Source organism: Sphingomonas sp., from assembly GCF_039594485.1.
GTDB lineage: Bacteria > Pseudomonadota > Alphaproteobacteria > Sphingomonadales > Sphingomonadaceae > Sphingomonas.
Genome location: NZ_JBCNNI010000004.1, coordinates 1 through 54,462, shown reverse-complemented (window position 1 = coordinate 54,462; position 54,462 = coordinate 1). Strand labels below are relative to the sequence as shown.

52 protein-coding genes (1 of these 52 only partly in view) are annotated in these 54,462 nt (G+C 65.5%); 30 read left to right on the top strand and 22 right to left on the bottom strand.

Annotated elements, in window-relative coordinates; translation table 11 throughout:
- The 5 genes in view from ABDV78_RS02600 to ABDV78_RS02580 are tightly spaced (at most 42 nt apart) and all read right to left on the bottom strand, a layout consistent with a single transcriptional unit that may run on beyond the window.
- On the bottom strand, positions 1 to 65 hold the beginning of the coding sequence (locus tag ABDV78_RS02600; RefSeq protein ID WP_343525631.1) for a hypothetical protein. 232 nt of this gene lie to the left of the window's left edge; only the first 65 of its 297 coding nucleotides appear in the window; the start codon lies at positions 63 to 65; its stop codon lies beyond the left edge, outside the window.
- Between the two features lie 42 nt (positions 66 to 107).
- A complete protein-coding gene (pspC, locus tag ABDV78_RS02595) occupies positions 108 to 491 on the bottom strand; it encodes an envelope stress response membrane protein PspC (protein WP_343525630.1) in 384 nt (127 codons plus the stop codon).
- Position 492: 1 nt separating this feature from the next.
- Positions 493 to 783 (bottom strand): envelope stress response membrane protein PspB, encoded by a 291-nt coding sequence (gene pspB / locus ABDV78_RS02590; protein WP_343525629.1) that lies wholly within the window; start codon positions 781 to 783, stop codon positions 493 to 495.
- Between the two features lies 1 nt (position 784).
- Complete coding sequence (gene pspA / locus ABDV78_RS02585) at positions 785 to 1,453, bottom strand: phage shock protein PspA (RefSeq protein ID WP_343525628.1); 669 nt, start codon at positions 1,451 to 1,453, stop codon at positions 785 to 787.
- A 31-nt stretch (positions 1,454 to 1,484) separates the two neighbouring features.
- The gene (locus tag ABDV78_RS02580; RefSeq protein WP_343525627.1) at positions 1,485 to 1,631 is read right to left on the bottom strand and encodes a hypothetical protein; all 147 of its coding nucleotides are present in this window, start codon (positions 1,629 to 1,631) and stop codon (positions 1,485 to 1,487) included.
- A gap of 176 nt (positions 1,632 to 1,807) precedes the next feature.
- On the opposite strand from ABDV78_RS02580, the gene pspF reads away from it, so the two are divergent.
- Together pspF and ABDV78_RS02570 are read left to right on the top strand one after the other, a co-directional pair.
- Positions 1,808 to 2,851 (top strand): phage shock protein operon transcriptional activator, encoded by a 1,044-nt coding sequence (gene pspF, locus ABDV78_RS02575; RefSeq protein WP_343525626.1) that lies wholly within the window; start codon positions 1,808 to 1,810, stop codon positions 2,849 to 2,851.
- Positions 2,852 to 2,916: 65 nt separating this feature from the next.
- Positions 2,917 to 3,528 carry a superoxide dismutase gene (locus ABDV78_RS02570; RefSeq protein WP_343525625.1) on the top strand — a complete coding sequence of 204 codons (612 nt, stop codon included), beginning with the start codon at positions 2,917 to 2,919 and terminating at the stop codon, positions 3,526 to 3,528.
- A 184-nt stretch (positions 3,529 to 3,712) separates the two neighbouring features.
- Here ABDV78_RS02570 and ABDV78_RS02565 read toward each other — a convergent pair whose 3' ends face one another.
- A complete protein-coding gene (locus tag ABDV78_RS02565) occupies positions 3,713 to 4,132 on the bottom strand; it encodes a hypothetical protein (RefSeq protein WP_343525624.1) in 420 nt (139 codons plus the stop codon).
- Positions 4,133 to 4,409: 277 nt separating this feature from the next.
- On the opposite strand from ABDV78_RS02565, the gene ABDV78_RS02560 reads away from it, so the two are divergent.
- Positions 4,410 to 5,528, top strand: a complete 1,119-nt coding sequence (locus ABDV78_RS02560; protein ID WP_343525622.1) for an SEL1-like repeat protein — start codon at positions 4,410 to 4,412, stop codon at positions 5,526 to 5,528.
- A 32-nt stretch (positions 5,529 to 5,560) separates the two neighbouring features.
- Here ABDV78_RS02560 and ABDV78_RS02555 read toward each other — a convergent pair whose 3' ends face one another.
- Genes ABDV78_RS02555 through mtaB form a run of 3 tightly spaced genes read right to left on the bottom strand, consistent with a single transcriptional unit; the run spans position 5,561 to position 8,363 of the window.
- The gene (locus ABDV78_RS02555) at positions 5,561 to 6,190 is read right to left on the bottom strand and encodes a septation protein A (protein WP_343525621.1); all 630 of its coding nucleotides are present in this window, start codon (positions 6,188 to 6,190) and stop codon (positions 5,561 to 5,563) included.
- Positions 6,187 to 7,122 carry a signal recognition particle-docking protein FtsY gene (gene ftsY / locus ABDV78_RS02550; protein WP_343525620.1) on the bottom strand — a complete coding sequence of 312 codons (936 nt, stop codon included), beginning with the start codon at positions 7,120 to 7,122 and terminating at the stop codon, positions 6,187 to 6,189. Before ftsY ends, ABDV78_RS02555 begins: the two co-directional genes overlap by 4 nt.
- Positions 7,119 to 8,363, bottom strand: coding sequence for a tRNA (N(6)-L-threonylcarbamoyladenosine(37)-C(2))-methylthiotransferase MtaB (mtaB, locus tag ABDV78_RS02545; protein ID WP_343525619.1), 1,245 nt, complete (start codon positions 8,361 to 8,363; stop codon positions 7,119 to 7,121). The genes ftsY and mtaB overlap by 4 nt, the downstream gene beginning before the upstream one ends.
- Between mtaB and ABDV78_RS02540 the strand changes: the two genes are divergently transcribed.
- Positions 8,362 to 8,937: a DUF924 family protein gene (locus ABDV78_RS02540; RefSeq protein WP_343525617.1), complete on the top strand. Its 576-nt coding sequence runs from the start codon at positions 8,362 to 8,364 to the stop codon at positions 8,935 to 8,937. The genes mtaB and ABDV78_RS02540 overlap by 2 nt on opposite strands.
- Here ABDV78_RS02540 and ABDV78_RS02535 read toward each other — a convergent pair.
- Positions 8,912 to 10,393 (bottom strand): EAL domain-containing protein, encoded by a 1,482-nt coding sequence (locus tag ABDV78_RS02535; RefSeq protein WP_343525616.1) that lies wholly within the window; start codon positions 10,391 to 10,393, stop codon positions 8,912 to 8,914. The two genes, ABDV78_RS02540 and ABDV78_RS02535, sit on opposite strands and share 26 nt — an antisense overlap.
- 325 nt (positions 10,394 to 10,718) lie before the next feature.
- Between ABDV78_RS02535 and ffh the strand changes: the two genes are divergently transcribed.
- From ffh to rimM, 3 genes are all read left to right on the top strand, one after another.
- The gene (gene ffh / locus ABDV78_RS02530) at positions 10,719 to 12,239 is read left to right on the top strand and encodes a signal recognition particle protein (protein ID WP_343525615.1); all 1,521 of its coding nucleotides are present in this window, start codon (positions 10,719 to 10,721) and stop codon (positions 12,237 to 12,239) included.
- A gap of 58 nt (positions 12,240 to 12,297) precedes the next feature.
- Positions 12,298 to 12,681: a 30S ribosomal protein S16 gene (gene rpsP, locus ABDV78_RS02525; RefSeq protein WP_343525613.1), complete on the top strand. Its 384-nt coding sequence runs from the start codon at positions 12,298 to 12,300 to the stop codon at positions 12,679 to 12,681.
- A gap of 158 nt (positions 12,682 to 12,839) precedes the next feature.
- Positions 12,840 to 13,400, top strand: coding sequence for a ribosome maturation factor RimM (gene rimM / locus ABDV78_RS02520; RefSeq protein ID WP_343525612.1), 561 nt, complete (start codon positions 12,840 to 12,842; stop codon positions 13,398 to 13,400).
- Here rimM and ABDV78_RS02515 read toward each other — a convergent pair.
- Positions 13,390 to 14,298, bottom strand: coding sequence for an NAD(P)/FAD-dependent oxidoreductase (locus ABDV78_RS02515; protein WP_343525611.1), 909 nt, complete (start codon positions 14,296 to 14,298; stop codon positions 13,390 to 13,392). The genes rimM and ABDV78_RS02515 overlap by 11 nt on opposite strands.
- A 72-nt stretch (positions 14,299 to 14,370) precedes the next feature.
- Between ABDV78_RS02515 and ABDV78_RS02510 the strand changes: the two genes are divergently transcribed.
- Genes ABDV78_RS02510 through rplS form a run of 3 tightly spaced genes read left to right on the top strand, consistent with a single transcriptional unit; the run spans position 14,371 to position 15,762 of the window.
- Complete coding sequence (locus ABDV78_RS02510) at positions 14,371 to 14,643, top strand: hypothetical protein (RefSeq protein ID WP_343525610.1); 273 nt, start codon at positions 14,371 to 14,373, stop codon at positions 14,641 to 14,643.
- Positions 14,640 to 15,359, top strand: coding sequence for a tRNA (guanosine(37)-N1)-methyltransferase TrmD (gene trmD, locus ABDV78_RS02505; protein WP_343525609.1), 720 nt, complete (start codon positions 14,640 to 14,642; stop codon positions 15,357 to 15,359). Before ABDV78_RS02510 ends, trmD begins: the two co-directional genes overlap by 4 nt.
- A gap of 10 nt (positions 15,360 to 15,369) precedes the next feature.
- The gene (gene rplS, locus ABDV78_RS02500; RefSeq protein ID WP_230481476.1) at positions 15,370 to 15,762 is read left to right on the top strand and encodes a 50S ribosomal protein L19; all 393 of its coding nucleotides are present in this window, start codon (positions 15,370 to 15,372) and stop codon (positions 15,760 to 15,762) included.
- A gap of 127 nt (positions 15,763 to 15,889) precedes the next feature.
- Here the strand turns inward: rplS and ABDV78_RS02495 are convergent, their stop codons facing one another.
- The 5 genes from ABDV78_RS02495 to ABDV78_RS02475 all read right to left on the bottom strand — a co-directional run bounded on the left by ABDV78_RS02495 (position 15,890) and on the right by ABDV78_RS02475 (position 21,781).
- A complete protein-coding gene (locus ABDV78_RS02495) occupies positions 15,890 to 16,531 on the bottom strand; it encodes a peptidylprolyl isomerase (protein ID WP_343525608.1) in 642 nt (213 codons plus the stop codon).
- Positions 16,532 to 16,604: 73 nt separating this feature from the next.
- A complete protein-coding gene (locus ABDV78_RS02490; protein WP_343525607.1) occupies positions 16,605 to 17,063 on the bottom strand; it encodes a GNAT family N-acetyltransferase in 459 nt (152 codons plus the stop codon).
- A gap of 140 nt (positions 17,064 to 17,203) precedes the next feature.
- Positions 17,204 to 19,234: an RNA polymerase sigma factor RpoD gene (rpoD, locus tag ABDV78_RS02485; protein ID WP_343525606.1), complete on the bottom strand. Its 2,031-nt coding sequence runs from the start codon at positions 19,232 to 19,234 to the stop codon at positions 17,204 to 17,206.
- Between the two features lie 142 nt (positions 19,235 to 19,376).
- The gene (gene dnaG / locus ABDV78_RS02480) at positions 19,377 to 21,224 is read right to left on the bottom strand and encodes a DNA primase (RefSeq protein ID WP_343525605.1); all 1,848 of its coding nucleotides are present in this window, start codon (positions 21,222 to 21,224) and stop codon (positions 19,377 to 19,379) included.
- 104 nt (positions 21,225 to 21,328) lie between these two features.
- Positions 21,329 to 21,781: a GatB/YqeY domain-containing protein gene (locus ABDV78_RS02475; protein WP_343525604.1), complete on the bottom strand. Its 453-nt coding sequence runs from the start codon at positions 21,779 to 21,781 to the stop codon at positions 21,329 to 21,331.
- 141 nt (positions 21,782 to 21,922) lie between these two features.
- Here ABDV78_RS02475 and carA point away from each other — a divergent pair, with 141 nt between their 5' ends.
- The 5 genes from carA (at position 21,923) to ABDV78_RS02450 (ending at position 27,920) form a co-directional block, all read left to right on the top strand.
- Positions 21,923 to 23,107: a glutamine-hydrolyzing carbamoyl-phosphate synthase small subunit gene (gene carA / locus ABDV78_RS02470; protein WP_343525603.1), complete on the top strand. Its 1,185-nt coding sequence runs from the start codon at positions 21,923 to 21,925 to the stop codon at positions 23,105 to 23,107.
- Positions 23,104 to 23,373 (top strand): hypothetical protein, encoded by a 270-nt coding sequence (locus ABDV78_RS02465; protein WP_343525602.1) that lies wholly within the window; start codon positions 23,104 to 23,106, stop codon positions 23,371 to 23,373. The genes carA and ABDV78_RS02465 overlap by 4 nt, the downstream gene beginning before the upstream one ends.
- Complete coding sequence (carB, locus tag ABDV78_RS02460; protein ID WP_343525601.1) at positions 23,373 to 26,705, top strand: carbamoyl-phosphate synthase large subunit; 3,333 nt, start codon at positions 23,373 to 23,375, stop codon at positions 26,703 to 26,705. The genes ABDV78_RS02465 and carB overlap by 1 nt, the downstream gene beginning before the upstream one ends.
- A gap of 95 nt (positions 26,706 to 26,800) precedes the next feature.
- Complete coding sequence (greA, locus tag ABDV78_RS02455; protein WP_343525600.1) at positions 26,801 to 27,277, top strand: transcription elongation factor GreA; 477 nt, start codon at positions 26,801 to 26,803, stop codon at positions 27,275 to 27,277.
- Between the two features lie 4 nt (positions 27,278 to 27,281).
- Positions 27,282 to 27,920, top strand: coding sequence for a rhomboid family intramembrane serine protease (locus tag ABDV78_RS02450; RefSeq protein WP_343525599.1), 639 nt, complete (start codon positions 27,282 to 27,284; stop codon positions 27,918 to 27,920).
- 124 nt (positions 27,921 to 28,044) lie between these two features.
- Here the strand turns inward: ABDV78_RS02450 and ABDV78_RS02445 are convergent, their stop codons facing one another.
- A complete protein-coding gene (locus tag ABDV78_RS02445; RefSeq protein WP_343525598.1) occupies positions 28,045 to 28,260 on the bottom strand; it encodes a DUF4170 domain-containing protein in 216 nt (71 codons plus the stop codon).
- 205 nt (positions 28,261 to 28,465) lie between these two features.
- Here ABDV78_RS02445 and ABDV78_RS02440 point away from each other — a divergent pair, with 205 nt between their 5' ends.
- The gene (locus ABDV78_RS02440) at positions 28,466 to 30,595 is read left to right on the top strand and encodes a TonB-dependent siderophore receptor (RefSeq protein ID WP_343525597.1); all 2,130 of its coding nucleotides are present in this window, start codon (positions 28,466 to 28,468) and stop codon (positions 30,593 to 30,595) included.
- Between the two features lie 66 nt (positions 30,596 to 30,661).
- Positions 30,662 to 32,902 (top strand): alpha-galactosidase, encoded by a 2,241-nt coding sequence (locus ABDV78_RS02435; RefSeq protein ID WP_343525596.1) that lies wholly within the window; start codon positions 30,662 to 30,664, stop codon positions 32,900 to 32,902.
- 64 nt (positions 32,903 to 32,966) lie between these two features.
- On the opposite strand, the gene ABDV78_RS02430 is transcribed toward ABDV78_RS02435, so the two are convergent.
- Positions 32,967 to 33,638: a PEP-CTERM sorting domain-containing protein gene (locus ABDV78_RS02430; protein ID WP_343525595.1), complete on the bottom strand. Its 672-nt coding sequence runs from the start codon at positions 33,636 to 33,638 to the stop codon at positions 32,967 to 32,969.
- Between the two features lie 126 nt (positions 33,639 to 33,764).
- The gene (locus ABDV78_RS02425; RefSeq protein ID WP_343525594.1) at positions 33,765 to 34,472 is read right to left on the bottom strand and encodes an FCD domain-containing protein; all 708 of its coding nucleotides are present in this window, start codon (positions 34,470 to 34,472) and stop codon (positions 33,765 to 33,767) included.
- Between the two features lie 223 nt (positions 34,473 to 34,695).
- Between ABDV78_RS02425 and ABDV78_RS02420 the strand changes: the two genes are divergently transcribed.
- The 3 genes from ABDV78_RS02420 (at position 34,696) to ABDV78_RS02410 (ending at position 38,360) form a co-directional block, all read left to right on the top strand.
- A complete protein-coding gene (locus ABDV78_RS02420) occupies positions 34,696 to 36,660 on the top strand; it encodes a CocE/NonD family hydrolase (RefSeq protein WP_343525593.1) in 1,965 nt (654 codons plus the stop codon).
- A 124-nt stretch (positions 36,661 to 36,784) separates the two neighbouring features.
- On the top strand, positions 36,785 to 37,930 hold the full coding sequence (locus ABDV78_RS02415; protein ID WP_343525592.1) for a GAF domain-containing protein: 1,146 nt from the start codon (positions 36,785 to 36,787) through the stop codon (positions 37,928 to 37,930).
- Positions 37,908 to 38,360, top strand: a complete 453-nt coding sequence (locus ABDV78_RS02410) for a response regulator (RefSeq protein ID WP_343525591.1) — start codon at positions 37,908 to 37,910, stop codon at positions 38,358 to 38,360. Before ABDV78_RS02415 ends, ABDV78_RS02410 begins: the two co-directional genes overlap by 23 nt.
- Before the next feature lie 36 nt (positions 38,361 to 38,396).
- On the opposite strand, the gene ABDV78_RS02405 is transcribed toward ABDV78_RS02410, so the two are convergent.
- On the bottom strand, positions 38,397 to 38,876 hold the full coding sequence (locus tag ABDV78_RS02405; RefSeq protein WP_343525590.1) for a MarR family winged helix-turn-helix transcriptional regulator: 480 nt from the start codon (positions 38,874 to 38,876) through the stop codon (positions 38,397 to 38,399).
- Positions 38,877 to 38,972: 96 nt separating this feature from the next.
- Between ABDV78_RS02405 and ABDV78_RS02400 the strand changes: the two genes are divergently transcribed.
- Genes ABDV78_RS02400 through ABDV78_RS02390 form a run of 3 tightly spaced genes read left to right on the top strand, consistent with a single transcriptional unit; the run spans position 38,973 to position 43,251 of the window.
- Positions 38,973 to 40,169 carry an HlyD family secretion protein gene (locus tag ABDV78_RS02400; RefSeq protein ID WP_343525589.1) on the top strand — a complete coding sequence of 399 codons (1,197 nt, stop codon included), beginning with the start codon at positions 38,973 to 38,975 and terminating at the stop codon, positions 40,167 to 40,169.
- Between the two features lie 41 nt (positions 40,170 to 40,210).
- Entirely contained in the window at positions 40,211 to 41,767 is a 1,557-nt protein-coding gene (locus ABDV78_RS02395) for an MDR family MFS transporter (protein ID WP_343525587.1), read from the top strand.
- Between the two features lie 8 nt (positions 41,768 to 41,775).
- A complete protein-coding gene (locus ABDV78_RS02390; protein WP_343525720.1) occupies positions 41,776 to 43,251 on the top strand; it encodes an efflux transporter outer membrane subunit in 1,476 nt (491 codons plus the stop codon).
- 81 nt (positions 43,252 to 43,332) lie between these two features.
- Here ABDV78_RS02390 and ABDV78_RS02385 read toward each other — a convergent pair whose 3' ends face one another.
- Together ABDV78_RS02385 and ABDV78_RS02380 are read right to left on the bottom strand one after the other, a co-directional pair.
- On the bottom strand, positions 43,333 to 43,722 hold the full coding sequence (locus ABDV78_RS02385) for a MerR family DNA-binding transcriptional regulator (RefSeq protein WP_343525586.1): 390 nt from the start codon (positions 43,720 to 43,722) through the stop codon (positions 43,333 to 43,335).
- On the bottom strand, positions 43,719 to 45,344 hold the full coding sequence (locus ABDV78_RS02380; protein ID WP_343525719.1) for a long-chain fatty acid--CoA ligase: 1,626 nt from the start codon (positions 45,342 to 45,344) through the stop codon (positions 43,719 to 43,721). The genes ABDV78_RS02385 and ABDV78_RS02380 overlap by 4 nt, the downstream gene beginning before the upstream one ends.
- Before the next feature lie 227 nt (positions 45,345 to 45,571).
- On the opposite strand from ABDV78_RS02380, the gene ABDV78_RS02375 reads away from it, so the two are divergent.
- From ABDV78_RS02375 to ABDV78_RS02345, 7 genes are all read left to right on the top strand, one after another.
- Entirely contained in the window at positions 45,572 to 46,708 is a 1,137-nt protein-coding gene (locus ABDV78_RS02375; RefSeq protein WP_343525585.1) for a thiolase family protein, read from the top strand.
- Positions 46,708 to 49,035 (top strand): 3-hydroxyacyl-CoA dehydrogenase NAD-binding domain-containing protein, encoded by a 2,328-nt coding sequence (locus tag ABDV78_RS02370; RefSeq protein ID WP_343525718.1) that lies wholly within the window; start codon positions 46,708 to 46,710, stop codon positions 49,033 to 49,035. The genes ABDV78_RS02375 and ABDV78_RS02370 overlap by 1 nt, the downstream gene beginning before the upstream one ends.
- An 18-nt stretch (positions 49,036 to 49,053) precedes the next feature.
- Positions 49,054 to 50,850 (top strand): acyl-CoA dehydrogenase C-terminal domain-containing protein, encoded by a 1,797-nt coding sequence (locus tag ABDV78_RS02365; protein WP_343525584.1) that lies wholly within the window; start codon positions 49,054 to 49,056, stop codon positions 50,848 to 50,850.
- A 159-nt stretch (positions 50,851 to 51,009) separates the two neighbouring features.
- Positions 51,010 to 51,417: a DUF2147 domain-containing protein gene (locus tag ABDV78_RS02360; RefSeq protein ID WP_343525583.1), complete on the top strand. Its 408-nt coding sequence runs from the start codon at positions 51,010 to 51,012 to the stop codon at positions 51,415 to 51,417.
- A 43-nt stretch (positions 51,418 to 51,460) separates the two neighbouring features.
- Positions 51,461 to 52,768, top strand: coding sequence for an outer membrane protein transport protein (locus ABDV78_RS02355; RefSeq protein WP_343525582.1), 1,308 nt, complete (start codon positions 51,461 to 51,463; stop codon positions 52,766 to 52,768).
- Between the two features lie 14 nt (positions 52,769 to 52,782).
- Positions 52,783 to 53,532 (top strand): electron transfer flavoprotein subunit beta/FixA family protein, encoded by a 750-nt coding sequence (locus ABDV78_RS02350; RefSeq protein ID WP_343525581.1) that lies wholly within the window; start codon positions 52,783 to 52,785, stop codon positions 53,530 to 53,532.
- A complete protein-coding gene (locus ABDV78_RS02345; protein ID WP_343525580.1) occupies positions 53,529 to 54,458 on the top strand; it encodes an electron transfer flavoprotein subunit alpha/FixB family protein in 930 nt (309 codons plus the stop codon). The genes ABDV78_RS02350 and ABDV78_RS02345 overlap by 4 nt, the downstream gene beginning before the upstream one ends.
- The last annotated feature ends 4 nt before the right edge of the window (positions 54,459 to 54,462 follow it).

Here is a 54,462-nt window from a genome sequence, read left to right as displayed (position 1 = left end):
ACCACCCACGCGATCATCGAGATCGAGATGATCGCCAGGACGAAACCGGGTCCTCCCGAAGACATAATCCATACTCCCATAGGATAGTTGATATGTGGCCCCGGCGATCAGCGCAGGCTGTCGATCTCGTCGGCCAGCTGGCGGTTGCGGCTGGTGTAATGCAGCTCGATATCGGCGAGGCGACGGTCGAGGTCGCGGAACTTCGAGCGGACCTCGGCGGTCGAACGGCGCGGATTGCTGCGCACGCCCTGCCAGAACTTGGCATCCTCGTCCGACTGGTAGAGCCCGATCGGCTTGGCGTTCGCCATCCATGCGATCAGCATATAGGCGACCGGCACCCAGGGCATGCCGACCCCGGTGATGGTCAGCAGGACCGCGGCGACGCGGATCCACATCACATCGACGCCGGTATAGTCGGCGATGCCGGCGCACACGCCCTTGAACTTGGCGTTCTGCTTGTCGAGGTAGAAATTGGTGCGGCTGGCGGTCATCTCAATTCCTCCGATCGAGGCTATAGTCGGTCTGGCCGAGGCGGCCTTCGGGGCGCCACTCGGACTGAAGACCGGGTTTGAAATTGGGATTGTCGGCAGCGATGATCCGCTCGACGGTGTTCACCCGGTCTTCCAGGCGGCGCGCGAGCAGATGAAGCTCGTCGAGCAACTGCTCGTCCTCATGGGTGATCTTCGGCGCCTGCTTCCACTTGGTCACATAATGCAGGACCAGCCAGGGCAGCGCGATGAACAGCGAGACGAAGAGGACGAAGGGGACAGCGACACCTTCCATCTCACTCTCCCTTGTTCAGGCGCGCCTTGAGCGCGGCGAGTTCGGCATCCACCCGGTCGGAGGCGCGCAGTTCGGCGATCTCTTCCTCCAGCGTCTTGGGGCTGGCGCCCAGGCCCAGCGCCTCGGCGCGGCCCTCGGCCTCGTCCACCTTGCGCTCCAGCATGTCGAAGCGGCTGAACGCGTCGTGGGTCTTGGGACCATTCCACATTTCGCGCAGGCGATAGCGGTTGTTGGCGCTTTCCAGACGGGTCTGGACCGCATTCTGCTTGGTCCGGGCCTCGCGCAGCTTGTTCTGCAGCTTGGCGATGTCCTCTTCCGACGCGCGCAGCGCATCGTCGAGCACCTGGACTTCGGCCTTCAACTGGTCGGCCATGTCGGCGGCCTTCTGGCGTTCGATCAGCGCGGCCTTGGCCAGATCCTCGCGGTCCTTCGACAGCGCCAGCTCGGCCTTCTCCGTCCAACTGTCCTGAAGCTGGTCCAGCTTCATGATGTGGCGGCGGATTTCCTTCTGGTCGGCGATCGTGCGGGCGGCAGAGGCGCGCACCTCGACAAGCGTCTCCTCCATTTCGAGGATGATCATGCGGATCATCTTCGCGGGGTCTTCCGCCTTGTCCAGAAGGTCGGCGAAATTGGCGGCGACGATGTCGCGGGTGCGGGAGAAAATGCCCATCGGATACTCCTTGATGGCGGCTATTCGGGGATTATGCGGTCGGTGCCTCGATCGCCGCAACCGGAGCCGTGGTGGTGGCGACATGCGCGGGGGCGAGGGCGCCCATCAGGCAGGTGGCGCTCATCACGACGGTGCAGGCGATGGCGGCGATCTGGCGGGTGAAGTCGGTGGTGAACATGGTGGAAACTCCCTGATTTCTGTGTCTCGGTCCGCTCGATGGCGGGATGACAGAAGCATTGCAGGAGGCGTGCCAATTTCAAAAATGGCGGGAATACGCGGGTTTTCCCCAATAGTTGCGCAGGCCGAACGATTACACCCTTGCCAAGCCTTGGGAAAATCCGCCACCTGTTGGGAATGGATCGGACAAGTCAGGTCATCGGCCAGTCGGGGGCCTTTCTGGATGCACTGGAACGCGCCAGTCGTGCGGCGGCGCTCGACCGCCCCGTGCTGGTCATCGGCGAGCGCGGGACCGGCAAGGAACTGGTCGCAGAGCGCCTCCACCGGCTGAGCGGACGATGGGACCAGCCGCTGGTCGTGATGAATTGCGCCGCGCTTCCCGAATCGCTGATCGAGGCGGAGTTGTTCGGGCATGAGGCGGGTGCCTTCACCGGCGCGACCAAGGCGCGCGCGGGGCGGTTCGAGGAGGCCAATGGCGGCACGCTGTTCCTCGACGAACTGGGCACGCTGTCGATGGCGGCGCAGGACCGGCTGTTGCGGGCGGTCGAATATGGCGAGGTGACACGGATCGGCTCGTCGCGGCCCATGCGTGTCGATGTGCGGATCGTGGCCGCGACCAACGAGCATCTGCCCGACAAGGTCGCGGCGCATCAATTCCGCGCCGACCTGCTCGACCGGCTGTGCTTCGAGGTGGTGACCTTGCCCCCCTTACGCGCGCGCAAGAGCGACATCATGGTCCTGGCGAATCATTTCGGGCGGCGCATGGCGGCGGAAATCGGCTGGGACGACTGGCCCGGTTTCGGTGCGGCGGCGACCGATGCGCTGATGGAGCATCGCTGGCCGGGCAATGTCCGCGAATTGCGCAACGTGGTCGAGCGGGCGGTCTATCGCTGGGACCGGGAGGGGCCGGTGGACGCGATCGAGATCGATCCTTTCCGCTCGCCCTATCGCCCGCAAGGCCAGTCGCCCGCCGCCGCCAAGAGCGAACAGGCCAGTCCGTCCGCGTCTGCGCCGATGAGCGACGGTGACGAGGTGGCGGCCTGTGATGTCGGGCCATCCGACTTCAAGTCCCGCGTCGCGCGGTTCGAGCGCGAGCTGCTGACCAAGGCGCTGGCCGAGAATCGCTTCAACCAGCGGACCACGGCGGAGGCGCTGGGGCTCAGCTATGACCAGCTTCGCCATGCGCTTCGTCGTCATGATCTGATCGGAACGGTTGCGTAACGCGGTTCGGGGAGCCATTTGGGGTGTCCGGCGTTGCCACAGGCAAACCCAAAGGAGCATTTACGATGGCTTTCGAACTGCCGCCCCTTCCGTACGACTATGATGCGCTGGAGCCGGTCATCTCCAAGGAGACGATGACCTTCCACCATGACAAGCATCATGCCGCCTATACCAACAAGCTGAACGAGGCGGTCGAGGCCGATGCCTCGCTCCAGGGCAAGTCGATCGAGGACATCCTGGCGAACATCTCGGCGGCCCCAGCCGTCGTCCGCAACAATGGCGGTGGTTTCTGGAACCATGACTTCTTCTGGAAGATCATGACCAAGCCCGGCACGACCCAGCCCTCGGGCAAGCTGGCCGAGGCGATCGAGGCGTTCGGCGGTCTCGACAAGCTGAAGGACGAATTCAACACCAAGGGCGCGGGCCAGTTCGGTTCGGGCTGGGCCTGGGTGATCGCGGACGCCGAGGGCAAGCTCAAGGTCACCTCGACTCCGAACCAGGACAACCCGCTGATGGACGTCGTCGCCGACAAGGGCACGCCGATCCTGGGGAATGACGTGTGGGAGCACGCCTATTACCTGACCTATATGAACGACCGTCCGGGCTATCTGAAGGCCTGGTGGGACGTGGTGAACTGGGACGAGGCCGGTCGCCGGTACGAGGCGGCGGTCGCGTAAATTCGCGGTTGTCCGTTTCGGACAAGGGAAAGGGCGGCTCCGATGGAGTCGCCCTTTTTGTTTTTGAATCGGATTTATACTCCGTATCTTCTCGGAGTATTTATAGTGGTGCGGAGATCATTACGCCTTGGTGCCGCCTGCATTAAAGAGAAGTGGCTTATTTATTCCCAGTCATCCGTGCATTTCACAATGCTCGAAGAGGATGTATAGTCTCTCCAAAGGAATCTTCGGATAAATCCGTAGTGCCGGGTGAGAGGGAGGTGGTGATGCGATCCAAGTATTTGGTACTTGGCAGGATCTTCGGAAATGTCGCCATCCTGGGAGCATCTTTGATCGCGGCAGGTCCGGTCTTTGCGCAAACCGGCGCATCGTCACCCGCCAAGGCGACATCGTCCGCTTCCCAAAGCGTCGTGGCGAAAAAGCCCGCGACAGACGAGCAGGGGCCGGTCGAGATCGGCGCGGACAACACGATCGTCGTCCTCGGCCGACGTCTACGTCTGCCCGCGGCCGAGGCACCGAAATGGGCGATCTGTGCCGTTATCAGCCGTTTACCAGGGTATTCCTTGATCCTGCGGCAAAATGCTGACGCGCTGCCGCCGATCATCCAGCCAACGCGTATGCCGCGCAATCCAGATTACAAAGCACAGCCCAAAGTCCCGATCGGCTCCCCGCTTCCCACCTTGGGCAAGTCTCGTTTCGGTATGGCGGCGGGCGGTGACATCGCACTGCCAGGCGCCGATCCGTCCGTCGCTGCCGAGGCGGGAGCGCTCCCCGGTGGTTTCGAGGCCGATGGATCGGAGGCAGGCGCGACGTCACTCCAACGCGCGCAGGCCTATGGTATGGGGGCCTTATCGGCGGATAGCGCGGCAGCGAGGAACTGCGTGAGTCTTCTTGGTGGCCCGAGCGAACTGGCCCAGGTGCCGCACAGTTCGGCTACGAGCCGTAGTTCCTATGTCGCAGCCGCCGAATATGCGATGCGGGATACCGATCTGCCGATGGGCTTCGCGCTGTTCGACCAGGGGCGCTATGCCGAAGCGCTTCCCTATTTCGAGAATGCGGCGAAGAACCTGACCAACCTGAATGGTGGTGACGAAGCCGCGCTGTTCGTCGCCAAGCTGTTGCTGGCCGGTTTCGGCAAGGGCGACGAGAATAAGCGCGCGATCGAAGCACTGAAGCGCGCGGCGCTGACCAACTATGTCGAACGCTTTCATCTGCCGGTCTTTGACCCGGCCAATCCAGAGATGAATACGGCATCGGGTGAGGCCGCCATGATGCTGGGCGCCATCTATCAGCAGGGATCTTACGGGACCCGGGTCGATATGGAGGAGGCATGCCGCTGGTACCGGCGTGCGGCCTTTGTCGGCCATGTGGCTGCATATAAGACACTGGGCGACATCGAATATTTCGGCCTGGGCATTCCCCGCGATCCCAAGGCCGCCTTCGCCGATTATAAGCGCGGCGCCACGCGCCATCTTGCCTCCGCGCAGGTGGCGGTGGGCGACATGCTGCATGACGGCGACGACGGGATCGCCGTCGATCTGCCGCGTGCGATCGCCTGGTATCGTGAGGCGTTGAAGCATGACGATCCAGATGCTGCCTATGCGCTGGCGATGGCCTATGAAAGCGGCAAGGGGGTCCCCGTCGACCGCGAGGTGGCGTTCGGCCTGTACCGACGGGCGGCGCTGAAGGGGTCGATCGAGGCGCGCGTCGCGATCGGCGATTATTATCGTACCGGCACCTTCGTCCCGCGCGACGATGCCACCGCACGCCGCTGGTTCGAATTGGCGTCGCAGCAGGGCAGTCCCGACGGCATGTTCAACTATGCCGCGCTTCTGGCCAATGGCCGGGGCGGCGAGCGCGACCTGCCCCGTGCCTGGGCTTGGCTGAAGGTCGCGGCGGCGAAGGGCAAGCAGGAGGCCGCTACGGCGATGGCGGTGCTCGAGGCGCGGATGACCGCCGATGACAAGAAAAAGGCCCTGGCCTTGAGCGGCGCGCTATAGGTTATGCGATCGGACCGATCCGGTGGAGTTCGTCACTCCACCGGCGGCTCGTCGACCTTCGCCGCTTCCGCATTCAGCCCATGCTTCAGCAGCATCGGGATATTCGCGATGGCAAAGCCCAGGGTCAGCGGCATCGCGCCCCACAGCTTGAACCCGACCCAGAAATCCCAGGTCGAATTGCGCCATACGGCCTCGTTCAGCACGGCCATGAAGGCGAAGAAAAACGCCCAGTTCCTCGTCAGCTTGCGCCAGCCCTCGGGCGTCAAGCCGGAATAGACGCTGCCCAGCACCATCTGGATCAGCGGTCGCCCGGTCACGAGGCCGAAGAACAGGATGGCCGAGAACATCGCATAGACGATGGTGGGCTTCATCTTGATGAAGCGTTCGTCGTGGAAATACAGGGTCAGGCCGCCGAACACGACGACCAGCACGCCCGACATCCACAGCATCGGCGAGATGCGGCCCAGCTTCACCTTGCTGACGATCATCGACGCCACGGTCGCTGCCATGAACACGCCCGTTGCGACCAGCACGCGGGTCAGCGGGCCCATCGGCGCAAGGAAATTGACCGCGAAGAACAGGATCAGCGGACCATATTCGATCCCGGCCTTCAGGCCGGCACTCGCCTCCTTCTGGGGCGCTTCGTTTCGGGGGATGCTCATTTGCGGCCTCCCTCGATCCCGGCAATGATCCGGCTGACCTCATTGGCGTCGAAGGGGCGCAGGTCGGTCATGCCCTCGCCGACGCCGATCGCATGGATGGGCAGGCCGTATTTCTCCGCCGCCGCGACCAGCACGCCGCCGCGCGCGGTGCCGTCCAGCTTGGTCATGACCAGGCCGGTGACGCCGGCCACGTCCTTGAACACCTCGATCTGGTTGAGCGCGTTCTGGCCGGTGGTGGCGTCGAGCACCAGCAGGATGTCATGCGGCGCTTCGGGGTTCAGGCGGCCCAGCACGCGGCGGATCTTGGACAGCTCGTCCATCAGCTCGCGCTTGTTCTGGAGGCGGCCGGCGGTGTCGACGATCAGCACGTCGATGCCGGTCGCGGTCGCCTGTTTCACCGCCTCATAGACGATGCCCGCTGCGTCGCCGCCTTCCTTGCCCGACACGATCGGTACGCCGACCCGCTCGGCCCAGGTGGCGAGCTGGCCGATGGCGGCGGCGCGGAAGGTGTCGCCCGCCGCCAGCATGACGCCATAATCCTGCTCCATGAACAGATGGGCGAGCTTGGCGATGGTCGTCGTCTTGCCGGAACCATTGACGCCGATGACCAGGATCACCTGCGGCCGGGGGAAGGCGTCGATCTCCAGCGGGGTGGCGACCTTGGCGAGCGCCTTCTCCACCTCCTCGGCGACAACCAGGCGAATGCCCAGTTCCTCCATGTTCCGCTCGAAACTGCCCTCGGCCAGACGGGTGCGGATATGGCCCGCCGTTTCGGGGCCGAGATCGGAGGCGATCAGCGCTTCCTCGATCTCGTCCAGCGTATCGTCGTCGAGCCGCGCGGTGCCGAGCCCGGCGAGATTGCCGACCAGCCGGTCCGAGGTGCGACGAAAACCGCCGAGCAGCTTTTCGTGCCAGGAGGAGGATGAACTCATGCCAATTGTCCGATCAGATGGGTTTCGGTCGCCGCCATGACCCGAACGCGGGCGATGCTGCCGGGTTCGGTGGCGGGGGAAAAATGAATGTCGGCGAAGTCGGGCGCATGGCCGCGCGTCCCCGGCCGTTCGACCAGAACATCGTGGACCACGCCGACCTGAGCGGCCAGCCAGTCGCGACGGCGGCGTGCGGCGGCTTCGCGCAAGCGTGCGGCACGTTCGCGACGCAGGGGATGCGGCACCTGCGGCATCCGGGCGGCAGGGGTGCCATCGCGCGCCGAATAGGGAAAGATATGCGCATGGACGATGTGGCAATCGTCGATCAGCGCCAGCGTGTCCGCCGCCATCGCCTCATCCTCGGTCGGGAAGCCAGCGATCAGGTCCGCGCCGATCGCGATGTCGGGCCGGGCGGCCAGCAGGCGTTCGACGATGGCGACCGATTGCGCGCGGCTGTGCCGACGCTTCATCCGCTTGAGGATCAGGTCATTGCCCGCCTGGAGGGACAGATGAAGATGCGGCATCACCCGCACCTCGCCCGTCACCAGCTCGAACAGCCGGTCGTCGATCTCGATCGAGTCGAGCGAGGACAGGCGGAGCCGGGGCAGGGCGGGCACATGGGTCAGGATACGCTCGACCAGCAGGCCGAGGCTGGGCTGCCCGGGCAGGTCGTGGCCATAGCTGGTCAGGTCCACCCCCGTCAGCACCACCTCCCGATGGCCCAGCTCGACTGCGCGCGCGATGCGGTCGATGACGATCCCGGCGGGCACCGAACGGCTGGGTCCGCGCCCGGTGGGGATGATGCAGAAGGTGCAGCTATGGTCGCAGCCATTCTGCACCTCGACGAAGGCGCGGGCATGGCCCGCAAAGGCCGACACCAGATGCGGCGCGGTCTCCACGACGCGCGACAGGTCGGCGACCAGCATCGGCTCGGCCGAGGCCCAGGCCTCGGGGCGCAGCTTGTCGGCATTGCCCAGCACGCGCGCGACCTCGGGCATCGCGGCGAAGCTGGCGGGGTCGATCTGGGCCGCGCATCCGGTCACGACGATCTGCGCATCGGGTCGTGCCTTGGCCGCGCGGCGGATCGCGGCGCGGGTCTGCTTCACCGCCTCGTTGGTGACGGCGCAGCTATTGACGACGACCATGTCCTCGCGGCCCGCGGCGAGCGCGCGGATCGTTTCGCTTTCGGCGATGTTGAGGCGACAGCCCAGACTGATGATCTCGGGCCCGGAAGGGGACGACATGAGTGTTGATCTAGGGATGGATGAACGGCGTGTCCACGCGGAGGCGCGGGACATAGTCGACTTCTGGTTCGCCCTGCCACCCGAAAAGCATTTCGCCAAGGATGACGCGCTCGACCGGGTGATCGCCGAGCGGTTCGGCGGCCTGCGCGACCAGGTGCTGGCGACCGAGGCGATCGGCTGGCGCGACGATCCCGATACGCTGCTGGCGGCGATCCTGCTGCTCGACCAGTTTTCGCGCAATCTGCATCGCGGCTCGGCACAGGCCTATGCCGCCGATCCGCTTGCGCTGGAGCTGTGCCTGTCGGCGATCGATGCGGGGTGGGAATATCACTATCCGCCCGACCGGCTGGCCTTTGTCTACATGCCGCTGATGCACGCCGAATCGCGTGCCATGCAGGATCTGAGCGTCGCGAAGTTCGCCGAGCTGGGGCGGGAGGACAATCTGGCCTTTGCCCGCGATCACCGGGACGTCATCCGGCGATATGGTCGCTATCCCAGCCGCAACGAAGCGCTCGGTCGCGCCTCCACCGAGGATGAGCGGGAGTATCTCAGCCGGCCAGACGCGGGCTGGTGATGGGCGCGGCGGCAACGCCTGCGAGCAGACGCTTTTCGGCGAGCATCTGACGGACCTGCGCCACGTCCAGCGGCGGGCCGTAAAGCGGGCCCTGCCCATGCGAGCAGCCGATCTTGCGCAGGCGCGCTTCGGTTTCGGAATGGCGCAGGCCCTTGGCGGCGATGGGCAGGTTCAGATTGTCGCCGAGCTGGACGATCGCGGTCACGATCGCGCCGCTCCCCGGATCGGCGGCCATGTCGCAAATGAAGTCGGGATCGATCCGCACCCGGTCGAAGGGAAGGGCGCGCAGATGGGCAAGGCTGGAATAGCCGCTGCCGAATTCGTCGAGGGCCAGCGCGATTCCCTGATTTTTCAGGCTCACGACGATCGACTGGGCCAGGGCGAGATTGGCGAAGAGCGCGTTCTCGGTGATCTCGATTTCCAGCCGATGGGCGGGAAAGCCGCATTCGGTCAGCGTCTTGATGATCTTCTGCGCCAGCCAGGCGTCCTGGAATTGCGACGCGGTCAGCGGGAAGGACAGGGTGATCGATGGATCCCAGTCGCGCGCGCAGGCCATCGCCTGCCGCATCAGCGACAGCGACACCTCGCCGGATAGTCCACAGGCCTCGGCCACCGGCATGAAGCGGTCCGCCGTGATCGGACCGAGCGTGGGATGGTTCCAATGGCCAGACACCTCGAATCCGGTCAGCCGCGCGGTGCCCAGATCGACCTGGCAGTCAAAGCGGGGCTGGATGTCGCCCCGGGTCACCGCGCCCCGCAGGTCGGTGATGATCGCGTTGCGCTCGGCCATCGCGCTTTCCATCTCGGCGGCGAACCACAGGGGCTTGCCGTCGCCGCGCGCCTTGGCGGCGATGAGCGCCAGGTCGGCCTTGCGCACGAGCTTGTCGATCGTCTCCGACGCCCCCTCCGCCCGCGCCATCGCGATTGCGGCGCGGGGCGCGAACTCCTGGTCGTTCAGGCGGATCGGCTGGCTCAGGCGGATCGCCAGCCGCTCGGCCAGTCGTTCGATCCGGTCCGGTGCGCGCGGGTCGATCGTGGCGAGGCAACCAAAGCAATCCCCCTCGAACCGCGCGACGATCGCGTCGGACGTCGCCTCGCCACGCAAGGTCTTCGCGACGTGGAGGAGGAGGGTGTCGCCCGCCTCATGCCCGAACGATCCCGCGATCGTGCGGAAGCGATCGATGTCGATCAGCAGCAGCGCGACGGCGCGCCGTCGATGATGGGCGGTTTCCAGCAGCTTCTGCCCCGCATCCTGAAAGAAGTGCCGATTGGCGAGGCCGGTGAGGGGATCGCGTTGCTCCACCTGCTCGGCCTGGGTTGCAGGCGTGGCGGGAAGGCGGCGATAGGCGATGGTCAATGCCGTTGCGGCAGCGAACAGGAGGATCTTGGCCGGGAAGTCCATTCCCAGTTCGATCAACGCGATCGCGGCGGTCGTGAGGAAGGTGACGCCAGCCACCACCCCTGCGAAGATACGCGTCGAAGCAGGGCGTCTGGTCGCAGCCTCGGATGACCGGTACATGAGGAAGCGGTCGCACGGCAGGAGTGTATAATGTGTTAACGAACGGGGCCGTATTCGTTAACGAACGGGTCCGCCGGGCCCGACTTGCGCCGAGCGGTGTTTTGGCTTAGGAGCGCGGCCACGTTCCGTATCGGAATGCGAGAGAAGCGCCCAAGGGTGCACGCTGGCCGGCGAGGTTTCGCCCGCCGGCGCTTTTGCGTTTGGACGGATTGCATTGGGTTTGGTCCGGGCTTTTTCGGTCCGGTCGTGATGAGGTGAGGCGATGTTCGACAGCTTGAGCGATCGGCTTGGCGGCGTTTTCGACCGCCTTCGCGGCCGTGGCGCGCTGACCGAGGCGGATGTCCGCACCGCGATGCGCGAAGTCCGCGTCGCGCTGCTGGAGGCGGACGTCGCGCTGCCCGTCGCGCGCGACTTTGTCGACAAGGTGACCGAGCAGGCGATCGGCCAGAACGTCCTGCGTTCGATCACGCCGGGCCAGCAGGTCGTCAAGATCGTCCATGACGCGCTGATCGCGATGCTGGGCGCGGATGCCAGCGAGCTTCTGCTCGACGTGACGCCGCCCGCCGTCGTCATGATGGTCGGCCTTCAGGGCTCGGGCAAGACCACCACCACCGCCAAGATCGCCAAGCGGCTGTCGAGCGGCGCGTTGGGGCGCGATCGCAAGAAGGTGCTGATGGCGTCGCTCGACGTCAATCGCCCGGCCGCGCAGGAGCAGTTGGCGACGCTGGGTACGCAGGTCGAGGTATCGACCCTGCCGATCATCGCCGGGCAGCAGCCGGTCGAGATCGCCCGCCGCGCGATGCAGGCCGCCAAGCTTCAGGGCTATGACGTCCTGATGCTCGACACCGCCGGTCGTCTGCACGTCGACCAGGCGCTGATGGACGAGATGAAGGCGGTGGCGGAGATCGCCCAGCCCCAGGAAATCCTGCTCGTCGTCGACTCGCTGACCGGCCAGGACGCGGTGAACGTCGCGACCAGCTTCTCGGAGCAGGTACCGCTGACCGGCGTGGTGCTGACCCGCATGGACGGCGATGCCCGCGGTGGTGCGGCGCTGTCGATGCGCGCCGTCACCGGCAAGCCCATCAAGTTCGCCGGTGTCGGCGAAAAGATGGACGCGCTGGAAGCCTTCCACCCTGAACGGGTCGCGGGTCGCATCCTCGGCATGGGCGACGTCGTGTCGCTGGTCGAGCGCGCGGCCGAGACGATCCAGCAGGAAGATGCCGAGCGCATGGCCAAGAAGATGGCCAAGGGTCAGTTCGATATGGACGACCTGCGCGGCCAGCTTCAGCAGATGCGTCGCATGGGTGGTCTGGGTGCGCTGGCGGGCATGATGCCGGGCATGAAGAAGGCGCAGAACGCGCTGAACGATGCCGGTGGCGACAAGATCCTGCTCCGCATGGATGCGATCATCACCTCGATGACGCCCAAGGAGCGCGGCAAGCCCGAACTGATCAACGCCAAGCGCAAGATCCGCATCGCCAAGGGTTCGGGCACCACGGTGCAGGACGTGAACAAGCTCCTGAAGATGCATCAGGAAATGTCCACGGCGATGAAGAAGATCAAGAAGATGGGCGGCATCAAGGGCATGATGGCGATGCTCGGCAAGGGCGGCCTGGGTGGTCTGGGCAACGCGCTGGGCGGTCCGCAGATGGGCGAGATGCTCAACAAGGCGGGTAGCAACGGCCTGCCCGGCGGCGGTCTGGGCGGTCTGGGTGGCGGCAAGCTGCCCGACGGCATGCCAAAGCTGCCCCCTGGCTTCGAAAATCTCCTGAAGAAGAAATAACCCCCGCGCCGGACGGAATTGCCGGTAATTTCGAACTTTTTACTCCAAGGACTATATCATGGCTCTCAGCATTCGTCTGTCGCGTGGTGGCTCGAAGAAGCGCCCTTACTATCGTATCGTGGTGGCCGACGCCCGTGCGCCGCGCGACGGCAAGTTCATCGAGAAGATCGGCAACTACAACCCGCTTCTCGCCAAGGACAATGACCAGCGCGTGCAGCTCGACGCCGAGCGCGCGAAGCACTGGCTGGCCAATGGCGCGCAGCCGACCGATCGTGTCGCCCGCTTCCTGGACGCCGCCGGTGTCCGTGAGCGCGCCGCGCGCAACAACCCGAACAAGGGCAAGCCCGGCGAAAAGGCCACCGAGCGCGCCGAAGAGCGTGCCGAGAAGCTGAAGGCCGCTCAGGAAGCCGCCAACGCTCCGGCGGAAACCGCCGAGGCGTAAGTCTCGGTCCGTCGTTCCGGCCCTGGCCGGAATGGCGGAATGAATGCCCCTCACGGCATCGGAATGCGGGGTCATGCGTTTCCCAGGGCCAATGGCTTTGAAGGACATGCGCATGACCCCGCCGACCGAACCCGATCCCCGGACCGCACCCGACGATCATGACGACGCGACCAACCAAGGCGTCTCCGCCCCCGACCCCGTCGAAGGCGGCAACGACACCCCTGGCGGAGACGGCGACTCGCCAAGCGGCTGAGCCAAACGTCACCCTGGCGGTCATCATCGGCGCGCACGGCATTACGGGCGAGGTTCGGCTGAAGGTCTTTGCCGATGACGTCTCGGCCTATCGATCGTTCAACGACGGGGCCTTGACCCTGAAGTCGGCGCGCGACGGCTCGAATGGCGTCATCGCCCGCTTTGCGGAGGTGACGGACCGCAATGCCGCCGAAGCCTTGCGAGGCACGGAATTGACCGTGCCGCGCTCGGCGCTCCCTCCGCTGGAAGAGGGCGAATATTATCATGCCGACATCATCGGCCTGTCCGCCATCGCCAGCGATGGCGAGGAATTGGGCCGTGTCGCGCTGATCGAGAATTTCGGCGCGGGCGACGTGCTGGAAATTGAGCGCCCTGATGGCCGCCGCTTCATGGTGCCGATGGGCGCGCAGGCGGTGCCCGAATGGGATCAAACCCGTCTGATCGTGGAGCGCGCCTTCATCGCCTGATCGGTTGTTGCCGGTCGAGCATGTTGCGGATCGTCGTCGCCGCGACCCCGGCCTCGCCCATGGCGTGGCTGATCTGATCCAGTCCCTTCACCACATCGCCAGCGGCGAACAGGCCGGGGACCGAGGTGCGTTGGTGGTCATCCACTTCCAGGCACCCGCTCGGGTCCGCCCTAGCCCCCGCCGACACCGCCAGCTCCGACCGGATGCGCGAACCCATCGCCGGATAGACGCTGTCGAAGCGCATCCGTCCGCTTGCCGTGTCCAGCGCGAGCCGGTCGCCTTCGATCGCCCACCCGCCGCAGGGGCCATCGATCCGCGCGACTCCCGCCTCATCGAGCGCCTTCGCACAGCCGGAGTCGAGGTCGTGCGCGGCATCCGGCGCGATCAGCGTCACGTCGCGGGTAAAGCCGCGCAGGAACAGCGCCTCGCGCATACCATGGTCGCTGGTGCCGATCACGCCCACCCGCTTGTCCGTCACCTCATAGCCGTCACAGACCGGACAATAGCGCAGCAATCCCCGCTCCAACGCGGGATCGTGAACGTCGGGCAGCAGGCCCTTGGGTCGGTGGTTGACGACCCCGGTGGCGAGCAGGACGCTGCGCGTTCGATACTCCGCGTCTTCGGTGGCGACGCGAAATCCTGCGTCTTCGGGGTGGATGGCCGTCACGCGACGCGGGATGCAATGCGCCCCATAGCGCCGGGCCTGTTCGTGCATGCGGGCGAGAAGGGCCTTGCCGCTGATGCCCTCAGGATAACCCGCATGATTGTGCGTACATGGTATCATCGCCGCCCGGCTGGACCCGCTGTCGAACATGCGGATGCGCAGATGGTAGCGGGCAAGGTAGATTGCCGCCGTCAATCCGGCCGGCCCCGCGCCGATGATGATGCAATCGTCCATGGCGGGGCAAAGCATGAGCCTGCGCAACGTTCCTTCGCGGCAAGGCGAGGATGATGCACATACGGATTCGTTATGGGCGAGGACTATCGAGCCAAGGTGTTCCGCTCGGGCAATTCGCTGGCGCTGAGTCTCCCCGCCGCATTGGATCGCTTTTTCGAACATGTGCCGATATTGTCGTTCGACCAGCGCGCCGCCTCGGCCTATGCGATGATCCCGTTCCGGCGCGGTCGGTTCGATCGGCTGATCGGCGCGCATGTCCTGGCGACGGGGCTGACGCTGGTGACCAACAACGAAGCCAACTTCGCCGACATCCCCGGCCTGACGATCGAGAATTGGACGCTGTGACCTTTCGCGCAACGATATTGACGCTGTACCCGGAGATGTTTCCCGGACCCTTGGGCCATTCGCTGGCGGGACGGGCGCTGCGCGAGGATCTCTGGGCCTTGGAGACGGTGCAGATCCGCGACTTCGCCACCGACAAGCATCGATCGGTCGACGACACGCCTGCGGGCGGCGGTGCGGGCATGGTGCTGCGCGCGGATGTGCTGGCGGCGGCGGTGGATTCGGTGGCCGACGATCGGCCCGTGCTGGCGATGACCCCGCGCGGACGCCCGTTGACCCAGCCGCGCGTGCGCGAACTTGCGGCGGGGCCGGGCATCACCGTGCTCTGCGGTCGGTTCGAGGGGTTTGACGAGCGCCTGTTCGAGGGGCGGGCGATCGAAGAGGTCTCGATCGGCGACTATATCCTGTCGGGCGGCGAGATGGGGGCGCTGGTGCTGCTCGACGCTTGCGTTCGGCTGCTTCCCGGCGTAATGGGCGCGGCTTCCAGTGGAGTCGAGGAAAGCTTCGAAAGCGGCCTCCTCGAATATCCGCAATATACCCGTCCTGCGGAGTGGGAAGGGCGCACGATCCCTGAAGTGCTGCGATCGGGGGATCATGCGAAAATCGCGGCCTGGCGTCATGCCCGGGCTTGCGAGGATACACGGTCAAGGCGGCCGGACCTTTGGGAACGTCATGAGGGCGTTCGGGTCGGTCGCCCTCTGGCGCGCGGCGACGATTGAGGAATTGGTTATGAACGTGATCCAGCAGATCGAAGCTGAGCAGATCGCCAAGTTCAACGAAACGAAGAAGATCCCCGAATTCCGCCCCGGCGACACGCTGAAGGTCGGTGTGAAGGTCGTCGAAGGCGAGCGCACCCGCGTCCAGTTCTATGAGGGCGTCTGCATCGCCCGCGCGAACAAGGGCATGGGCTCGTCGTTCACCGTCCGCAAGATCTCCTTCGGTGAGGGCGTGGAGCGCGTTTTCCCGCTCTACTCGCCGAACGTCGACTCGATCGAGGTCGTCCGCAAGGGCGCCGTGCGTCGCGCGAAGCTGTACTATCTGCGTGGCCGCACCGGCAAGTCGGCGCGTATCGCCGAGCGCCGCGACACGCGTCCCGCCAAGGGCACCGCGGCCGCCGAGTAATCGGGGGCGCGGACCGTCCAGCGGTTCGACAGGAAAGGGCGGTGGCACCCAGCGGTGCCGCCGCCCTTTTTCTTTGCCCGGCCACATCCTCGACCTCCACTCTGGCTGAAGGGAGGGCGAGGGGGTGCTATCCCCCGAAATTATACAGCCACATCTTGGGCTCGCCTGTCGGCTTCGGCGTGCCGTCCAGCCGCTTGGCGGTGACGATCTGCACGGGCTTCAGGATCATCTGCCCCTTCATCGCGTCGAGGCCGCCACCCGAGGGCTTGGCCAGGATCTTCTTCACCGTGTCCATGCCCGCGACGACCCGTCCGAACGCGGCATAGCCGTCATAGCCAGGCCGCGCGTCCATGCCGGGGGTGGGGCCGACGGTGATGAAGAAATTGCCGCCCGCCGAGTTCGGCGATTGTCCCCGCGCCATCGAGATGGTGCCGTCGAGATGCTTGATCCCGGTCCTGGCTGTCGTCTCCAGCGGGAAGGGGGGCAGGATGCGGCGCGCATCGGTGCGGATGCCGCCCTGCACGAAGCCCAGTTTCGGGTCACGCTTGTCCCGCGCCGCGCGGTAGAAGACCGTGCCGTCGAACCGCCCGTCATCGACATAGGCCAGGAAGTTCTTGCTGGTCGCGGGGGCATGGCGGGTGTCGAGCGCAACGACGATCGGACCTTCCGAGGTGTTGAGCTGTACCCGGACATAGCCGGGGCGGGGGACATTCTGGTTCGCGGGCGCGGCGGCGGTCAGCAGGGCGATCAGCGGGAGCAGGCGTTTCATCCGGCTGGGATTATAGCCCCCGGCCGCGATTGTGGAGCCAAAACCCATGGGATGCGCCGAGAGGCAGCCCCGATCAGCCGGTCAGATCGCGCGTGAAGAACTGATTGTGCGGGCTTGGCTGGTAATCGGCGAAGGCATCGCAGGACTGGAAACCCGCGCTGCGATACAGAGCGACAGCAGGCTGATGCAGCGGTGCGGTGCCGGTCTCCAGGCTGATCCGGTCATAATGTCGGTGCCGCGCCTCGGCGATGATGTGGTTCAGTAGCTTGCGACCGACGCCCTTGCCCAAAAAAGCCGGGGCGACCCGCATGGATTTCACTTCGCCATGCGTGGGGTCGAGTTGCTTCAGCGCGGCGAAACCGGCCAGCGTCGGGCCGTCCCAGATCGTCCAGAACGCGATGCCGGGAGCGGCCAGCGCGGAGGCGTCGAGCGCAAAGGCGAATTCGCTCATGACGCTGCGTAGATCGCGCAGGTGATAGGCCAGCAGATCGGCGACATGTGGTGCGGTCGGATCGTCCAGGCGAATGTCCATGTCACTCCTTGCCCGGCGCGCCACGGCCCGGGTCGACTCTGTCTATCGCGGTTCGGGCGGGTGCGACATCACGAGGCAAACAAAAAAGCCGCCGACCCGGAGGTCGACGGCTTTGATCGTCGGCGCTGTGGCATCCGACCTTATTGGTCGAGGAAGCTGCGCATCTTGCGGCTGCGGCTGGGGTGCTTCAGCTTGCGCAGCGCCTTGGCCTCGATCTGGCGGATGCGTTCGCGGGTCACCGAGAACTGCTGCCCGACCTCTTCCAGCGTGTGATCGGTGTTCATGCCGATGCCGAAGCGCATGCGCAGCACGCGTTCCTCGCGCGGGGTGAGCGAGGCGAGGACGCGGGTGACCGTTTCCTTCAGGTTCGCCTGGATCGCCGCGTCCACCGGGATGATCGCGTTCTTGTCCTCGATGAAGTCGCCCAGGTGCGAATCCTCTTCGTCGCCGATCGGCGTTTCGAGGCTGATCGGCTCCTTGGCGATCTTCATCACCTTGCGTACCTTTTCCAGCGGCATGGAGAGGCGTTCGGCCATCTCCTCCGGGGTCGGCTCGCGGCCCTGCTCGTGCAGGAACTGGCGGCTGGTGCGGACCAGCTTGTTGATCGTCTCGATCATGTGGACCGGGATACGGATGGTCCGCGCCTGGTCGGCGATCGAGCGGGTGATCGCCTGCCGAATCCACCAAGTGGCATAGGTGCTGAACTTGTAGCCGCGGCGATATTCGAACTTATCGACCGCTTTCATCAGGCCGATATTGCCCTCCTGGATCAGATCCAGGAACTGCAGGCCGCGATTGGTGTATTTCTTGGCGATCGAGATGACGAGGCGCAGGTTCGCCTCGACCATTTCCTTCTTGGCGATCCGCGCCTCGCGCTCGCCCTTCTGCACCATGTTCACGATGCGACGGAATTCGGTCAGCGCCATGCCGGTCTGCTGCGAGATTTCGGCGATCTCGCTGCGGATGCGGTCGACGGTCGCGGCTTCGTTCGAGGCGAAGTTGCCCCACTTCTTGTCAAGGCCGCGCACCGTGTCGAGCCAGTTCTCGTCCAGCTCGTGACCCAGATAGCGGTCGAGGAAGTCCTTGCGGTTGACCTTGTGCCGCTCGGCCAGACGCAGCATCTGCCCGCCCAGTGCGGTCAGACGGCGGTTGAAGGCATAGAGCTGGTCGACCAGATATTCGATCTTGGCGTTATGGAACTGGACGCTCTCGACCTCGGCGGTCAGCTCCTCGCGCAGCTTATGATATTTGCGCTCGTCCGCCGACGACAGCTCGCCGCCCAGCGCCATGGCTTCCAGGCGCTGCTGCTGAACCTTCGAGAACTTCTTGTAGATGTTCGTGATATTGGCGAACTTCTCCAGCGCCTGCGGCTTGAGCGTTTCCTCCATCTGGGCGAGGCTGAGGGTGTTGTCCTCCTCCTCGTCCTCGGCGCGCGGGCCACGGCGTTCGCCACCCTCGCCATCCTCGTCGTCGATCGAGGGTTCCTCGGGCTCTTCCTCTTCCTTGAACTGGGGACCGGCGTTCTTGGCGCTGATCTCGCCATTGTCGTCGTCATCCTCCTCGCCCAGATTCTCCGGGCCGGCGTCCTTCGACAACATCGCGTCGAGATCGAGGATCTCGCGGAGCTGCATCGTGCCTTCGTTCAGCGCGGTCGACCAGTCGATGATCGCGTTGAAGGTGATCGGGCTTTCACACAGCCCCAGGATCATCGTGTCACGACCCGCTTCGATCCGCTTGGCAATGGCGATTTCGCCTTCGCGCGACAGCAGTTCGACCGCGCCCATTTCGCGCAGGTACATGCGGACCGGATCGTCGGTGCGATCGACGGTTTCCTTCTTCTTCGCCTCGGGCTGCGGGCCGGAATCGGCGTCGCCATCGACACTGTCGGCGGTGTCTTCCGCCTCTTCCTCGGACTCGCCGTCCTCGCCCTGCTCCTCATTCTCGACGATATTGACGCCCATCTCGTTGAGGGCGGCCATGATATCCTCGAGCTGGTCCGAGGACATCTGGTCCTGCGGCAGCGCTTCGTTCAACTGGTCATAGGTGATGTAGCCGCGCTTCTTGGCGCGTGCGATCAGTTTCTTGATCGACGCCTCGTTCAGGTCGATCAGCGGCGCATCGCCCGTCTCCGTCGTGTCGGTCGTATCCGCCGCCATATTCGCCTTCGCCATCAAATGCCCTCGGGTCTCAATGCCCGGCCTCTTTCACGCACGCCGCCGGTTTGGCAAGCGGGTGAGGGGGCCATGCGTAATTTTCCAGTGTGGGCGTAACTAGCCCAATATGCCCCGGATATGGGGCGTGGGGATGCCTGGATCAAGCGGCCTCCCCGGCTTGTCGGTCCGCCAGATCGCGGGCGTTCTCCAACCAGCGATAGAGCTGATCGAGCGATTGCGCGTGCGCGGCATGGCACCGCGTCTGTTCTGCAAAGCGATCCTCGGTCATGTCGGCCTGGAACGCCTGCACCGCGCGTTCGCGGTTCGCGCGCGTCTCGCTCTCCTCCAGCATCACCTCGATGACCTTTTCCAGATCGCGGACCGCGACGGCGGGATCGGTCATCTTGCTGAAGAAGCTGAAGGCGAGGTCGCGGGTATAGTCGCGCGCGTCGATCGGGTGGACGTCGGTGGTGGCCATGATCTGTTCGATCAGGCTTTCCGCCTCGGCCGCGTCCTTGCGCGACAGATGGGGATCGTTGACCGCCGCGTCGAGCAGGTGATGCCGCCAGTCGTTGAGATAGCGGTCGCCCATGTCCAGCCGGCTGATCTCGTCCATGTACCGGCACAGCACATGCGGATAGCGCATCAGCCCGAGCAGGACGGCGCGGCGCAGGCTGTATTCGACGCCGCGCCCGACATGGCGATTGGCCTCTGCCACCGCCTGATGCACCGCCGCCGCATTGACCCGCCGAATACCAAAGATGTCGAAATAGCGCGACATCATCGCGCGTTTGTATTCGTAGGCCAGATCCTTATGCGGAATCTGCTGCGCCAGTTCCTCCAGCCGCTGTTTCAGCGCGGCGCGGCCCTCTGGCGTGTCGGTCTGTCCTTTCGCAATCTCCGACTGCCAGAGCAGGTCGCTGAGCGGCATCGCGCGGGTGAGCACCGCCTCGAACCCCGCGGCGCCCTTTTCCTGCACGAGGTCGTCGGGGTCCTGCCCCTGGGGCAGGGTGACGAAGGACAGGCTCTTGCCCGGCTGGAGCAGGGGCAGCGCGCGGTGGGCGGCACGGATCGCGGCCTTCTGCCCCGCCGCATCGCCGTCGAAGCAGAGCGTCGGCACATCGACCATGCGCCACAGCCGCTCGAGCTGATGCTCGGTCAACGCGGTGCCCAGCGGCGCGACCGCTTCCTCGATCCCGGCCTGGGCGAGGGCGATCACGTCCATATAGCCCTCGACCACCAGCACGCGGCCGGACTTGCGCACCGCCGGCGCGGCGCGGTCGAGATTGTAGAGCGTGCGCCCCTTGTCGAAGAGCGGGGTGTCGGGCGAGTTGAGATATTTGGGCTCGCCGTCGCCGATGATCCGGCCGCCGAACGCGATCACCCGCCCGCGCGCGTCGCGGATCGGGATCATCAACCGACCCCGGAAGCGGTCGTAGGGCTCCTTGCCGTCGACCTTGATGAGCAGCCCGCACTCGATCAGCGCCGGGTCACCATAGTCGGCCAGCGCGGTCTTCAGCTTGCCCCGGCTGTCGGGCGCGAAGCCCAGGCCGAAGGCGCGGGCGGTGTCCGGCGTGACCCGGCGGCGTTCGAGAAGGGCGCGCGCGTCGCCGCCCGACAGGCCGCCCAGTTGCTCGGAAAACCACGACGCCGCATCCGCCATGGCGTCGTGCAGGCCCTTGGCCCGCTCCGCCTTTTGCGCGGCGCGGCGGTCCTGTGCGGGCATCTCCAGCCCCGCCGCCTGCGCCAGCTCCTTGACCGCGTCGATGAAGGGAAGGCCGCGCTGGTCGGTCATCCAGCGAATGGCATCGCCATGCGCCGAACAGCCGAAACAATGGTAAAAGCCCTTGTCGTCGTTGACGTAGAAGCTGGGCGTCTTTTCGTTATGGAAGGGGCAGCAGCCCTTATATTCCCGGCCTGCCTTTTGCAGCTTCACCGTCTTGCCGATCAGCGCCGACAGACTGGTCCGAGCGCGAAGCTCGTCAAGGAATTGCGGGGTCAGGCTCATGGCGTCCTCGCGATTATAAACCCTATCGCAAGGGAGCCGTTTTGGCAAGAAAAATGGGGTGGGGAGGGGCGTGGTTCGCCTGCTCCCCGACCGTCATGCCATCGTCACGCCAGCGCCGCCTTCACCAGTCCGCTCGCCTTGCTCATGTCCAGTACCGCCGCATGGCGGCCCTTCAGTTCGGCCATCACCCGGCCCATGTCCTTCATACCGCTCGCCCCGATCTCGACCTTGATCGCCTCGATCGCGGCCTTCGTCTCATCCTCGGTCAGCGTCTGGGGCAGGAAACGCTCGATCACTGCGACCTCGGCCTTTTCCTGGTCGGCCAGTTCCTGGCGACCGCCCTGTTCGTACATGGCGATCGATTCGCGGCGCTGCTTGACCATCTTTTGCAGCACTTCGATCACGACCATGTCGTCATCGGCGGGCGCTTCGCCGGTGCGGAGTTCGATGTCGCGGTTCTTGATGGCGGCCTGGATCAGGCTGATGGCGGCGCGGCTTTCCTTGTCGCCAGCCTTCATGGCGGCCACCTGCGCGGCCTTGATGTCGTCGCGAATCATGTTTCGTCCGTCTTGTCTGAAAGGCGGGGACAATAGCCGATGGAACCAATTCCGTGAACCGGTTGACGGGACGGCCCGATGGGCCTAGCGGACGCCACTTAGCGACATTGCAGACATTTTAAGCAGGAGTGCCCGCCGATCATGGCCGACGCCAAGCCATTCGCCATGCCCGAAAAGCCTGAAGGCGCCACGGGCGTTCTCGTTCTGGCGAACGGAGACGTGTTATGGGGGCGCGGTTTCGGCGTCGAGGGTGATGCCGTTGGAGAGGTGTGTTTCCACACCGCGATGACCGGCTATCAGGAGATCATGACCGATCCGTCCTTCGCCGGGCAGATCATCACCTTCACCTTCCCGCATATCGGCAATGTCGGCGCGAACCCCGACGATATCGAGGCGGACGCGCCGCACGCGCTGGGCATGATCGTCCGCGAGGACCCGACGGCCCCGTCCAACTTCCGCGCGATGGAAAACCTCGCCGGATGGATGGCGCGGCACAACCGAATCGGCCTGGCGGGCATCGACACGCGCGCGCTGACCCGCCGCATCCGGGCCGCTGGCGCGCCCAACGGCGTGATCGCGCATTCGGCCGCCGGTGAATTCGACATTGCCGCACTGCTCGATAAGGCACGCGGCTGGCCGGGGCTGGAGGGCATGGACCTCGCCAAGGACGTGTCGACCGAGTTGCATTATGGCTGGGGCGAGACGCGCGAAGGCGGGTTGTGGCGGCTGGGCTTCGGCTATGCCGGTGCCGAGGGCGAGGATCGCCCGCACGTCGTCGCGATCGATTATGGCAGCAAGCACAACATCTTCCGCAACCTGGTCCAGGCCGGGGCGAAGGTGTCGGTGGTCCCCGCCACCGCCTCGTTCGAGGATGTGATGGCGCTGAACCCGGACGGCATCTTCCTGTCCAACGGCCCCGGCGATCCGGCGGCGACGGGCGAATACGCCGTGCCGGTGATCCGCCAGCTGCTCGATACCGGCAAGCCGCTGTTCGGCATCTGCCTGGGCCACCAGCTTCTGGGTCTGGCGGTCGGCGCCAAGACCACCAAGATGCACCAGGGCCATCGCGGCGCAAACCACCCGGTCAAGCGCCTGTCCGACGGTCTGGTCGAGATCACCAGCATGAACCACGGCTTCGCGGTCGAGCGTGAGACGCTGCCCGCGAACGCGCGCGAGACGCATGTATCGCTGTTCGACGGGTCGAACGCGGGTCTGGAACTGACCGACCGCCCGGCCTTCTCGGTCCAGTACCACCCCGAAGCCTCGCCGGGGCCGCAGGACAGCTTCTATCTGTTCGAGCGGTTTGTGGGGTCGCTTCGGAAATGAGCGTGCTGCTCGCACTTGCCTTGCAGGTCGCGGCGCAACCGACCCGGCCCCAGCGTCAGGTGAGTAAGGCTGACCTGAACGCCATGGCTGACGCGTGCCACGCGCCGCGCAGCTGGTTGGTGTTGAGAGGCCGTGAGGTCGTGTTTCGGGGAAGCCCGAATGCCGATTTCGCCAAGATTGAGTGCGTGCTCAAGAAAGTCAGCGCCGTCGTGCCGATGAACAAGAACGGCTTCATCGGCAACGCACAAGCTTCGGAAGAAAAGTAATGCCAAAACGCACCGACATCTCCTCCATCCTCGTCATCGGCGCTGGTCCGATCGTCATCGGTCAGGCGTGCGAGTTCGACTATTCGGGCACGCAGGCGATCAAGGCCCTGAAGGAAGAGGGCTATCGCATCGTCCTGGTCAATTCGAACCCGGCGACAATCATGACGGACCCTGAGCTGGCCGACGCGACCTATGTCGAGCCGATCACCCCCGCCGTCGTCGCCAAGATCATCGAGAAGGAGCGTCCCGACGCCGTCCTGCCGACCATGGGCGGCCAGACCGCGCTGAACACCGCGCTGGCGCTGTTCCATGACGGCACGCTGGAGAAGTTCGGCGTCCAGATGATCGGCGCCGATGCCGAGGCGATCGACAAGGCCGAGGACCGGCAGAAATTCCGTCTGGCGATGGACAAGATCGGGCTGGAATCGGCCCGCTCGGCGATCGCGCATACCGAGGCGGAGGCGCTGGCGGGGCTGGAGAAGGTCGGCCTGCCCGCCATCATCCGTCCCAGCTTCACGCTGGGCGGCACCGGCGGCGGCGTCGCGTATAACCGCGAGGAGTTCATCGCGATCGTCCGCGCCGGGCTCGACGCCTCGCCGACGACCGAGGTGCTGATCGAGGAATCGCTCCTCGGTTGGAAGGAATATGAGATGGAGGTCGTGCGCGATCGCAACGACAATTCCATCATCATCTGCTCGATCGAGAATATCGATCCGATGGGCGTCCACACCGGCGACTCGATCACCGTCGCGCCCGCGCTGACCCTGACCGACAAGGAATATCAGATCATGCGCAACGCCAGCCTGGCGGTGCTGCGTGAGATCGGCGTGGAGACGGGCGGCTCGAACGTGCAGTTCGCGGTCAATCCCAAGGACGGCCGCCTGATCGTCATCGAGATGAACCCCCGCGTGTCGCGCTCCTCGGCGCTGGCGTCGAAGGCGACCGGCTTCCCGATCGCCAAGGTCGCGGCGAAGCTGGCGGTCGGCTATACGCTGGACGAGATCGAGAACGACATCACCGGCGCGACCCCGGCCTCGTTCGAGCCGACGATCGACTATGTCGTCACCAAGATCCCGCGCTTCGCCTTCGAGAAGTTCAAGGGCTCCGAGCCCTATCTCTCGACCGCGATGAAGTCGGTCGGCGAGGTGATGGCGATCGGCCGCAACATCCATGAATCGATGCAGAAGGCGCTGCGCGGGCTGGAGACGGGCCTGAGCGGGTTCAACGATGTCGAGCATCTGGTGGGGGCACCCCGTGCCGAGATCGAGGCGGCGCTGGCCAAGGCGACCCCGGACCGGCTGCTGGTCGCCGCGCAGGCGCTGCGCGAAGGCTTCACCGTCGCCGAGGTCCATGCGATCGCGAAGTACGATCCCTGGTTCCTGGAGCGGATCGCCGAGATCGTCGCCGCCGAGGCCGAGGTGATGCAGAACGGCCTGCCGCAGGACGCGGCGGGGATGCGTCGTCTGAAGGCGATGGGTTTCTCCGACAAGCGGCTGGCCTATCTGGCGCTGCAATCGGCCAATCTGCGCGGCATGGATCGCGGCATCGCGCGCGGCTCGGGGCTCATCCATGAAGTCGTCAAGATGATGACCGGCGGCGTCACCGAGCAGGAAGTGCGCGAGCATCGCCACAAGCTGGGCGTGCGTCCGGTGTTCAAGCGGATCGACACCTGCGCGGCCGAGTTCGACGCCAAGACGCCGTATATGTACTCGACCTATGAAGCCCCGACCTTCGGCGAGCCCGAGGATGAGGCGGTGCCCAGCGACCGCAAGAAGATCGTCATCCTGGGTGGTGGTCCGAACCGGATCGGGCAGGGCATCGAGTTCGACTATTGCTGCTGCCACGCCTGCTTCGCGCTGGCGGATGCGGGCTATGAGACGATCATGGTCAACTGCAACCCGGAAACGGTCAGCACCGACTATGACACCTCGGACCGGCTCTATTTCGAGCCGCTGACCGCCGAGGACGTGCTGGCCATCCTGGATGTCGAGAAGTCGAAGGGCGAGCTGGTCGGCGTGATCGTGCAGTTCGGCGGCCAGACCCCGCTGAACCTCGCCCGCGCGCTCGAAGCCGCCGGTATCCCGATCCTGGGCACCAGCCCCGACGCGATCGACCTGGCCGAAGACCGCGAGCAGTTCGCCGCTTTGGTCGACAAGCTCAAGCTGCTCCAGCCCAGGAACGGGATTGCGCGCAGCCGTGAGGAAGCGCTGATCGTCGCCGAGCGGGTCGGCTATCCGGTGCTGATGCGCCCCAGCTTCGTTCTGGGCGGTCGCGCCATGGAGATCGTCGATGGCCCGCAGCAGCTCGAGGATTATATCCAGACGGCGGTGCAGGTGTCGGGCGACGCGCCGGTGCTGATCGACCAGTATCTGCGTGACGCGATCGAGGTGGACGTGGACGCGATCTGCGACGGCGATCAGGTCGTCGTGGCGGGCGTGCTCCAGCATATCGAGGAAGCGGGCGTCCATTCGGGCGACTCGGCCTGCTCGCTGCCGCCCTACAGCCTGTCGGCCGAGATCATCGCCGAGATCGAGCGTCAGGCCGAGGCGCTGGCGCGTGGCCTGAACGTGCGCGGCCTGATGAACATCCAGTTCGCGGTCAAGGACGGTCAGGTCTACCTCATCGAGGTCAACCCGCGCGCCAGCCGCACCGTGCCCTTCGTCGCCAAGGCGATCGGCACGCCCATCGCCAAGATCGCCGCGCGCGTCATGGCGGGCGAGAAGCTGGCCGACCTGCCGCAGATCGATCGTCACATCGATTATTATGCGGTCAAGGAAGCGGTCTTCCCCTTCGCGCGCTTCCCCGGCGTCGATCCGGTGCTGTCGCCGGAAATGAAGTCCACCGGCGAGGTCATGGGCATCGACCCCGACTTCACCACCGCCTTCGCCAAGTCGCAGCTGGGCGCGGGCACCGTCCTGCCGACCGAAGGCGCGGTGTTCATCAGCGTGAAGGACAGCGACAAGCCGCATATCCTCCCCGCCGCCAAGCTGCTGGCCGAGGCCGGGTTCGCCATCGTGGCGACGGGCGGCACCGCCGATTATCTCGATCGCGCCGGTGTGCCGGTCGAGAAGATCAACAAGGTGGCGCAGGGACGGCCCCATATCGTCGACCGGATCAAGGACGGCGGCATCACCCTGATCTTCAACACGACGGAAGGGTGGCAGAGCCTGAAGGACTCCAAGCCGATCCGTCAGGCGGCGCTGGGGCAGAAGATTCCCTACTTCACCACGGCGCCCGCCAGCGTCGAAGCAGCGAAGGCGATTGCGACCGCGGGCAGCCGTGGTCTTGAAGTACGCCCCCTGCAATCCTACTATTCGCGTTCGCACAACTGATCCCGACATGAGAACATGATGTGCTGGCGGACCGCTCTCCCGGTTGGGGAGGGCGGTTCGTACCGGGAATGCGTATGGAATTGGGGACTAGGATTATGGCGACCGTCGAAAAGATGCCGATGCTCCAGGAGGGCTATGACAAGCTCACCCAGGACCTGCGGCGTCTGAAAGAAGAACGGCCGCAGATCGTCGACGCGATCGAGGAAGCGCGTGCACATGGCGACCTGTCCGAAAACGCCGAATATCATGCGGCCAAGGAACGTCAGGGCCAGATCGAGGCGTCGATCGCCGACATCGAGGACAAGCTGAGCCGTGCGCAGATCATCGATCCGAAGGACCTGTCGGGCGACAAGGTCGTGTTCGGCGCGACCGTGACGCTGCTCGACGAGGATGACAAGCCCGTCACCTATCAGATCGTCGGCCAGACCGAGGCGGATGCCAAGACCGGCCGGATCAGCTACAACTCGCCGCTGGGCCGTGCGCTGATCGGGCGCAAGGTCGAGGAAGAGGTCGAGGTGACGGTGCCGTCGGGCGACCGCTACTACCTCGTCAGCAAGATCGAATTCATCTGATCCGATGAACTGGGCAGCGGCGCGGGCGACGACGACGATCGCGGTCGTCACGGCGGTCGTGTCGCTGATCCTGATCGCGGGCGGCCTGGTGCCCGATGCGGCGGTGGCCGCCGGGTTCATTCCGCTGCGGTTCGAGGGGGCGGCGCTGCCCCCCGATTTCGGCTTTGCGGTGCCGACGCTGCTGACGCCGCTGACCGCCACGCTGATCCATGGCGGTCTGGCGCATATCGCGTTCAATCTGGTGATGCTGGTCTATTGCGGCGCGCAGACCGAGCGGGCCCTTGGGCCGCGTGGGATCGCCGTGCTTTATGTGGTCGGCGCCTATGCCGCCGCGCTGGCGCAATATTTTCCCGATCCCCATTCGCCGATGCCGATGATCGGCGCGAGTGGTGCCATCTCCGCCATCGTCGGAGCCTATGCGTTGCTGTTCGGAAGGCGGCGAGCGACCAAAGGCGTGGCCGGTCTGTCGGCCGAGTTTACCCATGTCCTGTGGCTGGCGGCGGGGTGGATCGGCATCCAGTTGCTGATCGGCTATGCGGGCATGGGGATGGGTGCGATCGCGGTCGCCGCGCATATCGGCGGGTTCATCGCCGGGCTGGTCTTTGCCAAGCCATTGCTCTTGTGGCGCTATCGTCACGCCTGACGCGGGCCTTATCCCATGCACTCCGACGTCGCTCGGTGCGGAGGGAGGGGATAGGCTCGCGCCTCAGCCCCGTTGAGCCCGGGCGAAGTCAAGGTCACGGCCCCGACCTCGCCCGGCGACCGGATCAACCCAGCGACGGCTCCAGCAGCCGGTGCAGGTGCACGACCACGAACCGCATCTCGGCATCGTCGACGGTCCGCTGCGCCGCGGCGCGCCAGGCCTTTTCGGCGCTGGCATAGTCGGGGAAAATACCGACGACTTCGAGGGCCGAGGGATCGACGAAATCGAGAGTCTGCGGATCGCTGACGCGACCGCCGAACACGAGGTGCAGCTTGCTCATGGTGTCTCCTGAGGGATTTGCCCTTTTCCTAGCGGCAAGCCGGGCCGGTTTGAAGATGGTCTTTCGCGGGCGCAGCACTTTGTCACATGCGGTCGTCCTCCACCGCAGCCATCCGCCACGCAGCATGGGCACATGACAAAATTCTGAAAGTGATATGTTGTAACACGTCATGTCTCCCGATATGCGCGCTCCACGGGAGAATATCATGTCAATCCACCAATTGTCGGGGCGCCGTCGTCTGGCGTCCCTGTCCTTCGTCGCGCTCGTTTTCGCATCGGTGCCGGTGTCGGCGCAAACCGGAACACCAGGCGCGCCAGCCGATGCGGCGATGGACGACGATCACGGCGACATCGTGGTGCTGGGTACGCGAACGGAGCGTGATACCACGCTGGGCTCCGACCTGTTGACCCGCCGCATGTCGCAGTCGAGCCGCTCGTTGGAACGCGACCTGCTGGTTGCCAGCGGCACCTATCGCCTGTCGGATGCGCTGGAGCTGTTCAGTGGGATCAGCCAGCAGAATAATCGTGGCGGCTTCCTGGACAATTTCGCCATTCGTGGTTTCCTCGGCACGCCCGATGGTGGCGCGGAATATTATATCGACGGCTTCCTCGCCAATCGCGGGCTCGCGCCTCCACGTGATCCCGCCACGACCGAGCGGATCGAGGTGCTGAAGGGCCCGGCCGGCGCGGTGTTCGGCGACATCGACCCGGCGGGGCGCGTCAATATCGTGTCGAAGACGCCGCGCTTCACCAATGCGGTCAACGCCACGGTCCTGTACGGGTCGTTCAACACGCGGCGCGGCGAGCTGGACGTGACGGGGCCGTTTTCGGACACGCTGGCCGGGCGGATCGTCATCGCGGCCGAGGATTCGGACGGCTATCGCGACTTCACCAACCCGTCGCGGCGCGTCGTCTCGCCTTCACTGACCTGGCAGCCGGCGACCGGCACGAAGCTGACCGCGCTGGCCGAATACACCACCTTCGACTCGGCGTTCGACCGCGGGGTTCCCGCGATCGGCGGCGATGCGCTGGCGATCCCAAGCAACCGCTATTACGGCGAACCGCGCGACGGCACGACCCGCGCGCGCAACACCCGGCTGCAGCTCACCGGCGAACAGGCGCTGGGTGGCGAATGGTCACTCAACGGCGGCGTCGTCTGGCGCTATGCCACGTTGCGCGGTTTCTCCAGCGACCAGTCGCGCCTGGTCAACAACCGGACGCTGTGGCGGCAACGGCGCGAGCGGGGTTACGAGTCTGAGGATCTGGCCGCCCGCATCGAATTGGCCGGGCGCTTCGACGCCTGGGGCGTCCATCATCCCAGCATCGGGGTGAAGGGCTATACGCTGCGCTATCTGGAGCTGCTGCGCCGTCGCAATCCCAATGCCGCCAACCCCTATGCGATCGACGTGTTCGATCCGGTCTATGGTGGCACCGCGCAGCCCCTGCTGTCATTCTATGACCAGACCGAGACGCGCGCCTCCGCTGCGATCTATGCACAGGACATGTGGGATGTGACCGATCGGCTGACCCTGACCGGCGGGGTTCGCTACGACGCCTATCGCCAGCAACTGCGCCGCAACCTCACGGGGCTGGTCACGCGGACCACGGGCGAGCCGGTGAAGTTCCGTGTCGGCGGGCGCTATCGGTTGACCGACACGGTGGCGGTTCATGCCAATTGGGGAGAGTCCTATCTGCTCAACTCGGGCAGCGGACGCCCCGATGCCGCCAATCCGCAAGGCGCCGCCTTCGCGCCTGAAGAGGCCAAGGGCTATGAACTTGGTATTGCGGGGCGTTGGCCGGGGATCAATGTGGCCGCGACCTTCTTCGATATCGAGAAGCGCAACATCCTGACGAACGATCCGGTCGACCCCAATTTCCTGGCACCGGTCGGGTCGCTGAAGAGCCGGGGTGTCGAACTGGACGCGTCGCTCAACCTCGCCAAGCGGTGGCAGGTCGTGGCCAACTATGCCTATATCGATGCGCGGGCGGATGACCGGACCTTCGCCACGCCCGACGTACTGAACGTCGCCAAGCATTCTGGGACGCTGCTGGTCGTGGGGCGCTATCCGACCGGATGGGGAACGGACTGGTCGGTGACGGCGGGGGCGACCTATGTCGGCAACCGGGCCGGAGCGGTCGACACGAGCGGCCTGCGACTGCCCGCCTATACCAAGGCGAAGCTGGCCGGAGAGATCGGCGTCACCCCGGCCCTGACCCTGCGGGCCGAGGCGGACAACCTGTTCGACGTCGATTATGCGATGAGTTCGTACAGCCCTGTCTGGGTCTATCCGGGCGCGCCGCGCACCGTCCGTTTCTCGGCCCGGGTCGCCTTCTAGAACAAGCGCTTGCACGCCACCCATTCACTATGTCAGACTTAATGCAAAGGTTTGTAGGAGAGTCTGATGCGCTGGCGGAATGCGATTCTGGCGGGAGTGGCGTTGTCTGCGCTGGCGGGCCCGGTGGCGGCGAAGGTGACGGCACCCGTCGGGGCGAAGGTCTTTCGCCTCGATGGGGGCGGCGTCACCTATGCGATGGGGGTGGACGAGAAGGGGTATCTCCAGCCGCTCTACTGGGGATCGTCGCTGGCGGACGGTGATCCGCTGATCTCCGGCGATCCGGTAAAGACGGGCGATCCGGTTGTGCTGAAGGCGCCGGGCGAGCTTTCGGGTTTCGATCCGGCGGGCTCGGTGACGCTCCAGGAGTTTCCGGGGCAGGGCGAGGGGCTGGTCAGCGAACCGGGCGTCAAGGCGCTGTTCGCCGACGGCAATCGCGACCTCGTCCTCAAATATCGCAGCCACAGGGCCAGTGGCGAGACGCTGACCGTCGAGCTGGCCGATATCGGTCGCCCGCTGTTCGTCACCCTGACCTATAGCATCGATCCGACGACCGGGGTCGTCGCGCGGTCGGCCAGGGTGCGAAACGGCGACACCAGGCCCGTGCGCGTCGACCAGCTGGCGGCGGCGGTCTATTCCCTGCCAGTGGGGGATGATTATCGGCTGCACTATCTGACCGGCCGTCATGCCGCCGAATGGACGCAGAAGGTCGTCCCGGTCGAAGCAGCCGAAACCGTGCTGGAAAGCCGTCGCGGCTCGACCGGGCATGGCAACAATCCCTGGTTCGCGATCGGCCGCGAAGGACTGACCAGCGAGGAGCATGGCCCGGTCTGGTATGGCGCGCTCGCCTGGTCGGGCTCGTTTCGGATCAGCGTCGCGGCGGACAATCTGGGCCGGGTGCGGATCGCCGGCGGATATAATCCCTATGATTTCTCCTGGACGTTGAAGCCGGGCGAGACGCTGGACACGCCGGTCTTTTATGCGGGGTATTCGAACGATGGCCTGGGCGGCGCGTCGCGCACCTTCCACCAGTTCGAGGTCGCCAATATCCTGCCGCACGGGACGAAGGCAAAGCTGCGCCCGGTCCTCTACAATAGCTGGGAGGCGACCGCCTTCGACGTGACCGAGGCGGGGCAGATGGCGCTGGCGGAGAAGGCCGCCAAGATCGGCGTGGAGCGCTTCGTGGTCGATGACGGCTGGTTCGGCGCGCGCAACAGCGACAAGGCGGGGCTGGGCGACTGGACGGTCAATCCCGCCAAATTCCCGCATGGCCTGAAACCCCTGATCGACCGGGTGAAGGGGCTGGGCATGGACTTCGGCCTGTGGGTCGAGCCCGAGATGGTCAATGTCGACAGCGACCTCTACCGCGCGCATCCCGACTGGGTCCTGAACTTCCCCGGCCGTCCGCGGACCGAGGGGCGCAATCAGCTTGTCCTCAACCTGGCGCGCGGCGATGTCCGCGACCATCTGCTCGGCGTGCTCGACAAGCTGGTGAGCGAGAACGACATCGCCTTCCTCAAATGGGACTATAACCGCAACTGGACCGAGGCGGGCTGGCCCGAAATGCCGGTCGCGGACCAGCAGCGCGTCTATGTCGATTATGTCCGCAACCTCTATACCATCCTGTCCGAGTTGCGGCGTCGGCACCCCGGGTTGGAGATCGAGGCATGTTCGGGTGGCGGCGGTCGCGTCGATCTGGGCATGATCGGGCTGACCGATGAGGTCTGGCCGTCGGACAACACCGATCCCGCCGACCGGCTGACCATCCAGGACGGTTTCACCCGCGCCTATCCGGTCGCGGTCATGATGGCCTGGGTGACCGACAGTCCCAATTGGGCGAACACCCGCGTCACCAGCCTGGACTATCGATTCCTGTCATCGATGCAGGGCGGGCTGGGCATCGGGGCGAATCTCGACAAGTGGAATGACAGCGACTTCGCCACCGCGCGCAAATGGGTGGCGGCGTACAAGACGATCCGCGAGACGGTGCAGCGCGGCGCGCTCTATCGGCTGGAGCCGCCGACCGGCGACAATGCGACCTCGGCCACCATGTATGTTGGGCAGGACAGGCAGCAGGGGGTGCTGTTCCAGATGCTGCACTCGTCGATGTGGCGCGACAATCCGGCGGCGATCCATGCGCGGGGACTGGACCCGGCGCGGATCTATACGGTGCGGATGCTGGACGGCGGTGCGCGTCCGGCGGGTGTGCCGGCGCGCGCGTCCGGTGCCTATTGGATGAACCGCGGGCTGCGCGCGCCGCTCAAGGGTGATTTCGTCGGCACGGCCTTCGTGTTCGAGGCGGTGGAGTAACGGGCGGGAGGGCGTCCGTCCCGGCGATCCGCTTTCGGACGATCGCCGGGACGGAAGGCATGTCCTACAGGCCGAGCGCCTGGACCTTCGGCCTGCGGCCGCGCAGGGCGAGCAGCGTCACGACACCAAGCGTGAACAGGGCGATCGTGCCGGGTTCGGGCACCGAGGTCGGATTGGAGAAGGCGATATTGTCGATCTCGAACGAGTCGATGAGCGAGTTGAAGCGTAGCCCCCCGATCTGGCGACCCGAGTTCGGATCGATCGTGTAGGTCACATAACGATTATTGTCGCTGGCGGTCCAGGTCGGCGTCACGCGGGACGTGACCGCGCTGCCGGTGATCGTCGCGATGGTGTTGCCCAGCGTATCCAGTACGTCGAGCGAATTGAACCAGTCGATCGTGCCCCAGAGCAGGCTGACGCTGCCCCAGCCGCTATCGCTGCCGGTCGCCTTCAGCACGGCCTGGGTGCCGGAGGTCGCGCCGACCGCCAGATAGTTGCCGCTGCCGCCCGTCGGCATCAGCGCGCCCTGATACCAGCCGGTGCTGGTCGAGTCGTTCCGAATGCTGCCGCCATTCAGCGAAAAGCCGGATGGAATTCCGTTGGTGAAGTCGATCAGGGTGGTGTCCGACGCATAGGCGGGCGGGTTCAGGTAGGACGTCGAACTGACGTCCGCGAACGCCGGAGCGGCCGAGAGGGTCGCCAGAACAGCAATCGCGCCGAGAATAGCCTGTTTCATATTACCATCGTCCCCAATATTCGCTCCAAACCTAGCGAATAAGGACGAAATTTCAAAAGGTTCGTTCCACAGCCTGCCGATCTGCCCTGTTCCGATCTGAGACGCGTTTCGATCGAAGCCTTCGCCTCACCGTACCAGCGCGCGTTCTGTATCCTCCCTCGCCTGTTCGAGCAGCGTGACGGTCGCGGCGCGTGCCGCCGCCGGGTCCGCATCGGCGATCGCGGCGAAAAGCTGGCGATGCTCGGGCATCGAATCGCGGGGCAGGCGGCTGCTCCGATGCTTGTAGAGCGTGGTCCAGTGAACCGCCGCCCCGATGCTGCCCGACAGGCTGATCAGCAATTCGTTGCCGGTCGCCTCTAGGATGACATTGTGGAACGATCGGTCGGCGGCGCGCCCCTGTTCGGTATGCAGGCCGTGATCCGCCATCGCCTCCAGCGCCGCGCCCATGCGTGACAATTGGCGGGTATCGCGCTTCAGCGCGGCCAGTTCGGCGGCGGCGGGCTCGACGATCAGGCGCAGTTGGAACAGGCTCTGCACGAACCCGGATGGCGGCTCCCCCTCGAACATCCAGGCAAGCAATTCGGGGTCGAGCAGGTTCCACTCCAGGCGTTCGCGGACCCGCGTGCCGGCCTTGGGCTTGCTGAGCACCAGCCCCTTGGCGGACAACATGCGCAGCGCCTCGCGCACCACGGAGCGGGACATGCCGCGTTGCTCGGCGATCTCGACCTCGCCGGGCAGGGTCGAGCCTGGCGCGATCCGTCCCGTCACGATCGCGACGCCAAGGTCCCGTGCCAGCGCGCTATGGGCCGGGCCGCGCCGCTTCACTGTCGTCACTTGGTTGTTTCCTCCCCCGGGAACGATGGCACGCCGATCTCGGCATATGTCCGGCATCTGTTGAACGACTCTAGGGCTCGGGCCCGCGAAACGCAAAACATGCGCACGTGCCATATCTTGCCTTGATGATGGTACATTGTATCATGATTGCAATCCCCAGGTTGCTACGTCGCGAGGAGCGCGGCACGATGGGGCATAGACACGATCGAGGGGCCTCTTTTTCATGACGTTTCGCAACCTTTTGCTCGCCGCCAGCGGGCTCGCCGCGCTGACGCCCGCCGCCGCGCAGCAGGCACCGGCGATCGGCCAGCCGGTCAAGGTCGTGACCAATTCGACGGTCAGCGACATCCCGCCGAACTTCACGCCGCCGACGAACGTGGCCGAGCGCGATTATGACAAGCGGGTGGTGATGGTGCCCATGCGCGACGGGGTGAAGCTCTACACCGTCATCGTCGTGCCGAAGGGCGCGGTGAATGCGCCGATCGTGCTGACCCGCACACCCTATAACGCGGCGGGCCGGGCCGAGCGGTCCAACAGCACCCGGATGATCGAGGCGCTGCCGCTGGCCGATGAGGAGTTCGTCAAGGCGGGCTATATCCGCGTCTATCAGGACGTGCGCGGCAAATATGGATCGGAAGGCGAATATGTCGTCACCCGCCCCGTCATCGGTCCGCTGAACGCCACGAAGGTCGATCACACGACCGACGCTTATGACACGATCGACTGGCTAGTGAACAAGGCGAACCTGCCGGAGTCGAACGGTCGGGTGGGCATGATCGGATCCTCCTATGAGGGCTTCACCGTCGTCATGGCGTTGCTGAACCCGCACCCCGCGCTGAAGGTCGCCGCGCCCGAAAGCCCGATGATCGACGGCTGGATGGGCGACGACTGGTTCCATTACGGGGCCTTCCGCCTCGCCAATATCGGCTGGATCGGATCGCAGACGGGATACAAGGGCGCGGGCAAGGCGCCGTCCAGCGGCGGCTATGACGATTACGAGAATTTCCGCTATGGCTCGGCCAATGACTGGGCTCGGAAGTCGGGTTACGACCAACTGCCCTTCTGGCAGCGCATCGTTCAGCATCCGTCCTATGACTTCTACTGGCAGGGCCAGGCGCTCGACAAGCTGCTGGCGGCCAATCCCTCCAATGTGCCGACCATCTGGGAACAGGGGCTATGGGACCAGGAGGATATGTACGGCGCGATCACCTCATGGGAGGCGCTGAAGGCCAAGGGCAAGCTGGGCAACAATTTCCTCGTCATGGGGCCGTGGCGGCACAGCCAGATCAACCGCACCGGCTCCAGCCTCGGTCCGTTCCAGTGGAATGGCGACACCGCCAAGCAGTTCCGCCAGGACATGGTCCTGCCGCTGTTCAATCAGTATCTGAAGGACGGACCGGCGGCGAACCTGCCGAGCGCGGCGATCTACAACACCGGCGAAAATCACTGGGACAAGCTGACCCAGTGGCCGCTCGCCTGCCAGGACGGCTGCGCCGCGCCGCTGACCCCGCTCTATCTGGCGGATGACAAGGGGCTGAGCTTCGACAAGCCGGGGGCGGGGCAGGATGCCTATGTCTCCGATCCCGCCAATCCGGTCCCGCATCTGTCGCGGCCCGTCAATTTCGACGATGGCCGTTGGGGCGACTGGCTGGTCAGCGATCAGCGTCATGTCGATGGCCGTACCGATGTCGTCACCTACACCACGCCGGTCCTGACCAAGGCGGTGCGCGTGTCGGGTGCGCCGATCGCCGACCTGTTCGCGCGGACGACGGGCACGGACGGCGATTTCGTCGTTAAGGTCATCGACGTCTATCCGTCCGAAAATGCGGTCGATCCGAAGATGGGGGGCTATGAATTGCCGATCAGCCTCGACATCTTCCGCGGGCGCTATCGCAACAGCTTTGCCAACCCCACCGCCATTCCGGCGGGTAAGGTGCAGGAATACAAGTTCCGCCTGCCGACGGTGAACCATGTGTTCCAGCCGGGGCATCGGATCATGATCCAGGTCCAGTCCAGCCTGTTCCCGCTCTACGATCGCAACCCGCAGACCTTTGTGCCCAACATCTTCACCGCCAAGGCGGGCGATTATCGCAAGGCGACGATCACGCTGGAACGGGGCGGTGCGAATCCCAGCCGGGTATGGTTGCCGGTGGTGCCAATCGACCAATCGGCGGTGGCGCAGCGCTGATCCGCCCCGGCCGAGCGGGCGGGCGGTGGTCGCTGTCCGTCCGCTTGGCGCATCGTCAGCATCCTTTCCTCTTGGATAGGCGGGGCGGCGGCGTTATCTGGGCGGCGTGGCTTTCTCCCCGCCATTGAACCCGCCCGTGACGCTGCCCGGCGATGCGATCGGATCGGTGACCGCCGACCCGGACGTCGCGCGCCGCTATCTTGCGCTGGTGGCGGCGGCGACCGACCGGCTGATGGCGGCCGATGACCCCGGCGCGATGATCGACGCCCTGTTCGCGCTGATCCGCGAGGAACTGCAACTCGACATCTATCTGAACTTCCGTCTTGACGGCACGTCGATCCGGCTGGAGGCGTCAGGCGGCCTGTCGCGCGCGCAACGGACGAAAGTGGTGGGGCTCGATATCGCAACCTCCGCCTGCGGCCAGGCGATGCGCGAGCGGCGGCCGCTGCACCTGACCGATATCCAGGAAAGCGGCGAGGCGCGGACCGCCTTCGTCCGGTCGCTGGGCGTCGATGTCTATCTGTGCATACCCTTGCTCTACGGCCAGGAGCTGCTCGGTACGCTGGGCTTCGGGCGCCGTGCGACGAGCCCCTTTGGCGAGGATGAGCGGCGGCTCCTGCTGCTGCTGTGCCATTATGTCGCGCTGGCCAAGCATCGGCTGCGGATCGAGGAGGCGCTGCGCGAAGGGATGGAGGCGCAGGCGCGCCTGCTGGCCGAGTTGAACCACCGCGTCCGCAATGCCCTGCAGGTCGCGATCGGTCTGGTTTCGCAGGAGGTCCGCTCCGCCGCCGACCCGGCGACCCGCCTTGCCCTGTCGCGCGCGGCGGAGCGATTGCAGGTCTTGGCGAGCGCCCATCGACCGCTCTACGCCACCCCCGATCCAGGTCTGGTCGATCTGGCGGCGCTGTTCCACGATGTCATCGGCCAGCTTCGTGGCGAGGCCCCCGAGGATATCGTCGATGCGCCTGCGCCCGTCGCGGTCCCCATCGAGCGGGCGGTCGCCGCGGCGCTGTTGCTCGACACCTTCCTGGAACTGCCGCTGCCCTTGCCTGTCATCGCGTTGCGCGTCGTGGCGGAGGGCGGGAACGAAATGCTGCGTATCACGTTTCGGGGCAGGGGATGGGGTTGCCATGGCGACCTGGCCGCACGTAACCGGCTGGTCACGCGGCTTTGCCATCAACTGCGCGCGACGTTGACGAATGAGGGTGATGGGTGCCTGATCTTGGTGATGCCGCATGACGGCGAACATGGGCACCGCGATGTGGGCTGAGGCCGATTCTTCGCAATCCCGGCCACTCAAGCTGCTGATCATCGAGGACGAGGCGCTGGTCGCCATGCTGGTCGAGGACGCGCTGACGCTGCACGGCCATCAGGTCATCGGTATCGCGGACACGGTGGCGTCCGCGCTGGAACTCGCCGATGCCGAGCGTCCCGACCTGGTCCTGTGCGACGTGAAGCTGGCCGATGGCGACAGCGGGCTGACCGCCGCGCAACTGCTGGCGCATCGCGGCATCCCTTCGGTCTTCCTCAGCGGCAATTGCCCGGAACGGGGCGGCCATCCGCTGGTCATCGGTTGCATCGCCAAGCCGTTTCGCGCCGGGACGCTGGGGGCGGCGGTGCACGCCGCCTATCTGACCGCGCAGGGCGAGCGACCGAGCGATCCGCCGCCCGCGCTCAAATTCTATCACGAAACGCGATAGGGGTGGGCCCGCGTGCTTCCCTGAGAGAGGTGCGGCTCACGGGCAGGGCGAGGATTCGGATTGCGGAGGGACTTGGCGCGATCCGCCATCGACCTGTGTCTCGATCGCCTGTTCCAGCTTGTCGAGGATGCGCGCGAAATGAACGACATCATCCTCGGTCAGCAGGCTGAAGGCCTGTTCGATCAGTTCCCGCCGCAGCGGTTCGGTCTGGAGGATGACCTGGCGGCCCTTGTCGGTGATATCGAGCCGCTTGGCCCGCCGGTCGGCCGGATCGGGAACCCGCACGACCAGCGCGTCGCGCTCCATCGTGTCGATCGCCTGCGTCACCGTTCGCGGTGCCAGATCGAACCATTCGGCCACGTCGGCCGCGCGCACCGGCGCGTTGTTCGCGATATGATGCAGCATCTTGGTGCGCGCCAGGGAGGCTCCCTGCGCCGCCATTCGCCTGTCCAGCAACCGATGCAGGCGCGTATAGATGCCGCCATAGCGAGTTGCGATGGTTTGATGATCGATCATAATATGAGGTAGCTCAATAAATGGTCTTGCCTTATTGTGCAAGTGCGAGCAAATGCACCATCGAGTTTTATTGATTCCATCGACAGGGAGGCCTGGATGGCCGACGCAAACCAAGTGAATGAAGCGCAGGACGCAGAGCGGAACGAAGCGGACGATACGGAAGCCAGCGCCGCCGCGTCGCCCGCCAAGAAGCGGCGGATTCGCATCATCCTGTTGGTCGTCGCGGCGGTCGCCGTGATCGGCGGCGTGTTCTGGTACGCGAACTATAAAAGCGTCGGCCAGTATATGCAGTCGACCAACGACGCCTTCATCCAGGCGGACGCGGTGACGGTCGCGCCCAAGGTTTCGGGCTATGTCGACAAGGTGTTCGTCGCCGAGAACCAGAATGTGCAGGCGGGTCAGCCGCTGCTCCAGATCGACACCCGCGACTATCGCGCGCAGACCGCGCAGATCGAGGCGCAGATCGGTGTCGCCCAGGCCAATGCGCAGGGCGTCCAGGCGCAGATCCGCGAACAGCAGGCCGCGATCGACCGTGCCCAGGCCGAACTTCGCGCCGCGCAGAGCGACGCCGCTTTCGCGCAGGCGGAAGTGACCCGCTACACCCCGCTCGCGGCATCGGGTGCGGAAAGCCGTGAGCGCCTGTCGCAGCTCCAGAACCAGGCGCGTCAGGCCAATGCCCGCGTCGCCAGCGCTTCGGCCGCGCTCGCTGCGGCGCAGCGCCGCGTCGGCACATTGAACGCCCAGGTCCGTCAGGCCCGGTCGCAGGGACAGGCCGCCCAGGCACAGCTCGATGCCGCCGAGGTCAATCTGGGCTCCACCCTGATCCGCGCCTCGATCGCCGGGCGGGTCGGCAACAAGACGGTGCGTGTGGGCCAGTTCGTCCAGGCGGGCACCCGGACCATGGCGATCGTGCCGGTCAGCCAGCTCTATATCAATGCCAACTTCAAGGAGACCCAACTCGGCCTGATGCGTCCCGGCCAGCCGGTGAAGATCGAGGTCGATGCGCTGCCCGGGGTCGAGATCAAGGGGCATGTCGAAAGCGTCGCGCCGGGCACGGGCGCGCAATTCTCGCTGTTGCCGCCGCAGAACGCGACCGGCAACTTCACCAAGATCGTGCAGCGCGTGCCGGTCCGCATCGCGGTCGATGCCGATGCGCAGACCCGCGCGCTGATGGTGCCGGGCATGTCGGTCGAGGTGATCGTCGATACCCGCTCGGCCAAGGGCGCGCTGAAGCGGATCGCCGAGCAGCAGGACCAGCATAACGAAGCGCGGGAGGGGGCGCAGCGCCGGTGAGCGCCGCCGCCGCCCCCACAAAGGGTCCATCGGGCAAGGGCATGACGGCCGGTTCGGCCGCGCCGACGGGCGGCGCTCCGGCGAAGGCCGACCTGACCGCATGGCTGGCGGTCGCGGCGGGCAGCATCGGCGCGCTGATGGCGACGCTCGACATCTCGATCGTCAACTCCGCGCTGCCCACCATTCAGGGTGAGATCGGCGCGAGCGGGACGGAGGGGACGTGGATCGCGACCTCCTATCTCGTCGCCGAGATCATCATCATCCCTCTCTCCGCCTGGCTGGAGCGGTTGCTTGGCCTGCGGACCTTCCTGCTGCTCGCCTCGATCCTGTTCACCGGCTTTTCGGTGGTGTGCGGCCTGTCGACCAATCTGACGATGATGATCGTCGGGCGCGCGGGGCAGGGGATCACGGGCGGGGCGCTGATCCCGACCGCTCTGACCATCATCGCGACGCGTCTGCCACGCGAGCAACAGCCGATCGGCACCGCCTTTTTCGGCGTCACCGCCATTCTGGGGCCGGTGATGGGTCCGTTGATCGGCGGCTGGCTGACCGAGAATGTCAGTTGGCATTATGCCTTCTTCCTGAACATCCCGGTCGGTGCGATCCTCGTCGCCCTGCTGCTCGTCGGATTGCCGCATCAGAAGCCGCATTTGTCCGAGCTGGCCAAGGCCGACTGGCTCGGCATTGCAGGACTGGCCCTCGGGCTTGGCGGCCTGACCGTCGTGCTGGAGGAGGGGCAGCGCGAGCAATGGTTCGAATCGCGTGAGATCATCGAGCTGACCATCTTGTCGATCTTTGGCTTTGGGTTGTTGTTCGCCGGACAGTTCGTCGCGTCGCGGCCGGTCATCCGCCTGAAGCTGCTGCTCGATCGCCAGTTCGGCAGCGTCGTCATCATGGGGATCGTGCTGGGCATGGTGCTGTACGGCACCTCCTATGTCATCCCACAGTTCCTGGCCGCGATCGCCGGTTACAACGCATTCCAGGCGGGCAAGGTCGTGCTGCTCAGCGGTATTCCCAGCCTGCTCATGATGCCGTTCACCCCGATCCTCATCAAGAAGGTCGATATCCGCATCGCGGTGGGGCTGGGGCTGGGGATCATGGCGCTGAGCGCGGGGATCGATACCGTGCTGACGGCCGACTCGACCGGCAGTTCGTTCACCGACAGTCAATTGTTGCGCGGGGTCGGCACGATCCTGGGCATGTTGTTCCTGAACCAGGCGGCGATCTCCTCGGTCCCGCCGTCGGAAGCCGGGGACGCGGCCGGGCTGTTCAGCGCGGCGCGCAATCTGGGCGGCTCGTTCGCGCTCGCCGGGATCGCGACCGTGCAGGACCAGCGCAGCTTCCTCCACCAGCAGCGGTTGGCGGAATCCCTGTCGGCCAATTCCCAGGCCGTCCAGGAATGGCTGTCCGGCCTGACCCAGCAGTTTGGTGACACCGATGCGGCCTATCGCATGATCGGCAACACCATTCAGCAACAGGCGCTGGTCATGACCTATAACGACCTGTTCTTCATCCTGTGCGTCGGCATCCTGATGGTGATGCCGCTCGTCCTGTTCCTCCGCCCGCTGCCCAAGGGCGGCCCCGTGGCGATGCATTGAGGCTCATGATGGCCAAGAAGCTTTCCCTCATCCCGCTCCTCCTGCTGGGGGCCTGCACCGTCGGGCCGAACTATGCCGGACCACCCCAGGCGATCGGATCGTCCGCGACGCCCCCCGCCACGTTCGCCCGCGCCGATGCCAGTGTGGCCGCCGCCGCGCCTGCCGTCGCGGACTGGTGGACGACGCTGAACGATCCGGTGCTGACCTGGCTGGAGGAGCGGGCGCTGGCCTCCAATCCCAATGTCGCGGTCGCGCAGGCGCGGTTGAAGCAGGCGCGCTCCGCGCTGCGGCTGGAGCGTGCCAATCAGGCCCCCAATGCGAATGCCAGCGCCACCTATCTCCATGCTGACCTGCCCGCGCTGAACCTCGGCGGCGGCGGGGAAGGGCAGGGCGGCGGCCAGGGTGGTGCCAATGGCGGCGCTGCGGGTGGTTCGGGCGGCGGCACGAGCGTCGACTTCTTCAACCTGGGCTTCGACGCCAGTTGGGAGATCGATCTGTTTGGTGGCCGGCGTCGGACGGTCGAGGCCGCCCGCGCCACGGCGGCGGCGGCCGAGGCGAATGTCGCCGATGCGCAGGTCTCGCTCAGCGCAGACGTGGCGCAGGCCTATATCGGGCTTCGCGACGCGCAGCAGCGGCTGATCCTGGCGCGCGAGGCGTCGCGGATGCAGCGTGACACGCTGAACCTGACCCTTCAGCGTTTCAACAACGGCACCGCCTCGCAACTCGAGGTCGAGCGGCTGCGCAACCAGGTGGAAAGCACCGATGCGCAGATCCTGCCGCTGTCCTCGTCGGTGGAGACCTATCTCAACGCGCTCGCCATCCTGATCGGCGAGGCACCCGGAACGCTGGACCAGCGGTTGAGCCCGGCGGGCAAGGTGCCGCTGCCGCCCGCACAGGTGGCGGTGGGTGATCCGACCGCGCTGCTTCAGCGTCGCCCCGACATCCGCGCGGCCGAGCGTAACCTGGCGGCGCAGACGGCCAAGATCGGCGTGGCGGAAGCGGCCAAGTTTCCGCGCCTCAACCTGATGGGGATCATCGGCATCGGCGGCACATCGATCGATGCGCTGACCGATCTCGACAATCTGGTGACGCTGGGCGCGCCGATGCTGCAGTGGAACGTGCTGAACTTCGGACGGGCCAATGCCCGGGTCGGTCAGGCCGAGGGCGTGCGTGACGAAGCGGAGGCGCAGTATCGCGGTGTGGTGCTGTCGGCCCTGCGTGATGCGGAGGATGCGCTGTCCCGCTTTCGTGCGCGACGCAACACGGTGGCGACGCTGGCGCGCGCCAAGGCGTCTGCGGATCGCTCGGCGGTGCTGATGCAGCAGCGTTACCGTGCAGGTGCCGCGACGCTGATCGATACGCTCGACGCCGAGCGTCAGCGGGTTGCCGCCGATCAGTCGCTGTCGCAGGCGGTCGCCGGGCTGACCAACGACTATGTCGCGCTGCAAAAGGCGCTGGGTCTGGGCTGGCGCGCCACCTCCTGATCCTCGCTGCGCTTTGCCGGGAAGGGAGATCGCGCTTTGCGTGAGCGCGTCCCCTCCCCGGCGAGGGCGGGCTGGGTCGGGTCAGTTGCTCGCCGCCGCGATCCGTTCGTGCGCTTCGCGTTCGATCGTTTCCAGTTCCGCGACCGTCTGGACCAGCGCCTTCATCTGCTGGCGCAGTTCGTCCAGCCGCTCCCGGCACCGTTCGGCCAGCACGCGCATCTGTTCGACATGCTGCGGGTCTGCGTCGTACAGGCGCAGAAACTCCTCGATCTCGCGCAGCGAGAAGCCCAGCCGCTTGCCGCGCAGGATCAACTGCATCCGCGCCGTCTCACGCTTGGAATAGACGCGCGCGGTGCCCACGCGGCGGGGCTCGATCAGCCCGCGATCCTCGTAGAAGCGCAAGGTGCGCGTCGTCACCCCCAGGCTGTTGGCGACATCCTGTATGCCGCGCAACTCCTCCGTCTCGGTCACTTCGCCTGTTCCCCCACCGGCGACGCCATGGCCGCCGCCTTTGCCAATTCTTCCTCGACCAGTTCCTTTTTCGACAATTTGCCGATCAGGGTCTTGGGCAGGCTTTCGCGGATTTCGACTTCGCGGGGAAGTTCGATCTTGCTGACCTTGTCCTGCAAAAAGGCACGGAGTTCCGCTGGCGTGGCCTGATGATCGGGCGCGAGCGTGACGAACGCCTTGGGCGACTGGCCACGATAGGCGTCCGGTACGCCGATCACCACCGCCTCGGCGACGGCGGGATGTTCGTACAGGGCCTCCTCGATCACGCGGGGATAGACGTTGTAGCCGCTGCACAGGATCAAATCCTTGATCCGGTCGACGATGAACAGATAGCCGTCCTCGTCCAGATAGCCGACATCGCCGGTGCGCAGCGCACCATCGATGAACACCTGCTCGCTCTCGACGGGCTTGTTCCAATAGCCCGACATGACCTGTGGTCCGCGCGCGCAGATCTCGCCGACTTCGCCGGCGGGCATCAGCCGGTCGGGATTGTCGCGGTCGCGGATCTCGATGACGGTGCCGGGGAAGGGAAGGCCCGCAGATCCGCCCTTGTTCTCGCCGATGATCGGATTGCAGGTGATGATCGGCGACGCCTCCGACAGGCCATAGCCTTCGACCAGCTTGCCGCCCGTCGTCGTCTCGAAGGCGATGCGCACCTCGGCGGGAAGCGGCGCGCCGCCCGAGAGGCACGCTTTGATCGACGACAGGTCGACCTTGCGCGCCTCCGCCACGCCGGCGATCGCGTTGTAGATGGTGGGGACGGCCGGAAAATAGGTGGGCTTGCTGCGCGCGATCGTCTTGAGCACCTGATCCAGCTCGAACCGGGGGAGCAGGATCATCTCCGCCCCCACCCGGATCGCGAAGCTCAGCACCGTCGTCAGGGCGAACACATGGAACAGCGGCAGGACGCCCAATATGCGCTCCTCGCCGACCATCGCCTCGCCGCCGTTATGGATCACCATCCCATCGGCATTGGCAATCAGATTGGCATGGGACAGCATCGCCGCCTTGGGACTGCCGGTCGTGCCGCCGGTATATTGCAGCACCGCCACATCGTCGGGCCTGGCGGATACCGGGGTCAGGGTGCCGCCGCGCTTCGTCATCTGCGCGAAGGTCAGGTGGCGGGGTGAGGGGCCGGGGGCGGCGATCATCGACCGCTTGAACAGGCGATAGGCAAGGCCCTTGATCATCGGCAGGGCATCGGCGACCGGGCAGGATATGACGTGGCGCACCGACAGCTTTTCGGCGGCATGGGTCACACGGGCATAGATGTCGGGGATGTCGCAGGTCGCGATGATCTCCGCGCCCGAATCCTCCAGCAGATGGCACAGCTCGCGCTCGACATAGAGCGGGTTGACGTTGACGACGATGCCCCCGGCCTTCAGCGTCGCGAAGTAGAGGACCGGATAATAGATGATGTTGGGCAGGCAGAGCGCGACCCGCGTTCCCGACTTCACGCCCAGGGCCTGCAAACCCGCCGCCGCCCGGTCGACCATCGCGCCGAGTTCCTCGTAGCGTGTAATTCGACCCATGAAGTCGATGGCTGGGCGATGGCCATGTCGCCGTACCGTGGTCTCGAACATGTCGGTCAGCAGTCGGGGCTCCGAGACCAGTGGACGTCCGGTCGCCTGACCCGGTAGTCCGACTCTGACGGTTTCCCCGTTCGCTCCGATCGTCATCGCGTCACTCTCCTGTATCTTTTTTCGACCATACCCGGTTGTCGATTGGGGTCGAGTTGCTTATTGTGTTGACGTATAGGGTAGGTAACGCACCTTAACGTTAGGCCGCAAGCCCATAAAGAGAGGATTGGATGACCAACATCGTGATCGCAGGCTATGCCCGCTCTCCCTTCACCCAGGCTGGCAAGGGCGCGCTCGCACGGGTTCGTCCCGACGACCTGACCGCGCAGGTGATTCGCGGCCTGATCGAGCGCACGGGCGTCGATGCGGCGGAGATCGAGGACATCATCCTGGGCTGCGCGTTCCCCGAGGGCGAGCAGGGGATGAACGTCGCGCGGCTGATCGGCCTGCTGGCGGACCTGCCGCTGTCGGTCGGCGGCATGACGGTCAACCGCTTCTGCGGGTCGTCCATGTCGGCCATCCATATCGCCATGGGCCAGATCCAGATCGGCGCGGGCGAGGCGTTCATCTGCGCCGGCATCGAGTCGATGAGCCGGGTGCCGATGGGCGGCTACAACCCGTTGCCCAATCCCGAACTCGCCGCCGCCCGGCCGGGCGCTTATATGGGCATGGGCCAGACCGCCGAGAATGTCGCGCAGAAGTACCAGATCACCCGCGCCGAGCAGGAAAAATTCGCGGTCGCCAGCCAGAAGAAGGCCGCCGAAGCACGCTCCGCCGGACGCCTGGCCGATGAGATTGTGCCGATCCACACCAAGGCGGGCGATGTGACCGAGGACGGGCTGATCCGCCCCGACACGACCGAAGAGGTGTTGTCAGGCCTGAAGCCCGCCTTCGACAAGGACGGCACCGTTACCGCGGGCACCGCCTCGCCGCTGACCGATGGCGCGGCCGCAGTGCTGGTCACGTCGGAAGAGTTCGCCAAGAAACATGGTCTGACCATCCTGGCGCGGATCAAGTCGGTCGCGATTTCGGGCTGCGAGCCCGAGACGATGGGGCTGGGTCCGATCGCGTCGTCGAAGAAGGCGCTGTCGCGGGCGGGCATCGCGTCGAGTGACCTCGACGTGGTCGAGATCAACGAGGCCTTTGCCAGCCAGGCGATCGCCTGCATCCGCGATCTGGGCTTGAAGGAAGACACGATCAACAAGGACGGTGGCGCGATCGCGATCGGGCATCCGCTGGGTGCAACCGGCGCGCGCATCGTCGGCAAGGCGGCGGCTTTGCTGGCGCGTGACGGCGGCCAGTACGCGCTCGCCACCCAGTGCATCGGCGGCGGGCAGGGCATCGCGACTGTTCTGGAGCGTGCATGATGGCTGACACGATCAACAAGGTTTGCGTGATCGGCGCAGGGGTGATGGGGGCTGGCATCGCGGCGCAGGTCGCGAATGCCGGTGTGCCCGTCCTGCTGCTCGACATCGTGCCCAAGGACGGCGCCGACCGTGATGCCATCGCCAAGGGGGCGGTGGCGAAGATGCTCAAGACCGAGCCCGCGCCCTTCATGTCGCCCGCCGCCGCCAGGCTGGTGGAAACCGGCAATATCGAGGATCATCTCGATAAGGTCGCCGAGTGCGACTGGATCGTCGAGGCGGTGGTCGAGCGGCTGGACATAAAACAGGCGCTCTATGCCCGGCTGGAGGAACTGAAGCGGCCGGGCACGGCGGTGTCGTCCAACACCTCGACCATCCCGCTCGGCCATCTGGTCGAGGGGCGGTCGGAGCAGTTCAAGAACGACTTCCTCATCACCCACTTCTTCAACCCCCCGCGCTACATGCGGCTGATCGAGATCGTGACCTCGGAGCACACCGATGCCGGTGTCGCCGCCAAGGTCGAGCAGTTTGTCGATCACCGAATGGGCAAGCGGATTGTCCGCGCCAAGGACACGCCGGGCTTCATCGCCAACCGCATCGGCACCTATTGGCTGGCGATCGCGCTCAACGCCGCGCTCGACCAGGGGCTGACCGTCGAGGAGGCGGACCAGATTGGCGGGCGTCCGATGGGCGTGCCCAAGACCGGCATTTTCGGGCTGCTCGATCTGGTCGGCATCGACCTGATGCCGCTGCTCGCCAAGTCGCTGTCCTCGACCCTGCCGGAGGGCGACGCCTATTTCGACACGATCCGCCCGCTGCCGCTGATCGACAAGATGATCGCGGATGGGTTCACGGGCCGCAAGGGCAAGGGCGGCTTCTACCGCCTCGATCGCAAGCCGGATGGGAGCAAGGCGAAGCAGTCGCTCGACCTCCAGACCGGCGAGTATCGTAGCGAGAAGAAGCCCGAGCGTCTGTCGGCCCGCGCCGAAAAGGATCTGGCCGTGCTCGTCGCGACGCCGGGCAAGGTCGGCGACTATGCCTGGGCGATCCTGGGGCCGGTCCTGTCCTATGCCGCCGGGCTCGTCGGCGAGGCAGCGGACGATGTGGTCGCGATCGATGACGCGATGAAGCTGGGCTATAACTGGAAGTTCGGTCCGTTCGAGCTGATCGACCGACTCGGGCCCGGCAAGCTGGCCGAGCGGCTGCGCGCCGAGGACAAGCCCGTGCCTGCGCTGCTGGAGACGGCGGGCGATCGGCCCTTCTACCGCGTGGTCGACGGCAAGCGTCAGTATCTGACGATCGGCGGCGACTATGCCGATGTCGTCCGGGCCGAGGGCGTTATGCTGCTTGAGGACATCAAGCTGCGCTCCGAACCGCTGCTCAAGAACGGCTCGGCGGCGGCCTGGGACGTTGGCGACGGTGTCGTGGCGTTCGAGTTTGCGGCCAAGATGAACGCGCTCGACGAGCAGGTGCTGTCGCTTCTTCAAAAGACCATCGCGCTGGTGAAGAGCCAGTATAAGGCGCTGGTCATCTATAATGAGGGCAGCAACTTCTCGGCCGGTGCCAATCTCGGCCTCGCCATGTTCGCGGTGAATATCGCGGCCTGGGGGGAAGTCGACAAGCTGGTCGTCGCGGGACAGCAGGCGTACAAGGCGTTGAAATATGCGCCTTTCCCGGTGGTCGCCGCGCCTGCGGGCATGGCGCTGGGCGGGGGGTGCGAGATCCTGCTCCATGCCGATGCGATCCAGGCCCATGCCGAAAGCTATATCGGGCTGGTCGAAACCGGCGTCGGGCTGGTGCCCGGCTGGGGTGGCAATGGCGAGTTGATCGATCGCCTCGCCAAGTCGCCGAAGATGCCCAAGGGGCCGATGCCTGCCGTCATGAAGGCGTTCGAGACGATCTCGACTGCCCAGGTGTCGCGATCGGCGGCGCTGGCCAAGGAGATGGGCTATCTCCGCAAGGACGACGGCATCACCATGAACCGCGACCGCCTGCTGGCCGATGCCAAGCATAAGGCGCTGTCCCTGGTCGAGGGCTATCAGCCGCCCGAAAAGCCGGTCTTCCGCCTGCCGGGCGCGGCCGGTCGTGTCGCCTTCAACGGGGCGGTCGCCGACTTTGCCAAGAAGGGCGTCGCCACGCCCTATGACGTGGTGGTTGCCGGCCGTCTGGCGAACATCGTCACCGGCGGCGAGGCCGATATCATCGACGAGGTGAGCGAGGATCAGCTTCTCAAGCTGGAACGCGCCGCCTTTATGGAAAGCGTCAAGGATGCGCGGACCCAGGCACGGGTCGAGCATATGCTCGAAACCGGCAAGCCGCTGCGCAATTGATCGGGAGAGGATAATCCCATGCAAGTCTATAACGCGCCGCTGCGCGACATGCGTTTCGTCCTCCACGAACTGTTCGGGGAGGACGAGTTCGGCCCCGTTGCGGGCCAGGAGGAATTCGGGCCCGAACTCTACGACGCGATCCTCGAAGAGGCCGCACGTGTCACGCAGGACGTCCTGCTGCCGCTCAATGCCACCGGCGACATCGAGGGCTGCAAGCTGGAGAACGGCGTCGTCCGCACCCCCGCCGGGTTCAAGGACGCCTATCGCCAGTTCTGCGAGGGCGGCTGGGCCGCGCTTGCCTCGCCGGTCGAATATGGCGGGCAGGGGCTGCCCGAGGCGGTGAACAAGCTGGTCGAGGAGATGATCTGCGCGACCAACCTGTCGTTCAGTCTCTATCCCGGCCTGACCCACGGCGCGACCACCGCGCTGATGGGCCATGGTTCGGAAGACCTGAAGCAATTCTATCTGCCCAGGATGATCTCGGGCGAATGGTCGGGGACGATGTGTCTGACCGAGGCCCATTGCGGCACCGATCTCGGCCTGCTCCGCACCCGGGCCGAGCCGCAAGGCGATGGTTCTTATCGGCTGACCGGCGGCAAGATCTTCATCTCGGCGGGCGACCATGACCTGACCGAGAACGTCATCCACCTCGTCCTCGCCCGCACGCCCGATGCGCCCAAGGGGGTGAAGGGGATCAGCCTGTTCCTGGTGCCCAAATATCTCCCCAAGGACGACGGTTCGGTCGGCCCCGCGAACGGCGTCAGCGTCGCGGCGATCGAGCACAAGATGGGCCTCAAGGCCTCGGCCACCTGCCAGTTGGAGTTCAACGACTCCAAGGGCTGGGTCGTGGGCGAGCTGAATAAGGGGCTGGCCGCGATGTTCACCATGATGAACACCGAGCGCGTCTCGGTCGGCATCCAGGGGTTGGGCATCAACGAGATCGCGTACCAGTCGGCCGTCACCTACGCCAAGGACCGTTTGCAGGGCCGTGCGCTGGGCGGAGCCAAGCGGCCCGACCTGCCCGCCGATCCGATCATCGTCCACCCGGACGTGCGCCGGATGCTGATGACGATGCGTGCCTATGCGGAAGGGTGCCGGGCGCTGGGCCAATGGGCGGCCCGCGCGCTGGATGCCGAGGCGCATGCGATCGACCCCGCCGACAAGTCGCGCGCGGCGGACTTCGTGGCGCTGATGACCCCGGTCGTGAAGGCGCTGTTCACCGACCTCGCCTTCGACGCGGCGAACATGGCGGTGCAGGTCCATGGCGGCCATGGCTATATCCGGGACCATGGCATCGAGCAGTTCGTCCGCGACGCCCGCATCGCCCAGATTTATGAGGGCACCAACGGCGTCCAGGCGCTCGACCTCGTGGGCCGCAAGATGCCTGCGCATATGGGCCGCTATATGCGCCCCTTCTTCCATGCGGTGTCCGAGCAGGTCGAGTCGCTGGTCCGCCATGAGGACAAGGCCATTGCGGGCTGGGCCGCGGCCATGCAGCAGGCCTTTGGCGCGCTGCAACTCAGCACGGGCATGATCGCGCAGAAGGGGATGAAGGACCCCGAGGAAGCGGGGGCGGCGGCGACCGACTATCTGCGCCTTCTGGGGCTGGTCGGGATCGGCCATTGTTTCCTGAAGTCGGCGCGGATCGCGACCGGAAAACTGGCCGAGGGAACGGACGAGGCGGCCTTCTATACCGCCAAGCTCGCCACCGCCGGTTTCTTCTTCGATCGGATCCTGCCCCAGGCGACGGCGGCCTTCCTGGCGATCAAGTCGGGCAAGCGCTCGACCATGGCGCTGGAGCTGGAGGCATTTTGAGGTGACCCGATGCCGGCCGGCACTTGATTGCGGTCGGTCGGCATTATAGTCATGAAACATTATCCTATGCGTCATCATAATGACGTATAGGGGATATCGGAAGTGATCGTGAAAAGCGGCGCTTCTCCCGGCTGACCGGGCATGGAGAGGAGAGAAGGCATGTTGTTGACCCTGACAGCCATGGCGTTGGCCGGAGCGGGCGCCGATGCGGACGCGGTGATCGGCCGGTGGCAGACCCAGACGCGCGGCGGTGTGGTCGAAATCCAGAAATGCGGCAATTCGGTATGTGGTCGTATCCTGACCTCCGAAAAGCTGCGCACCAATCCCGCTCTAACCGACCAGAACAACCGCGATGCCAAGCAGCGCAATCGACCGCTCAAGAACCTGCTGATCCTGCAAGGCTTTTCTCAGGACGGCGCGACGTGGAGCGGCGGCACCATCTACAATGCCGAGGACGGCAAGACCTATAGCGCCAAGCTGACCCCCGAGGGGCCGGATACGCTGAAGGTGCGCGGATGTGTCTTCGTGCCGCTTTGCAAGACGCAGACCTGGACCCGCATCCGCTGATGCGCCACGTCGCCATCCAAACTAAGATTCGGGGAGTAAGATCATGACCAAGCGTTTCCGGGCTCCGCTTCTGGCCTCTGCCATCCTGTCGTCCTCCTTCGCCTTCGCGGGCGCGGCGCATGGCCAGGCCTTTTATCTTCAGGAACAGTCGACCCGCGGGCAGGGCCGCGCCTTTTCGGGTGAGGCCGCCGATACGGGCGCCTCGTCGCTCTGGTGGAATCCCGCCGCGATCGCGGGGATGGAGCGCGGCGAGGCGGTGCTCGGCGCGTCCGCGATCATTCCCAAGGGCGATGTGGTCGATACCGGCACGCTGATCGTGCGCCCCGGTCAGGCCGCCCGGCCCGTCGGAGTCAATGCGGTTTCGCGCGATCCGATCAACCGCGGCATCGTCCCCTCTGGCGCGATCGCGGTTCCGCTGAACGATCGGGTGGCGGTCGGCCTGGCGGTCACCTCGCCCTACAGCTTCACCACCGAATATGACGGCAATAGCTGGGCGCGGTATAGCGCGCTTAAGACCGAACTGCGCACGATCGACATCCAGCCGTCGGTCGGCATCGCATTGCTCGACTGGCTTCGCGTCGGCGGCGCGTTGAACGTCGAATATATGAAGGCCGAACTGGGCAACGCCCTGCCCAACCTGTCGCCGCTTCAGTCCGATGGTTTTCAGCGTCTGAAGGGTGATGGCTGGGATGTGGGTTGGACGGCCGGTGTTCAGCTTCATAACGACTGGGCCACCGTGGGCATCAGCTACAAGTCGCGTATCAAGCATACGTTGAAGGGCAGCCTGGAAGTCGGTGGTCTGCAGGGGCAGTTCCTGTCGCCGCAGAACCGGACGATCGATGGCGCGACGGCGGAATTCTATACGCCCGCGCAGATCATCGTTGCGGGGCGTTTCCGCACCACCGACAAGCTGACCCTGAACGCGCAGGTCGTCCGTTTCACCTGGGCGGATTTCGACTCGATCCGGCTGGGTGCGCCGATCAATACCGCAATCCCCGAGAATTACCGCAATAGCTGGTCGCTGGCGGGTGGCTTCGATTATGCCGCCAATGACCGTCTGACCCTGCGTGCCGGTGTCCAGCGGGGCATCACCCCAACGCAGGACGGCAATCGTGATGCCCGCGTGCCGGATGCCAATCGCTGGAATTACTCGGTCGGCGGTTCGTACAAGGTAACGCCGCGCTTCACGCTGGATTCGGCGTTCAGCTATATCGACTTCGCCAATGCCAGCATCGACCGCCGCACCGCCGCCTATAACGGCACGCAATTGGTGACACCGATCCTGACGTCGGGCCAGGTGCAGAATGCGCGGGCGTTCGTGGCGTCGATCGGCGGCCGCTTCAGCTTCTGATTGAGAGAGTGGCTATGAAGATCGTCGTGCCCGTGAAGCGGGTGTTGGATTACAATGTGAAGCCGCGTGTGAAGGCGGACGGTTCGGGCGTCGACTTGGCGAATGTGAAGATGTCGATGAACCCGTTTGACGAGATCGCGGTGGAAGAGGCGATCCGGCTGAAGGAGAAGGGGGCGGCGACCGAGGTCGTCGTCGTCTCGATCGGCGAGCCCAAGGCGGCGGACACGCTGCGCACCGCGCTCGCCATGGGCGCGGACCGGGCGGTGCTGATCACCGCCGACCAGCCGGTTGAGCCGCTGGGCGTCGCCAAGCTGCTCGCCAAGGTCGTCGAGGAGGAACAGCCCGGTCTGGTCATCCTGGGCAAGCAGGCGATCGACGGCGACAACAACCAGACCGGCCAGATGCTCGCCGGTCTGCTCGGCTGGGCACAGGGGACGTTCGCGTCGAAGGTCGAGATCGACGGTGACACCGCCAACGTCACCCGCGAGGTCGATGGCGGGCTGGAGACAGTGGCCCTCACCCTGCCTGCGATCGTGACCACCGACCTGCGCCTCAACGAGCCGCGCTATGCGAGCTTGCCCAACATCATGAAGGCCAAGTCCAAGCCGATGGCGACCAAGACGGCGGCCGATTACGGCGTCGACGTGTCGCCCCGGCTGACGATCACCCATGTCGCCGAGCCCGGCAAGCGCCAGGCGGGCGTCAAGGTCGGCTCGGTCGATGAACTGGTCGAGAAACTCAAAGCATTGGGAGTGGCCAAGTGAAGACGCTGGTATGGGTCGAGCATGACGGCGGGTCCGTCAAGGATGCCACGCTTTCGACCGTCACGGCGGCCGCCAGGCTGGGCGAGGTCCACCTGATCGTCGCAGGGCAGGGCGTCGATGCAGTTGCACAAGCCGCCGCGAAGATCGCGGGCGTGGGCAAGGTCCATGTCGCCGACGACGCGGCGTACGCCAACGCACTGGCCGAGAATGTCGCGCCGCTGGTGGCCAAGCTGATGGACAGCCACGACGCCTTCCTCGCGCCATCGACCACCACGGGCAAGAACATCGCACCGCGTGTCGCCGCGCTGATCGACGTGATGCAGATTTCGGACATATTGTCGGTCGAGGGGCCGGACAGCTTCACCCGGCCGATCTATGCGGGCAATGCGATCGCAACGGTGAAGACCAGCGACAAGAAGCTGGTCCTGACGGTGCGCACCACCGCCTTTGAGAAGGCAGCGGCCGAGGGCGGCGCGGGCGTGGTCGAGGCCATCCCGACCACGGGCGATGCCGCCAAGTCCCGCTTCGTCGGCGCGGAAAAGGCCGAGAATGCGCGCCCCGAACTGACCAGCGCCAAGATCATCGTCTCGGGCGGTCGCGCGCTGGGCTCGGAGGAGCAGTTCCATGCACTGATCGATCCGCTCGCCGACAAGCTGGGCGCGGCGGTGGGGGCCTCGCGCGCGGCGGTCGATGCGGGCTATGCCCCCAATGACTATCAGGTCGGGCAGACCGGCAAGATCGTCGCCCCCGAAGTCTATATAGCGGTCGGTATCTCGGGCGCGATCCAGCATCTGGCGGGCATGAAGGACTCCAAGGTCATCGTCGCGATCAACAAGGACGAGGACGCCCCCATCTTCCAGGTCGCCGATATCGGCCTGGTCGGCGACCTCTTTACCGTCGTGCCGGACCTGACCGGCAAGCTCTGAGGCC

What these genes read in the sequence shown, in the direction of transcription:
- pspC (WP_343525630.1), bottom strand. Translation starts at nt 491, where the DNA reads ATGACCGCCAGCCGCACCAATTTCTACCTCGACAAGCAGAACGCCAAG.
- pspB (WP_343525629.1), bottom strand. Translation starts at nt 783, where the DNA reads ATGGAAGGTGTCGCTGTCCCCTTCGTCCTCTTCGTCTCGCTGTTCATC.
- pspA (WP_343525628.1), bottom strand. Translation starts at nt 1,453, where the DNA reads ATGGGCATTTTCTCCCGCACCCGCGACATCGTCGCCGCCAATTTCGCC.
- ABDV78_RS02580 (WP_343525627.1), bottom strand. Translation starts at nt 1,631, where the DNA reads ATGTTCACCACCGACTTCACCCGCCAGATCGCCGCCATCGCCTGCACC.
- pspF (WP_343525626.1), top strand. Translation starts at nt 1,808, where the DNA reads ATGGATCGGACAAGTCAGGTCATCGGCCAGTCGGGGGCCTTTCTGGAT.
- ABDV78_RS02570 (WP_343525625.1), top strand. Translation starts at nt 2,917, where the DNA reads ATGGCTTTCGAACTGCCGCCCCTTCCGTACGACTATGATGCGCTGGAG.
- ABDV78_RS02565 (WP_343525624.1), bottom strand. Translation starts at nt 4,132, where the DNA reads ATGATCGGCGGCAGCGCGTCAGCATTTTGCCGCAGGATCAAGGAATAC.
- ABDV78_RS02555 (WP_343525621.1), bottom strand. Translation starts at nt 6,190, where the DNA reads ATGAGCATCCCCCGAAACGAAGCGCCCCAGAAGGAGGCGAGTGCCGGC.
- ftsY (WP_343525620.1), bottom strand. Translation starts at nt 7,122, where the DNA reads ATGAGTTCATCCTCCTCCTGGCACGAAAAGCTGCTCGGCGGTTTTCGT.
- ABDV78_RS02540 (WP_343525617.1), top strand. Translation starts at nt 8,362, where the DNA reads ATGAGTGTTGATCTAGGGATGGATGAACGGCGTGTCCACGCGGAGGCG.
- mtaB (WP_343525619.1), bottom strand. Translation starts at nt 8,363, where the DNA reads ATGTCGTCCCCTTCCGGGCCCGAGATCATCAGTCTGGGCTGTCGCCTC.
- ffh (WP_343525615.1), top strand. Translation starts at nt 10,719, where the DNA reads ATGTTCGACAGCTTGAGCGATCGGCTTGGCGGCGTTTTCGACCGCCTT.
- rpsP (WP_343525613.1), top strand. Translation starts at nt 12,298, where the DNA reads ATGGCTCTCAGCATTCGTCTGTCGCGTGGTGGCTCGAAGAAGCGCCCT.
- rimM (WP_343525612.1), top strand. Translation starts at nt 12,840, where the DNA reads ATGACGACGCGACCAACCAAGGCGTCTCCGCCCCCGACCCCGTCGAAG.
- ABDV78_RS02515 (WP_343525611.1), bottom strand. Translation starts at nt 14,298, where the DNA reads ATGGACGATTGCATCATCATCGGCGCGGGGCCGGCCGGATTGACGGCG.
- ABDV78_RS02510 (WP_343525610.1), top strand. Translation starts at nt 14,371, where the DNA reads ATGGGCGAGGACTATCGAGCCAAGGTGTTCCGCTCGGGCAATTCGCTG.
- rplS (WP_230481476.1), top strand. Translation starts at nt 15,370, where the DNA reads ATGAACGTGATCCAGCAGATCGAAGCTGAGCAGATCGCCAAGTTCAAC.
- ABDV78_RS02495 (WP_343525608.1), bottom strand. Translation starts at nt 16,531, where the DNA reads ATGAAACGCCTGCTCCCGCTGATCGCCCTGCTGACCGCCGCCGCGCCC.
- ABDV78_RS02490 (WP_343525607.1), bottom strand. Translation starts at nt 17,063, where the DNA reads ATGGACATTCGCCTGGACGATCCGACCGCACCACATGTCGCCGATCTG.
- rpoD (WP_343525606.1), bottom strand. Translation starts at nt 19,234, where the DNA reads ATGGCGAAGGCGAATATGGCGGCGGATACGACCGACACGACGGAGACG.
- dnaG (WP_343525605.1), bottom strand. Translation starts at nt 21,224, where the DNA reads ATGAGCCTGACCCCGCAATTCCTTGACGAGCTTCGCGCTCGGACCAGT.
- ABDV78_RS02475 (WP_343525604.1), bottom strand. Translation starts at nt 21,781, where the DNA reads ATGATTCGCGACGACATCAAGGCCGCGCAGGTGGCCGCCATGAAGGCT.
- carA (WP_343525603.1), top strand. Translation starts at nt 21,923, where the DNA reads ATGGCCGACGCCAAGCCATTCGCCATGCCCGAAAAGCCTGAAGGCGCC.
- ABDV78_RS02465 (WP_343525602.1), top strand. Translation starts at nt 23,104, where the DNA reads ATGAGCGTGCTGCTCGCACTTGCCTTGCAGGTCGCGGCGCAACCGACC.
- carB (WP_343525601.1), top strand. Translation starts at nt 23,373, where the DNA reads ATGCCAAAACGCACCGACATCTCCTCCATCCTCGTCATCGGCGCTGGT.
- greA (WP_343525600.1), top strand. Translation starts at nt 26,801, where the DNA reads ATGGCGACCGTCGAAAAGATGCCGATGCTCCAGGAGGGCTATGACAAG.
- ABDV78_RS02450 (WP_343525599.1), top strand. Translation starts at nt 27,282, where the DNA reads ATGAACTGGGCAGCGGCGCGGGCGACGACGACGATCGCGGTCGTCACG.
- ABDV78_RS02445 (WP_343525598.1), bottom strand. Translation starts at nt 28,260, where the DNA reads ATGAGCAAGCTGCACCTCGTGTTCGGCGGTCGCGTCAGCGATCCGCAG.
- ABDV78_RS02440 (WP_343525597.1), top strand. Translation starts at nt 28,466, where the DNA reads ATGTCAATCCACCAATTGTCGGGGCGCCGTCGTCTGGCGTCCCTGTCC.
- ABDV78_RS02435 (WP_343525596.1), top strand. Translation starts at nt 30,662, where the DNA reads ATGCGCTGGCGGAATGCGATTCTGGCGGGAGTGGCGTTGTCTGCGCTG.
- ABDV78_RS02430 (WP_343525595.1), bottom strand. Translation starts at nt 33,638, where the DNA reads ATGAAACAGGCTATTCTCGGCGCGATTGCTGTTCTGGCGACCCTCTCG.
- ABDV78_RS02420 (WP_343525593.1), top strand. Translation starts at nt 34,696, where the DNA reads ATGACGTTTCGCAACCTTTTGCTCGCCGCCAGCGGGCTCGCCGCGCTG.
- ABDV78_RS02410 (WP_343525591.1), top strand. Translation starts at nt 37,908, where the DNA reads ATGGGCACCGCGATGTGGGCTGAGGCCGATTCTTCGCAATCCCGGCCA.
- ABDV78_RS02405 (WP_343525590.1), bottom strand. Translation starts at nt 38,876, where the DNA reads ATGATCGATCATCAAACCATCGCAACTCGCTATGGCGGCATCTATACG.
- ABDV78_RS02400 (WP_343525589.1), top strand. Translation starts at nt 38,973, where the DNA reads ATGGCCGACGCAAACCAAGTGAATGAAGCGCAGGACGCAGAGCGGAAC.
- ABDV78_RS02395 (WP_343525587.1), top strand. Translation starts at nt 40,211, where the DNA reads ATGACGGCCGGTTCGGCCGCGCCGACGGGCGGCGCTCCGGCGAAGGCC.
- ABDV78_RS02390 (WP_343525720.1), top strand. Translation starts at nt 41,776, where the DNA reads ATGGCCAAGAAGCTTTCCCTCATCCCGCTCCTCCTGCTGGGGGCCTGC.
- ABDV78_RS02380 (WP_343525719.1), bottom strand. Translation starts at nt 45,344, where the DNA reads ATGTTCGAGACCACGGTACGGCGACATGGCCATCGCCCAGCCATCGAC.
- ABDV78_RS02375 (WP_343525585.1), top strand. Translation starts at nt 45,572, where the DNA reads ATGACCAACATCGTGATCGCAGGCTATGCCCGCTCTCCCTTCACCCAG.
- ABDV78_RS02370 (WP_343525718.1), top strand. Translation starts at nt 46,708, where the DNA reads ATGGCTGACACGATCAACAAGGTTTGCGTGATCGGCGCAGGGGTGATG.
- ABDV78_RS02365 (WP_343525584.1), top strand. Translation starts at nt 49,054, where the DNA reads ATGCAAGTCTATAACGCGCCGCTGCGCGACATGCGTTTCGTCCTCCAC.
- ABDV78_RS02360 (WP_343525583.1), top strand. Translation starts at nt 51,010, where the DNA reads ATGTTGTTGACCCTGACAGCCATGGCGTTGGCCGGAGCGGGCGCCGAT.
- ABDV78_RS02355 (WP_343525582.1), top strand. Translation starts at nt 51,461, where the DNA reads ATGACCAAGCGTTTCCGGGCTCCGCTTCTGGCCTCTGCCATCCTGTCG.
- ABDV78_RS02350 (WP_343525581.1), top strand. Translation starts at nt 52,783, where the DNA reads ATGAAGATCGTCGTGCCCGTGAAGCGGGTGTTGGATTACAATGTGAAG.